This is a genomic window from Nocardioides marmotae (assembly GCF_013177455.1).
Classification (GTDB): Bacteria; Actinomycetota; Actinomycetes; order Propionibacteriales; family Nocardioidaceae; genus Nocardioides; species Nocardioides marmotae.
The window spans coordinates 1,413,791-1,470,057 of record NZ_CP053660.1 but is presented as its reverse complement, the minus strand read 5'-3'; the positions used below and the strand labels follow the sequence as shown (position 1 = coordinate 1,470,057).

Annotated in this window: 55 protein-coding genes and 2 tRNA genes (2 of these 57 running past the window's edge); 21 read left to right on the top strand and 36 right to left on the bottom strand. The window is 74.0% G+C overall.

Annotated elements, in window-relative coordinates; translation table 11 throughout:
* The 16 genes from HPC71_RS07065 to HPC71_RS06990 all read right to left on the bottom strand — a co-directional run.
* Positions 1–318, bottom strand: partial view of a P-II family nitrogen regulator gene (locus tag HPC71_RS07065; RefSeq protein ID WP_154612089.1) — the 5' portion only. Its footprint begins 21 nt before the window's first position; only the first 318 of its 339 coding nucleotides appear in the window; it begins with the start codon at positions 316–318; its stop codon lies beyond the left edge, outside the window.
* Between the two features lie 104 nt (positions 319–422).
* Complete coding sequence (locus HPC71_RS07060) at positions 423–761, bottom strand: P-II family nitrogen regulator (protein ID WP_166190015.1); 339 nt, start codon at positions 759–761, stop codon at positions 423–425.
* Positions 758–2,068, bottom strand: coding sequence for an ammonium transporter (locus HPC71_RS07055; protein ID WP_253943934.1), 1,311 nt, complete (start codon positions 2,066–2,068; stop codon positions 758–760). Before HPC71_RS07055 ends, HPC71_RS07060 begins: the two co-directional genes overlap by 4 nt.
* Before the next feature lie 212 nt (positions 2,069–2,280).
* Entirely contained in the window at positions 2,281–3,447 is a 1,167-nt protein-coding gene (ftsY, locus tag HPC71_RS07050; RefSeq protein WP_154615015.1) for a signal recognition particle-docking protein FtsY, read from the bottom strand.
* Between the two features lie 212 nt (positions 3,448–3,659).
* Complete coding sequence (locus HPC71_RS07045; RefSeq protein WP_154615014.1) at positions 3,660–3,854, bottom strand: hypothetical protein; 195 nt, start codon at positions 3,852–3,854, stop codon at positions 3,660–3,662.
* A 42-nt stretch (positions 3,855–3,896) separates the two neighbouring features.
* Positions 3,897–4,349, bottom strand: a complete 453-nt coding sequence (locus HPC71_RS07040; RefSeq protein ID WP_154612092.1) for an acyl-CoA thioesterase — start codon at positions 4,347–4,349, stop codon at positions 3,897–3,899.
* The gene (smc, locus tag HPC71_RS07035) at positions 4,346–7,906 is read right to left on the bottom strand and encodes a chromosome segregation protein SMC (protein ID WP_154615013.1); all 3,561 of its coding nucleotides are present in this window, start codon (positions 7,904–7,906) and stop codon (positions 4,346–4,348) included. The genes HPC71_RS07040 and smc overlap by 4 nt, the downstream gene beginning before the upstream one ends.
* 294 nt (positions 7,907–8,200) lie before the next feature.
* A complete protein-coding gene (locus tag HPC71_RS07030) occupies positions 8,201–8,404 on the bottom strand; it encodes a hypothetical protein (protein ID WP_154615012.1) in 204 nt (67 codons plus the stop codon).
* 138 nt (positions 8,405–8,542) lie between these two features.
* Positions 8,543–9,442: a bifunctional DNA-formamidopyrimidine glycosylase/DNA-(apurinic or apyrimidinic site) lyase gene (gene mutM / locus HPC71_RS07025; RefSeq protein WP_171896396.1), complete on the bottom strand. Its 900-nt coding sequence runs from the start codon at positions 9,440–9,442 to the stop codon at positions 8,543–8,545.
* Between the two features lie 4 nt (positions 9,443–9,446).
* Positions 9,447–10,334: a ribonuclease III gene (gene rnc, locus HPC71_RS07020; protein ID WP_171896394.1), complete on the bottom strand. Its 888-nt coding sequence runs from the start codon at positions 10,332–10,334 to the stop codon at positions 9,447–9,449.
* Positions 10,255–10,440, bottom strand: coding sequence for a 50S ribosomal protein L32 (gene rpmF, locus HPC71_RS07015; RefSeq protein WP_171896392.1), 186 nt, complete (start codon positions 10,438–10,440; stop codon positions 10,255–10,257). Before rpmF ends, rnc begins: the two co-directional genes overlap by 80 nt.
* A gap of 63 nt (positions 10,441–10,503) precedes the next feature.
* The gene (locus HPC71_RS07010) at positions 10,504–11,043 is read right to left on the bottom strand and encodes a YceD family protein (protein WP_253943933.1); all 540 of its coding nucleotides are present in this window, start codon (positions 11,041–11,043) and stop codon (positions 10,504–10,506) included.
* Between the two features lie 108 nt (positions 11,044–11,151).
* On the bottom strand, positions 11,152–11,646 hold the full coding sequence (gene coaD, locus HPC71_RS07005) for a pantetheine-phosphate adenylyltransferase (RefSeq protein ID WP_171896391.1): 495 nt from the start codon (positions 11,644–11,646) through the stop codon (positions 11,152–11,154).
* Positions 11,647–11,659: 13 nt separating this feature from the next.
* On the bottom strand, positions 11,660–12,250 hold the full coding sequence (rsmD, locus tag HPC71_RS07000) for a 16S rRNA (guanine(966)-N(2))-methyltransferase RsmD (protein ID WP_171896389.1): 591 nt from the start codon (positions 12,248–12,250) through the stop codon (positions 11,660–11,662).
* Between the two features lie 7 nt (positions 12,251–12,257).
* Positions 12,258–14,537, bottom strand: a complete 2,280-nt coding sequence (locus tag HPC71_RS06995; RefSeq protein ID WP_171896387.1) for an ATP-dependent DNA helicase RecG — start codon at positions 14,535–14,537, stop codon at positions 12,258–12,260.
* 28 nt (positions 14,538–14,565) lie between these two features.
* Positions 14,566–16,227 (bottom strand): DAK2 domain-containing protein, encoded by a 1,662-nt coding sequence (locus HPC71_RS06990; protein ID WP_154615010.1) that lies wholly within the window; start codon positions 16,225–16,227, stop codon positions 14,566–14,568.
* A gap of 160 nt (positions 16,228–16,387) precedes the next feature.
* On the opposite strand from HPC71_RS06990, the gene rpmB reads away from it, so the two are divergent.
* Positions 16,388–16,573 (top strand): 50S ribosomal protein L28, encoded by a 186-nt coding sequence (gene rpmB / locus HPC71_RS06985; protein WP_171896385.1) that lies wholly within the window; start codon positions 16,388–16,390, stop codon positions 16,571–16,573.
* Positions 16,574–16,747: 174 nt separating this feature from the next.
* On the opposite strand, the gene HPC71_RS06980 is transcribed toward rpmB, so the two are convergent.
* Entirely contained in the window at positions 16,748–17,722 is a 975-nt protein-coding gene (locus tag HPC71_RS06980; protein WP_154615009.1) for a thiamine-phosphate kinase, read from the bottom strand.
* A gap of 106 nt (positions 17,723–17,828) precedes the next feature.
* Between HPC71_RS06980 and HPC71_RS06975 the strand changes: the two genes are divergently transcribed.
* On the top strand, positions 17,829–18,065 hold the full coding sequence (locus HPC71_RS06975) for an Lrp/AsnC family transcriptional regulator (protein ID WP_154615125.1): 237 nt from the start codon (positions 17,829–17,831) through the stop codon (positions 18,063–18,065).
* A gap of 84 nt (positions 18,066–18,149) precedes the next feature.
* Here HPC71_RS06975 and HPC71_RS06970 read toward each other — a convergent pair whose 3' ends face one another.
* On the bottom strand, positions 18,150–19,271 hold the full coding sequence (locus HPC71_RS06970) for a D-alanine--D-alanine ligase family protein (RefSeq protein ID WP_171896383.1): 1,122 nt from the start codon (positions 19,269–19,271) through the stop codon (positions 18,150–18,152).
* Positions 19,272–19,356: 85 nt separating this feature from the next.
* On the opposite strand from HPC71_RS06970, the gene HPC71_RS06965 reads away from it, so the two are divergent.
* Positions 19,357–20,412, top strand: a complete 1,056-nt coding sequence (locus HPC71_RS06965) for a trans-sulfuration enzyme family protein (protein WP_154615124.1) — start codon at positions 19,357–19,359, stop codon at positions 20,410–20,412.
* A 119-nt stretch (positions 20,413–20,531) separates the two neighbouring features.
* Here HPC71_RS06965 and HPC71_RS06960 read toward each other — a convergent pair whose 3' ends face one another.
* The gene (locus HPC71_RS06960; RefSeq protein ID WP_154615008.1) at positions 20,532–21,551 is read right to left on the bottom strand and encodes an NAD(P)H-dependent glycerol-3-phosphate dehydrogenase; all 1,020 of its coding nucleotides are present in this window, start codon (positions 21,549–21,551) and stop codon (positions 20,532–20,534) included.
* Positions 21,548–22,318, bottom strand: a complete 771-nt coding sequence (locus HPC71_RS06955; protein WP_171896381.1) for a lysophospholipid acyltransferase family protein — start codon at positions 22,316–22,318, stop codon at positions 21,548–21,550. The genes HPC71_RS06960 and HPC71_RS06955 overlap by 4 nt, the downstream gene beginning before the upstream one ends.
* A 49-nt stretch (positions 22,319–22,367) precedes the next feature.
* On the opposite strand from HPC71_RS06955, the gene cofC reads away from it, so the two are divergent.
* Positions 22,368–23,036 carry a 2-phospho-L-lactate guanylyltransferase gene (cofC, locus tag HPC71_RS06950; protein WP_154615007.1) on the top strand — a complete coding sequence of 223 codons (669 nt, stop codon included), beginning with the start codon at positions 22,368–22,370 and terminating at the stop codon, positions 23,034–23,036.
* Positions 23,037–23,042: 6 nt separating this feature from the next.
* On the opposite strand, the gene HPC71_RS06945 is transcribed toward cofC, so the two are convergent.
* The 3 genes from HPC71_RS06945 to leuC form a co-directional block, all read right to left on the bottom strand.
* Positions 23,043–23,768, bottom strand: coding sequence for an HU family DNA-binding protein (locus HPC71_RS06945; RefSeq protein ID WP_154615006.1), 726 nt, complete (start codon positions 23,766–23,768; stop codon positions 23,043–23,045).
* A 260-nt stretch (positions 23,769–24,028) separates the two neighbouring features.
* Positions 24,029–24,634: a 3-isopropylmalate dehydratase small subunit gene (gene leuD / locus HPC71_RS06940; RefSeq protein WP_154615005.1), complete on the bottom strand. Its 606-nt coding sequence runs from the start codon at positions 24,632–24,634 to the stop codon at positions 24,029–24,031.
* A gap of 12 nt (positions 24,635–24,646) precedes the next feature.
* Positions 24,647–26,071, bottom strand: a complete 1,425-nt coding sequence (gene leuC / locus HPC71_RS06935) for a 3-isopropylmalate dehydratase large subunit (RefSeq protein ID WP_154615122.1) — start codon at positions 26,069–26,071, stop codon at positions 24,647–24,649.
* A gap of 95 nt (positions 26,072–26,166) precedes the next feature.
* Between leuC and HPC71_RS06930 the strand changes: the two genes are divergently transcribed.
* The gene (locus HPC71_RS06930) at positions 26,167–26,889 is read left to right on the top strand and encodes an IclR family transcriptional regulator (protein ID WP_154615004.1); all 723 of its coding nucleotides are present in this window, start codon (positions 26,167–26,169) and stop codon (positions 26,887–26,889) included.
* A 32-nt stretch (positions 26,890–26,921) separates the two neighbouring features.
* On the opposite strand, the gene HPC71_RS06925 is transcribed toward HPC71_RS06930, so the two are convergent.
* Positions 26,922–27,395, bottom strand: a complete 474-nt coding sequence (locus tag HPC71_RS06925; RefSeq protein ID WP_154615003.1) for a methylated-DNA--[protein]-cysteine S-methyltransferase — start codon at positions 27,393–27,395, stop codon at positions 26,922–26,924.
* A gap of 1 nt (position 27,396) precedes the next feature.
* Entirely contained in the window at positions 27,397–28,944 is a 1,548-nt protein-coding gene (locus HPC71_RS06920) for an AlkA N-terminal domain-containing protein (protein ID WP_154615002.1), read from the bottom strand.
* A gap of 138 nt (positions 28,945–29,082) precedes the next feature.
* Between HPC71_RS06920 and HPC71_RS06915 the strand changes: the two genes are divergently transcribed.
* Complete coding sequence (locus tag HPC71_RS06915; protein WP_171896379.1) at positions 29,083–30,159, top strand: LCP family protein; 1,077 nt, start codon at positions 29,083–29,085, stop codon at positions 30,157–30,159.
* Between the two features lie 76 nt (positions 30,160–30,235).
* Here the strand turns inward: HPC71_RS06915 and HPC71_RS06910 are convergent.
* From HPC71_RS06910 to HPC71_RS06890, 5 genes are all read right to left on the bottom strand, one after another.
* Positions 30,236–30,311 (bottom strand) — tRNA-Glu (locus HPC71_RS06910).
* 113 nt (positions 30,312–30,424) lie between these two features.
* Positions 30,425–30,499 (bottom strand) — tRNA-Gln (locus HPC71_RS06905).
* A 67-nt stretch (positions 30,500–30,566) separates the two neighbouring features.
* Positions 30,567–31,538 (bottom strand): CPBP family intramembrane glutamic endopeptidase, encoded by a 972-nt coding sequence (locus HPC71_RS06900; RefSeq protein ID WP_154615000.1) that lies wholly within the window; start codon positions 31,536–31,538, stop codon positions 30,567–30,569.
* A 4-nt stretch (positions 31,539–31,542) separates the two neighbouring features.
* Positions 31,543–32,982 carry a glutamate--tRNA ligase gene (gltX, locus tag HPC71_RS06895; RefSeq protein ID WP_216656619.1) on the bottom strand — a complete coding sequence of 480 codons (1,440 nt, stop codon included), beginning with the start codon at positions 32,980–32,982 and terminating at the stop codon, positions 31,543–31,545.
* 35 nt (positions 32,983–33,017) lie between these two features.
* A complete protein-coding gene (locus HPC71_RS06890) occupies positions 33,018–33,827 on the bottom strand; it encodes a fumarylacetoacetate hydrolase family protein (protein ID WP_171896378.1) in 810 nt (269 codons plus the stop codon).
* Positions 33,828–33,859: 32 nt separating this feature from the next.
* Between HPC71_RS06890 and HPC71_RS06885 the strand changes: the two genes are divergently transcribed.
* The 8 genes from HPC71_RS06885 to HPC71_RS06850 all read left to right on the top strand — a co-directional run bounded on the left by HPC71_RS06885 (position 33,860) and on the right by HPC71_RS06850 (position 43,452).
* On the top strand, positions 33,860–34,777 hold the full coding sequence (locus HPC71_RS06885; RefSeq protein ID WP_253943932.1) for a 3-methyladenine DNA glycosylase: 918 nt from the start codon (positions 33,860–33,862) through the stop codon (positions 34,775–34,777).
* A gap of 63 nt (positions 34,778–34,840) precedes the next feature.
* Positions 34,841–35,659 (top strand): alpha/beta fold hydrolase, encoded by an 819-nt coding sequence (locus HPC71_RS06880; protein ID WP_154614998.1) that lies wholly within the window; start codon positions 34,841–34,843, stop codon positions 35,657–35,659.
* On the top strand, positions 35,632–36,840 hold the full coding sequence (locus tag HPC71_RS06875) for a PP2C family protein-serine/threonine phosphatase (protein ID WP_171896376.1): 1,209 nt from the start codon (positions 35,632–35,634) through the stop codon (positions 36,838–36,840). The genes HPC71_RS06880 and HPC71_RS06875 overlap by 28 nt, the downstream gene beginning before the upstream one ends.
* A gap of 167 nt (positions 36,841–37,007) precedes the next feature.
* Complete coding sequence (locus HPC71_RS06870; RefSeq protein ID WP_284438256.1) at positions 37,008–38,489, top strand: pyridoxal phosphate-dependent decarboxylase family protein; 1,482 nt, start codon at positions 37,008–37,010, stop codon at positions 38,487–38,489.
* Positions 38,486–39,796, top strand: coding sequence for a lysine N(6)-hydroxylase/L-ornithine N(5)-oxygenase family protein (locus HPC71_RS06865; protein WP_154614996.1), 1,311 nt, complete (start codon positions 38,486–38,488; stop codon positions 39,794–39,796). Before HPC71_RS06870 ends, HPC71_RS06865 begins: the two co-directional genes overlap by 4 nt.
* Positions 39,793–42,210 (top strand): GNAT family N-acetyltransferase, encoded by a 2,418-nt coding sequence (locus HPC71_RS06860; protein ID WP_171896374.1) that lies wholly within the window; start codon positions 39,793–39,795, stop codon positions 42,208–42,210. The genes HPC71_RS06865 and HPC71_RS06860 overlap by 4 nt, the downstream gene beginning before the upstream one ends.
* Positions 42,207–42,731, top strand: coding sequence for a 2'-5' RNA ligase family protein (locus HPC71_RS06855; protein WP_171896372.1), 525 nt, complete (start codon positions 42,207–42,209; stop codon positions 42,729–42,731). The genes HPC71_RS06860 and HPC71_RS06855 overlap by 4 nt, the downstream gene beginning before the upstream one ends.
* 118 nt (positions 42,732–42,849) lie before the next feature.
* On the top strand, positions 42,850–43,452 hold the full coding sequence (locus tag HPC71_RS06850; protein WP_154614995.1) for a pentapeptide repeat-containing protein: 603 nt from the start codon (positions 42,850–42,852) through the stop codon (positions 43,450–43,452).
* Here HPC71_RS06850 and HPC71_RS06845 read toward each other — a convergent pair.
* Positions 43,449–44,039, bottom strand: coding sequence for a TetR family transcriptional regulator (locus HPC71_RS06845; RefSeq protein ID WP_171896370.1), 591 nt, complete (start codon positions 44,037–44,039; stop codon positions 43,449–43,451). The genes HPC71_RS06850 and HPC71_RS06845 overlap by 4 nt on opposite strands.
* Before the next feature lie 142 nt (positions 44,040–44,181).
* Between HPC71_RS06845 and HPC71_RS06840 the strand changes: the two genes are divergently transcribed.
* From HPC71_RS06840 to HPC71_RS06820, 5 genes are all read left to right on the top strand, one after another.
* Positions 44,182–44,814, top strand: coding sequence for a biotin transporter BioY (locus tag HPC71_RS06840; protein ID WP_154614994.1), 633 nt, complete (start codon positions 44,182–44,184; stop codon positions 44,812–44,814).
* Positions 44,811–45,506, top strand: coding sequence for an energy-coupling factor ABC transporter ATP-binding protein (locus HPC71_RS06835; protein WP_171896368.1), 696 nt, complete (start codon positions 44,811–44,813; stop codon positions 45,504–45,506). The genes HPC71_RS06840 and HPC71_RS06835 overlap by 4 nt, the downstream gene beginning before the upstream one ends.
* Positions 45,507–45,524: 18 nt before the next feature.
* Positions 45,525–46,136: an energy-coupling factor transporter transmembrane component T family protein gene (locus HPC71_RS06830; protein WP_171896366.1), complete on the top strand. Its 612-nt coding sequence runs from the start codon at positions 45,525–45,527 to the stop codon at positions 46,134–46,136.
* 393 nt (positions 46,137–46,529) lie between these two features.
* The gene (locus tag HPC71_RS06825; protein ID WP_171896364.1) at positions 46,530–47,798 is read left to right on the top strand and encodes an HNH endonuclease signature motif containing protein; all 1,269 of its coding nucleotides are present in this window, start codon (positions 46,530–46,532) and stop codon (positions 47,796–47,798) included.
* A gap of 495 nt (positions 47,799–48,293) precedes the next feature.
* On the top strand, positions 48,294–49,217 hold the full coding sequence (locus tag HPC71_RS06820; protein ID WP_171896363.1) for an NADP-dependent oxidoreductase: 924 nt from the start codon (positions 48,294–48,296) through the stop codon (positions 49,215–49,217).
* Between the two features lie 3 nt (positions 49,218–49,220).
* Here HPC71_RS06820 and HPC71_RS06815 read toward each other — a convergent pair whose 3' ends face one another.
* From HPC71_RS06815 to HPC71_RS06810, 3 genes are all read right to left on the bottom strand, one after another.
* Entirely contained in the window at positions 49,221–49,802 is a 582-nt protein-coding gene (locus tag HPC71_RS06815; RefSeq protein WP_253943931.1) for a GNAT family N-acetyltransferase, read from the bottom strand.
* Complete coding sequence (locus tag HPC71_RS20880) at positions 49,772–51,172, bottom strand: amidase (protein ID WP_154616892.1); 1,401 nt, start codon at positions 51,170–51,172, stop codon at positions 49,772–49,774. Before HPC71_RS20880 ends, HPC71_RS06815 begins: the two co-directional genes overlap by 31 nt.
* Positions 51,173–51,269: 97 nt before the next feature.
* Positions 51,270–51,821 carry an NAD(P)H-dependent oxidoreductase gene (locus HPC71_RS06810; protein WP_154616891.1) on the bottom strand — a complete coding sequence of 184 codons (552 nt, stop codon included), beginning with the start codon at positions 51,819–51,821 and terminating at the stop codon, positions 51,270–51,272.
* Between the two features lie 105 nt (positions 51,822–51,926).
* On the opposite strand from HPC71_RS06810, the gene HPC71_RS06805 reads away from it, so the two are divergent.
* Positions 51,927–52,565, top strand: a complete 639-nt coding sequence (locus HPC71_RS06805; RefSeq protein WP_154616890.1) for a TetR/AcrR family transcriptional regulator — start codon at positions 51,927–51,929, stop codon at positions 52,563–52,565.
* Here HPC71_RS06805 and HPC71_RS06800 read toward each other — a convergent pair.
* On the bottom strand, positions 52,553–53,221 hold the full coding sequence (locus tag HPC71_RS06800; protein ID WP_216656565.1) for an SDR family oxidoreductase: 669 nt from the start codon (positions 53,219–53,221) through the stop codon (positions 52,553–52,555). The two genes, HPC71_RS06805 and HPC71_RS06800, sit on opposite strands and share 13 nt — an antisense overlap.
* Positions 53,218–54,810 carry a citramalate synthase gene (gene cimA / locus HPC71_RS06795; protein ID WP_154616889.1) on the bottom strand — a complete coding sequence of 531 codons (1,593 nt, stop codon included), beginning with the start codon at positions 54,808–54,810 and terminating at the stop codon, positions 53,218–53,220. The genes HPC71_RS06800 and cimA overlap by 4 nt, the downstream gene beginning before the upstream one ends.
* A gap of 219 nt (positions 54,811–55,029) precedes the next feature.
* On the opposite strand from cimA, the gene HPC71_RS06790 reads away from it, so the two are divergent.
* A protein-coding gene (locus HPC71_RS06790; protein ID WP_154616888.1) for a GH92 family glycosyl hydrolase crosses the window boundary here: on the top strand, positions 55,030–56,267 show its 5' portion. 1,012 nt of this gene lie beyond the right edge of the window; the window shows 1,238 of its 2,250 coding nt (coding positions 1–1,238); the start codon lies at positions 55,030–55,032; its stop codon lies off the right edge, out of view.

Sequence of the window (56,267 nt, the reverse complement as noted above, 5' to 3'; positions counted from 1 at the left end):
CTCGCCGGTGCGCACCCGCAGCACCGTGTCCACGGGCGAGACCCACACCTTGCCGTCGCCGATCTTGCCGGACCGTCCGCCGCGCTCGATCGCGCCGACGACCGCGTCCACGTCACCGTCGGCGACGACGACCTCGAGTCGGAGCTTCGGCACCAGCGAGACGTCGTACTCCGCGCCGCGATAGACCTCGGTGTGGCCCTTCTGCCGGCCGTAGCCGCTGACCTCGCTGACGGTCATGCCCGTGACGCCGACGGACTCCAGGGCGGCACGGACGTCCTCCCACTTGTGCGGCTTGACGACCGCGGTGACCAGCTTCATGCGCTTCTCCTGTCGCGACGCCCCCGGTCGGAGGTGCGCCGATCATGCCCGACCACGACGACGGCCCGGCTCCCCCACGCGGGGAGAGCCGGGCCGTCGGGTGCTCACAGGGCTGCTTCGTCCTTGTCGCCGGTGCGGACCCGCACCACCGTCTCGACGGGGCTCACCCAGACCTTGCCGTCCCCGATCCGACCGGTCTGCGCGGTCTTGACGACGATCCCGACGACGTCGTCGGCGTCACCGTCGTCCACCACGATCTCGATCCGGATCTTGGGCACGAGCGCGATGTCGTACTCCGCGCCGCGGTAGACCTCGGTGTGGCCCTTCTGCCGCCCGTAGCCGCTGACCTCGCTGACCGTCATGCCGGTCACCCCGAAGGTCTCCAGCGCCTCGCGGACGTCCTCCCACTTGTGCGGCTTGATGACCGCTGTCACGAGCTTCACGCGTTCGCTCCTTCGTTGACGGGCCGGGTCGCCTGGGCGAGGACGCCCGAGGAACCGCCGGAGGACAGGCTGGTGTGCAGGTCGTACGCCGTCTCGCCGTGCTGGTCGAAGTCGATGCCCTCGACCTCGGCCTCCTCGGCGATGCGCAGGCCGAGGGTGTACTTGATCGCCAGGCCGATGATGAGGGTGACGATGCCGGAGAAGACGATCGCGACGACGGCGCCCAGGGTCTGGTCGCCGAGCGAGCCGAAGCCGCCGCCGTAGAGGAGGCCGTCGATGCCGCCGGCGCCGTCGGCGGTGGAGAAGACACCGATCAGCACGGTGCCGACGATGCCGCCGACCAGGTGGACGCCGACCACGTCGAGGGAGTCGTCGTACCCGAGCTTGAACTTCCAGCTGACCGCCCAGGCGCAGAGCGCACCGGAGATGGCGCCGATGGCGACCGCACCGCTGATGTCGACCGCACCGGCGGCCGGGGTGATCGCGACGAGGCCCGCGACGATGCCGGACGCGGCGCCGAGCGAGGTGGCCTTGCCGTGCAGGATCCGCTCGATGATCAGCCAGCCGAGGATCGCGCCCATGGTGGCGAGGGTGGTGTTGGCGAAGGTGCGACCGGTCTCGGAGAAGAACTGCGCCATGTCGGCCTCGGGGCTCTCGCCGCCGAAGACGATCGAGCCAACGTTGAAGCCGTACCAGCCGAACCACAGCAGACCGGCACCGAGCATGGTGAGGGTCAGGTTGTGCGGACGCATCGGCTCCTTGCCGAAGCCCAGGCGCTTGCCGAGGAGCAGGACCAGCACCAGCGCGGCGACACCGGCGTTGATGTGCACGGCCGTGCCGCCGGCGTAGTCCTGCGCGCCGATCCGGCCGCAGATGAGCGAGTCGTCGGTGCAGCTGAAGACCATGTGGGCCATCGGGAAGTAGCACAGGACCGCCCAGAGCGGGACGAAGAGGACCCAGGCCGAGAACTTCATCCGATCAGCGACCGCGCCGCTGATCAGCGCGACGGTGATGATCGCGAAGGTCATCTGGAACATCACGCCGATGTAGCCGTCGGTGGCGACGCCGTCGAGCCAGAAGAGGTCGAACGGGTTCGCGAAGAACGTCCCGTCGCCGCTGAAGCCCATCGACCAGCCGACCGCGACGTACAAGATGCCGACGATCGCCGCGGCGACGTAGGACATCATCATCATGTTCAGCACGGACTTCGAGCGGGACATGCCGCCGTAGAAGAGCGCCAGTGCCGGCACGGTCATCATCAGGACCAGGGCTGTCGCCACCAGCATGAAGGCGTAATAGCCGTCCACGAATCCTCCAGGTTGTTCTCGGGGAGGCGTCCCGCACGCGCTCGACGTCGCTGTCCGGTGTGGGTCCGCCCGGTACCGAGAACACTCGGGGCGGCAGGTTTCACCGCTCGCCGCTGCTTGTTTCGACCGAGAAACGAGTCCTGGAGTTTTGTTGCGTCCCGGTTACAGGCCGGGCGTGCCGCGTTTGGCCGCGCGGCTCAGTCGGACGGAGGTCAGCCGAGCAGCGCGTCGACGAACGCGCCGGCGTCGAACGGCGCCAGGTCGTCGGCGCCCTCGCCGAGGCCGACCAGCTTCACAGGTACGCCGAGCTCGCGCTGGACCGCGACCACGATGCCGCCCTTGGCCGAGCCGTCGAGCTTGGTGAGCACGATGCCGGAGACGTCGACGACCTCGCTGAAGACGCGGGCCTGGATCATGCCGTTCTGGCCGGTCGTGGCGTCGAGGACGAGCAGCACCTCGGTGACCGGCGCCTGCTTCTCGATGACCCGCTTGACCTTGCCCAGCTCGTCCATGAGGCCGGCCTTGTTCTGGAGGCGGCCGGCGGTGTCGACGATGACGGTGTCGACACCACGGTCGACGCCCTCCTTGACGGCGTCGAAGGCGACGCTCGCCGGGTCGGTGCCCTCCGGGCCACGCACGACCTCGACGCCGACCCGCTCCCCCCAGGTCGCGAGCTGCTCGACGGCGGCGGCGCGGAAGGTGTCGGCCGCGCCGAGCACGACGCTGTGGTCCTCGGCGACGAGGATCCGCGCGATCTTGCCGACGGTGGTGGTCTTGCCGGCGCCGTTGACGCCGACGACCAGGACGACGCCCGGCTGCCCGTCCGCGCCGCTCACCTGGAGGCGACGGTCCATGGTCGGGTCGACCAGGGTCAGCAGCTCCTCGCGGAGCACGGTGCGCGCGTCGGCGCCGGTGCCGCCCTCGACACGCATCCGGGTGCGCAGCCGCTCCACCAGCTCCTGGGTCGGGCCGACCCCGATGTCGGCGGTGAGCAGCGTGTCCTCGATGGACTCCCAGGTGTCCTCGTCGAGCCGGTCGCGGCTGAGCAGCGCGAGCAGGCCGCGGCCCAGGGCCCCCTGGGAGCTCGCCAGCCGCTGGCGCAGGCGCACCAGGCGGCTCGCCGTACCCTCCGGGCGCTCGAGGGCCGGGGCCTCCTCGATCGGCGGGAGCTCGACCTCGGGCTCGATCGTCGCCGGCGGCGAGCTGAGCTCGACGGGCGTCTCGTCCGCCTCCACCGGCGGCTTGACGATGACGTCGGTGTGGGTGTTCGGCAGCGGCTTGGGGCCGCGGCGCCGACCGACGATCAGCCCCGTCACCGCCAGGACGAGGCCGAGGCCCACGAGCGCGACGACGAGGATCAAGATGGCGAGGGCGTCCATGACCTCATCCAATCATCCGCACCAGCAGCCCCCCGAAACACCAGACCCGTCGAGGTGGCACTCCTGCAGCCTCGAGGTGGCACTCGTGCACGGTCGAGGTGGCACCCCTGCAGCCTCGAGGTGGCACTCCTGCACGCTCGAGCCCTGCAGCACTGCCACTTCGGCCCTGCAGCACTGCCACTTCGGCCCTGCAGCACTGCCACTTCGGCGGGTCAGTGGGGGTGGCGGGCGGGTCGGTCCTCGGCCTCGTGGTGCAGCACCGGGGCGCGGTCGGCGAGGCGGGTCATCGCGTCCCCGAGCCACCGCGCCTGGGGCACCTGGTGGCCGCGGTGCGGGAAGGCTACGAAGGTCACCACCAGGCCTGCCACGAGGAGGATGAGCAGCATCACCACCGAGATCGTCAGCATCCCTGATTGTTACCCGTGTGGCGGGTGTGACAGACCTCCGGGTCAGCGCAGGAGGGGCGTCACAGCGGCGCGGATCACGTCCGGCATCGGGGTGACCGGGCGGGCGGGATCGGTGTCGTCGACGTACACGTGCACGAACCGGCCCTCGGCCGCGGCCTCCGCCCCCTCACGCTCCGGGTCGCCCTGGAACAGCCCGATCCGGTAGACCACCGAGGAGGTGCCGACCTTCTCGCAGACCAGGCCGGCCTCGACCGGGGCGGGGAAGCCGATCTCGCGGAAGTACCGGCAGCCGGTCTCGGCCACGATGCCGATCTGCGGCAGCTTCCTGATGTCGAGCCCGGTCGCCTCGTAGAGGTGGGCGTTGACCGCGGTGTCGAACATCTCGTAGTACGTCGCGTTGTTGAGGTGGCCGTAGGCGTCGTCGTCACGCCACCGGGTGGTGATGGTGCGCCACGCGACGTAGTCGGCCCGGGTCGGGCGGGTGCGGTCGGTCATGCCGGCTCCGGCTCGCGCAGCCGCTGGCTGATGACGGCCGAGACGCCGTCTCCTCGCATCGTCACGCCGTACAACGCGTCCCCGACCTCCATCGTCCGCTTCTGGTGGGTGATGACGAGCAGCTGAGAGCTCTCCCGCAGCTCCTCGTAGATCTCGAGCAGCCGCCCGAGGTTGGTGTCGTCGAGCGCCGCCTCGACCTCGTCGAGGATGTAGAACGGCGAGGGCCGAGCCTTGAACAGCGAGACCAGGAAGCACACCGCGACCAGCGACCGCTCGCCACCGGAGAGCAGCGAGAGCCGCTTGACCTTCTTGCCCGCCGGGCGGGCCTCCACCTCGATGCCCGTCGTCAGCATGTCCCCGGGGTCGGTCAGCACGAGCCGGCCCTCCCCGCCGGGGAAGAGCCGGGCGAACGTCGCGTCGAAGGCGCGCTCGACGTCGGCGTACGCCTCGGCGAAGACCTGCTCGACGCGGGCGTCGACCTCGCGCACGATGTCGAGGAGGTCCTTGCGGGTCTTGCGCAGGTCCTCGAGCTGCTCGGTGAGGAAGCGGTGCCGCTCCTCCATCGCCGAGAACTCCTCCAGCGCCAGCGGGTTGACCCGGCCCAGCGTGGCCAGCGCCCGCTCGGCGGCGCGGAGCCGCTTCTCCTGCTCGGTGCGGACGTAGGGCACCGGCTCCGGCGCGGGGTCGTCCTCGGCCGCGTCCGGCGCGGGCGCCACCGGCACCGGGCGGTCGGGGCCGTAGTCGGTGACCAGGACGTCGGGGGCGAGACCCAGCTCCTCGATCGAGCGCTGCTCGAGCTGCTCGATCCGCATCCGCTGCTGGGCGCGGGCGAGCTCGTCGCGGTGGGCGGAGCTGACCAGCTCGTCGTGCTCGCGGCCCAGGTCGCGCAGGCGGGTGCGGACCTCGCGCAGCTGCTGCTCACGACCGGCCCGGGCCTGCTCGACGGCCGCGCGGGCCTCGGCCGCCCGGGTCACCGAGACCTCCAGCCGGGTGAGCACGTGGGCCACGGCCGTGCCGACCGCCTCGGCGGCCCGGCCCTCACGCAGCAGCCGCTCGCGGCGCTGGGCGGCCTTCGCCCGGGCCTCGCGCTCGGCGCGCGCGGCGCGCAGCAGCCCGTCCGCGCGCCCGTGCAGGGCGCGGGCCCGCTCCTCGGAGGTGCGCAGCGCGAGCCGGGCGTCCATCTCGCCCTGCCGGGCGTCGCGGGCGGCGGCGACCAGCCGCTCGCGCTCGCCGGTGTCGGGCTCCTCCTCCGGCGCGTCCTCGGCCGTCGCCAGCCGAGCCTCGAGGTCGGCCAGCCCGGCGACCGCCTGCTCGCGCGCCTCCTCGGCGCGCGCGATGGCCTGGGTGAGCCGCTCGGCCTCGCCGCGGGCGGCGCGGGCCTGCGAGCCGTACTGCCCCAGCTCCTCGGCGACGGCGGCCAGCGTCGCGTCGGACTCGTGCAGCTTGGCCATCGCGACGTCGGCGCGCTTCTGCGCCTCCAGCCGCTCGGCCTCGAGCCGGGAGATGTCGAAGGAGAGCCGCTCCCCCGCCGCGGTGACCTCCGCGAGCCGGGCGGCCGCCTCGTCGACCGCGGCCTGCACCTCGATCAGGCTCGGCCGGCTCGTGGAGCCGCCGGCGGCCGCGTAGGTGGCGAGCACGTCGCCATCGCGGGTCACGGCGGTCACCTCGGGCAGCTGGTCGACCAGCGCGCGGGCGGCGTCGAGGTCGTCGACCACCGCCACGCGGTCGAGCAGGCGGGCCAGCGCCGGGCGCAGCTCGTCGGGGCACTCCACCACGTCCACGGCGTACGTCGCGTGGCCCGGCAGGGCGGGCCGCTCCGCGGGCGCGAGGTCCCCCGGGCTGCCGAGCACCAGGCCGGCGCGGCCGAGGTCCTCACTCTTGAGGTGGGTGATCGCCTCGACGGCGGCGTCCGCGTCGGCGACCGCGACCGCGTCGGCCGCCTGGCCGAGCGCCGCGGCGACCGCGGTCTCGTAGCCGCTGCGCACGGTGACCAGCGTCGCGATCGCCCCGCGCAGACCGGGGAGCGTGTCGGCGGCGGCCAGCAGCGCGGCCGCGCCGTCCTTGCGGTCCAGGCCGAGCTCGAGGGCGTCCTTGCGGGCGGCGAGGGCCGAGCGGTCGCGGTCGGCCTGCTGGGCGGCGTCGCGGACCTTGGCGAGCCGCTCCTCGACGTCGTCGAGCAGGGCGGTGGCCGCCTCGTGCTCGGCGTCGAGGCCCTCCTCCCCCGCGTCGAGGCCGGCGACCCGGGTCTCCAGGGCGGTGAAGTCGCGCTGGGCCCGGTCGGCGCGGGCGAGCGCCTCCTCGCGGGCGGCGCCGAGCCGGCCGACCTCCTCGTCGGCGGCGGTGGCGCGGGAGCGCAGGGCGTTGACCTGGCCGTGGAGGCGGGCGAGCCCCTCGCGCCGGTCGGCGGCGGCCCGCTGGACCGCGGCGATCCGGCGGTCCTCCTCGGCCGCGGCGTCCTCGGCGGCCCGGCGGGCGGCGACGGCCTCCTCCAGCGCGGTGCGGTGCCGGTCGACCTCGGCGGCGGTGCGCTGCTCGGTCTCCCGCATCCGCTCGGCCTCGGCCTCGAGCTCCTCGGGGTCGCGGCCGCCGCGGTGCTCGGTCTCGGCGGTGCCGGCGGCGTTTCGCTTGCGCTCCGCGGCCAAGGACTGGGTCCCGCGCAGCCGCTCGCGCAGGCCGGACAGCGCGAACCAGGTCTCCTGCGCGGCCGCGAGCGCCGGCAGGTCCTCGCGCAGCGCCGCCTCGAGCGAGGCCTCGGTCTCCCGGGCGGCCGCGACGGCCGCCTCGACCTGCTCGCGCCGTTGGAGGATCACCGACTCGTCGGCGAGCTCCTGCTCCAGGGCGGTGCGGGCGGTGACCAGGTCGTCGGCGAGCAACCGGGCGCGGGCGTCGCGGACGTCGGCCTGGACGGTCTGGGCCCGGCGGGCGACCTCGGCCTGGCGGCCCAGCGGCTTGAGCTGGCGCCGGATCTCCCCGATCAGGTCGCCCAGCCGGTGGAGGTTGCCCTCGGTCGCGTCGAGCTTCCGCAGCGCCTTCTCCTTGCGCTTGCGGTGCTTGAGGACGCCGGCCGCCTCCTCGATGAAGCCGCGCCGGTCCTCGGGGGTGGCGTGCAGGATCTGGTCGAGCTGGCCCTGCCCGACGATGACGTGCATCTCGCGGCCGATGCCGGAGTCGGAGAGCAGCTCCTGGACGTCGAGGAGGCGGCAGGTGCTGCCGTTGATGGCGTACTCCGAGCCCCCGGAGCGGAACATCGTGCGGCTGATCGTGACCTCGGCGTACTCGATCGGCAGCGCGCCGTCGGAGTTGTCGATGGTGAGCACGACCTCCGCGCGGCCCAGCGGCGGGCGGCCGGAGGTGCCGGCGAAGATGACGTCGTCCATCTTCCCGCCGCGCAGGGACTTGGCGCTGGCCTCGCCCATCACCCAGGCCAGGGCGTCGACGACGTTGGACTTCCCCGAGCCGTTGGGGCCGACGATGCAGGTGATGCCCGGCTCGAGCTGGAGCGTCGTCGAGGACGCGAAGGACTTGAACCCCTTGAGAGTCAGGCTCTTCAGGTACAACGGGGCTCCCTACACCGGTCGGTCGTCGGCGCTGACTCGGGGCGGCGGTGGCTGCACCGGGGGACGCTCAGCGGCCACAGGGTACCGCTCGGGGGCCCGTGCCGCCGGTGAGCGGCGCGGCGGCGTGTACGACGCGGTGTGTACGACGCGGCGTGGCGACCGGCACCGGGCGACGTCACCGGGGGTCCCCGGGGGTCCCCGGGGGTCACCGGGGGTCACCGGGAGTCATCGGGGGTCACCGGGCGTGCGGGGACGCGGGCCCGGCCGGGGTCGGGCCCGTCGGTCGCGACCTGGTCAGGCCGGCTGCATCTCCTGCAGGCCCGGCTCGCGGTCGAGGATCTCGGCGGCGCGGGTGGCCACGAGCCGGTCGTTCTCCTCGCTCAGGCGCAGCACCAGCGCCTCGAGCTCGCGCACGCGGGCGCGGAGACGGGCGTTGTCCGAGGCGAGGCGGGGGTCACGCAGGTCGCTGTCCAGGTAGCCGATCAGCGCCTTGGCCATGGGGTGTTCCTTCGGGTTCGGGGTGGACGTGCCGGGGGGTGGTCCGGATGCCGGACCGGGGCGGCCGTGGAGGGCCGGCGCGGGGGTCCGCACGCGGGCGGGACCGTCTTCAAGAGTCCCACCCGGGCGCGGGATGCGTCAATCCGGGACGGGCACCACGGGCGGGCGGCCGGCGGGCACCTGCCGGCGGCGCCGTGGGGCCGGCTGGCAGGTGGGGCAGAAGTACGACGAGCGGTTCATGAACGGCACCCGGCGGATCGGCGTGCCGCACCGGTCGCACGGCTCCCCCTCGCGCCCGTAGGCGTGCAGCGAGCGGTCGAAGTAGCCGGACTCGCCGTTGACGTTGACGTAGAGCGCGTCGAAGGAGGTGCCGCCCTGCGCGAGCGCGTCGGTCATCACGTCGTGGACGTGGCCGAGCAGCTCGCGCACCTGGGTGGCGCTGAGCCGGTCCCCCGGCCGCTCGCCGTGGAGCCGGGCGCGCCACAGGGCCTCGTCGGCGTAGATGTTGCCGACGCCCGAGACGAGGTTCTGGTCCAGCAGCAGCCGCTTGATGCCCGAGGTGCGCCGGCGCACGCGACGTACGACGTCGGCGGCGTCGAACTGCTCGTCGAGCGGGTCGCGGGCGATGTGCGCGATCTCCGGCGGCAGGTCCGCGCCGCCGGCCGAGACCGAGAGGCCGCCGAACATCCGCTGGTCGACGAAGCGCAGCTCGCGGCCCTCGTCGGCGCCGTCGAGGGCGAGCCGCACCCGCAGGTGCCGCTCGGCCGGGGCGTCGGGGCGCTGCACGAGCAGCTGACCGCTCATGCCGAGGTGCGCCATCAGCGCGTCGCCGTCGTCCAGCGGCAGCCAGAGGTACTTGCCGCGCCGGCGGGCGCCGACGATCCGCCGGCCGACGAGCGCCGCGGCGAAGCCCTCGGGCCCGCGGGGGTCGCGGCGGACCGGGCGCGGGTGGAGGACGTCGACGCGGGTGATGGCCGCGCCGAGCACGTGGCGCTCGAGGCCGGCGCGGACGACCTCGACCTCGGGCAGCTCCGGCACGGGCTCAGCCCGGCTGCGAGGTGCCGGCAGAACTTCCGGCAGAACTTCCGGCAGAGGCCCCGCCAGCGGTCCCGGCGGTGCTGGTGGCCGCGGCGGCGGCGGGGTCGGTGACCCCGAGCGCGTCGGCGATCTCGCCGTAGGCGGTCTCCGCGGCGGCCTGCTCGGCCTCCTTCTTGGAGCGGCCCACGCCGTTGCCGTAGAGCTTGTCGCCGACCCGGACCTGCGCGGTGAAGGTCTTCTGGTGGTCGGGGCCCTCGTCCTCGATGACGTACTCGGGCACGCCGAGGGCGTGCTCGGCAGCGAGCTCCTGGAGCGAGGTCTTCCAGTCCAGGCCCGCGCCCATGGCCGAGGCGGCCTCGATGAGCGGGTCGAAGAGCCGGTGGACCACGCGCGCGGAGGTCTCGAAGCCGCCACCGGAGAGGTGGACGGCCCCGATGACCGCCTCGACGGTGTCGGAGAGGATCGAGGCCTTGCCCCGACCCCCCGTCGACTCCTCGCCACGACCGAGCTTCACGTGGTCGCCCAGGCCGATGGCCCGACCCACCTCGGCCAGCGCGCGGGCGTTGACGACCGCTGCGCGGAGCTTGGCCAGCCGACCCTCGGAGAGGTCGGGGTGGGTCGTGTAGAGCGTCTCGGTCACGACGACGCCGAGCACCGAGTCACCCAGGAACTCCAGGCGCTCGTTGGTCGGCAGGCCGCCGTTCTCGTACGCGTAGGAACGGTGCGTGAGCGCACGCTCGAGCAGCTCGGGGTCCAGCTCCGGGTCCCCGAGCGCCTCGCGCAGCTCGACGTAGTTGGTCAGTGGACCGGTCTCAGATGACCTGACGACGGTCGGCGCGAGCGCCGTACTGACCGCACGCGCCGCACGCACGGTGCGGGAGGTGCTTGGCACCACAGGCGGGGTTCGCGCAGGTCACCAGGGTGGGCGCGACGGCCTTCCAGGCCGACCGACGGTGACGCGTGTTGCTGCGCGACATCTTCCGCTTCGGGACTGCCACTGTTCTCTCCTCGTTCTGGACCGGTGGTGCCGGCCGTTCCTGGCTTGGTGCTCGCGGGACCGGTCAGTCCTGCGAAGTGCTGCTGGGATCATCCTGCTTCAGGGCCGCGAGGCCCGCCCACCGCGGGTCGACCGGCTCCTCGTGCGAGTGGTCCGGGTCCTCGGCCAGGCGTGCACCGCACTCGGTGCACAGGCCGGGACAGTCGTCCTCGCACAAGGGCTGGAACGGCAGTGCGAGCACCACCGCGTCCCGCAGCAGTGGCTCGAGGTCGAGCAGGTCGTCCTCGAGCTTGCTGACCTCGTCGTCCTCGTCGGGGTCGCCCTGGTGAGCCGGGTCGTCGTAGACGAACAGCTCCTGGAACGTGACCTCGGAGTCCTCCTCGATCGGTTCCAGGCACCGTGCGCACTCGCCCTCGAGCACGGCTCGCGCCGTGCCCGTCACCAGCACGCCCTCCATGACCGCCTCGAGGCGCAGGTCGATCTCGACCGGCGACCCCTCGGGGACCTTGAGGACTTCGATGCCCAGATCTGGCGGTGCCGGCACCGTCCGCGTCACCTGTCGCTGGGACCCCGGGCGGCGGCCGAGCTCGCGGGTGTCGAGCACGAGCGGCGCTCTCGGGTCCAGGCGGTTCAGATGATCACTTCCGGGTCCGGGCACGTACAGATCAGCGAGAAGACTAACCGCCGTGCGGCCGATCGGACAAAACGCAGGTCAGGCGCCACCGGCACGTCGCTCCTCCACCCGCGCGGTGAGGCGCTCGAGGACGAAGCCCGGGACGAACGGCGAGACGTCGCCGCCGAAGGACGCGACCTCCTTGACCAGGCTGCTGGAGACGAACGACCACTGCGGGCTGGTCGGCACGAAGACGGTCTCCACCCCGGTGAGCGAGACGTTCATGTGGGCCATCGGCAGCTCGTACTCGAAGTCGCCGGGGCCGCGCAGGCCCTTGACGATCGCGACCACGTCGTTCTCCGCGCAGTAGTCGGTGAGCAGGCCGGTGAAGCCGTCGACGCGCACGTTGTCCCACTCCGCGCACGCCTGCTCGAGCATCGCGAGGCGCTCCTCGGGCTCGAAGAGCCGGCGCTTGGAGGCGTTGACCCCGACGGCGACGACGACCTCGTCGAAGAGGGCGGCGGCCCGGCCGATGATGTCGAGGTGGCCGCGGGTGACGGGGTCGAAGGACCCCGGGCAGACGGCTCGGCGCACGTGGGGCTCCGCTCTAGTCGTCGATGGACTCCTCGTCCGTGGCGTGGGCGGCGCGACCGTACCAGAGCACCGTCTCGCCGTAGCGCCGCTCCCGGACCGGCTCGAGGCCCGGCGGCCAGGTGGGCTCGGGGCTGCGGACGGAGCGCTCGACGACGACCAGCGCGTCGGGCACCAGCCAGCCGTGCTCGACCAGCGCGGCGAGGTCGCGGGCCAGGCTCGGCTCGTCGAGGGGGTACGGCGGGTCGCTGAAGACCACGTCGTACGGCGCGGCCGGGTGCCGCAGCAGCGTCGTGCCGACCGAGGCCGCCACGACGTCGGCGCGGGCGAAGCCGAGCGTGCGGGCGTTCTCGCGCACCAGCGCCGCGGTGCGCCGGTCCTGCTCGACGAGGGTCACCACGCCGGCCCCCCGCGACCAGGCCTCGAGCCCGACCGCGCCGGAGCCGGCGTACAGGTCGAGGAAGCGCAGGCCCTGCAGCGAGCCGCACCACGACTCCACCGCCGAGAACAGCGCCTCGCGCACCCGGTCGCTGGTGGGGCGGGTCGCCGACCCGCGCGGCACGGCGATGCGCCGGCCGCCGGCCGAGCCCCCGATGATCCTGGTCACGACGTCCTCACGACTTCTCGATGAACTCGCCGGCGGAGAGCTCCATCTCGCGCACGGCGGCCGCCAGCTCCGGGGCCGAGGCGAGGTCCGGGTCGCGGTCCAGCAGCGCCTCGGCCGTGCGCCGGGCGGCGACGATGGTCTTCTCGTCCCGCAGGACCCGGAGGTTCTGCAGGCTGGAGCGGAAGCCGGACTGGCTCGTCCCGAGCACGTCGCCCTCCCGGCGCTGCTCGAGGTCGACGCGGCTCAGCTCGAACCCGTCGCTGGTCGAGGCGACCGCGTCGAGGCGCTGGCGCGCGGGCGTGCCGGCCTCGGCCCGCGAGACGAGCAGGCACAGGCCGGGCAGGCCGCCGCGGCCCACGCGGCCGCGCAGCTGGTGGAGCTGGGAGACGCCGAACCGGTCGGCGTCGAGGAGCACCATGGCGGTCGCGTTGGCGACGTCGACGCCGACCTCGATGACGGTCGTGGAGACCAGGACGTCGATCTCGCCGGCGGCGAAGGCGCGCATGGTGCGCTCCTTGTCCTCGGCCCCCATCCGGCCGTGCAGGGCGCTGACCCGCAGCCCCGCCAGGGGGCCGTCGGCCAGCTCGGCCACGACCTCCTCGACGGCCGCCAGCGGCGGGCCCGTGCGGGCCGCGCGGTCGGCGGTCTTCGCGTCCCCGGTCGCCGCGGAGTCCTCGTCGAGCGGCGCGTCCTCGCCGCCCTGCTCGAGCTCGTCGCCCGCGATGCGCGGGCACACGACGTACGCCTGGTGCCCGGCCGCCACCTCCTCGCGCACGCGCTCCCAGACCCGCCCGATCCAGCCGGGGTGCTCGGCGACCGGCACGACGTTCGTCTGGATCGGGGCGCGCCCGGCGGGCAGCTCGGCGAGCGTGGAGGTCTCCAGGTCACCGAAGACGGTCATCGCGACCGTCCGCGGGATCGGGGTCGCGGTCATCACCAGGACGTGCGGGGGCGTGCCGGCCTTGTCGGTCAGCGCGGCCCGCTGCTCGACGCCGAAGCGGTGCTGCTCGTCGACGACGACCAGGCCGAGGTCGAAGAAGCTGACGTTCTCCTCCAGCAGCGCGTGGGTGCCGATGACGATGCCGGCCTCGCCGGTGGCGATCCGCAGCAGCGGCTCGGTGCGCTGGGCCTTGGTCATCGAGCCGGTGAGCAGCTCCACGCAGGTCGCCTCGGGGGCGCCGCCGAGCATCCCGCCGGCGGCGAGGTCGCCGAGCATCGCGGTGATCGAGCGGTGGTGCTGCTGGGCGAGCACCTCGGTGGGCGCGAGCAGGGCCGCCTGCCCGCCGGTGTCGACGACGCGGAGCATGGCGCGCAGCGCGACGAGGGTCTTGCCCGAGCCGACCTCGCCCTGGAGCAGCCGGTTCATCGGGTGCGGCTCGGCGAGGTCGCGCTCGATCTCCTCCCCCACCTCGCGCTGGCCGCCGGTCAGCTCGAAGGGCAGCCGGGCGTCGAAGGCCGCCAGCAGGGCGCCGTCGCCGCCGGTGCGGGCCTGGGCGCCGACCGCGCGCAGCGCCCGGCGTCGCCGGGCGAGCACCAGCTGGGTGACCAGCGCCTCCTCGAAGCGGTAGCGCTTGAGCGCCGCCCCGACCTGGGTCCGGTCGTCGGGGGCGTGCACCCAGTCCAGGGCGGTGCGCGCCGGCAGCAGCCCGTGCTCCTCGCGCACCTCGGCCGGCAGCACCTCGGGCACGTCGTCGACGACGCTGCGGGCGAAGGTGATCGCGCGCTGGAGGTCCCACGACTCCACGCCGCCGGTGAGGGGGTAGATCGGGTAGAGCGCGCCCAGCGCGTCGAGCTCGGCCTCCGGGTCCGCGGCGTCGCGGGGACCGCCGGGGCCGCCCTCGGGGCCGGGGCCGAAGAGCACCATCTTGGGGTTGGTCAGCTGCCACTCCCCCCGGAAGGCGTTGACCCCTCCGACGAACAGCCCGCGGCGGCCGACCGCGAGGCGGCGCTGGTTCCACTCCGCGACGTGGCGGCCCTTGGCGAAGAACGACATCCGCAGGCGCGGGCCGTCGGTGGTCAGCACGACGTCGAGGCGGTACGCCGGACGGCCGGTGCGCCGGTCGTTGTAGGTGCGCACGTCGGCGGAGACGACCTGCCCGACGACCGTGACGATCTCGCCGGGCCGCAGGTCGTCGACCTTGGTCAGCTCCTTGGTCTCGACGTACCGGCGCGGGAAGTGGTGCAGCAGATCCCCCACGGTGCGGATGCCGAGCTTCTCCTCGATCTTGGCGCGCTTGGTCTTCTGGTCGCCGAGCACGGCGGCGACCGGGGTGTCGACGGTGATCACGCGGTTGCTGCTCCCCTCACCCGTGCGCTCACTCCACCGAGACCAGCAGCGGGTAGCGCTCCTGACCACCGTCGTACACGACGACGTCGACAGCCGGGTAGCGCTCCTCCACCCAGCCGGCGCAGCGGGTCGCCAGCGCGCCCTCGGGATCCTCGGCCCCGGCCACGATCGTCACCAGTTCGCCGCCACCGCCGAGGAGGCGCTCGAGCACCTGCGTGGCGACCGTGAGCTGGTCGTCTCCGACGACGACGAAGTCGCCCGCGACGACGCCGAGCACGTCGCCCACCTCGCACGGGCCGGCCATCGTCATCGCGCGCCGGGCCGCCACCGTCACCGCGCCCTGGCGGGCGTGCCGGGCGGTGGCGGTCATCTCCAGGACGTCCTGGTCGAAGGAGCGGCCGGGCTCGTGGACCGCGAGCGCGGCCAAGCCGGAGACCTGCGCGGCCGTGGGGATGACCGCCACCCGCAGCCCCTCCTGCGCGTCGTTCTCGGCGGTGCTCGCCGCGACCTGCGCGACGCGGACCGAGTCGTGGTCGTTGGGCAGGACGACGACCTCGGAGGCGCCGCAGGAGGTGATCGCCTCGAGCAGCTCACCGGTGCTCGGCCGGCGGCCCGGGCCGCCGCGGACGACGACCGCGCCGGCCTCCTCGAACAGCCGGGCCAGGCCCGGCCCCGCGGCGACGGCCACGACGCGGCGCCCCGCGCGGTCGGGGGTGCGGCGGCGCACCTCGGCGACCTGCTCGGCGAAGTGGGTCACCCGGACCCGGTGGGGCCGCCCGGCCTCGATGCCGGCCTCGATGGCGGCGCCGACGTCGTCGACGTGCACGTGGACGTTCCACAGGCCCTCGCCACCGACGACCACCAGCGAGTCGCCGAGATCGGCCAGCGCCTTGCGCAGCGGCGGGATCCGGTCGTCGTCGGCGTCGAGGAGGTACATCACCTCATACGACGGCCCGTCCGGGGACAGCTCGTGGCGCACCGTCGCCGGCTGCGGGATCACGTGGCGGCCCAGGGGCGCGGTGACCGGGACCGGCCGCCGGCCGGTCAGCACCGTCTCGGCCGCGTCGAGGACGACGCTGAGCCCGCGGCCGCCGGCATCGACGACACCGGCGTCGCGCAGCACGGCGAGCTGCTCCGGCGTACGCGCCAGGGCGGTGCGGGCGGCCTCGGCGGCGGTGGCGAAGACGTCGCGGGCTCTCGTGTCCGGCTGGCTCGCGCGCTCGATGGCGGCCTCGGCGGCGGCGCGGCCGACGGTGAGCATGGTGCCCTCGACGGGCTCCCCCACGGCGGCGTACGCCGCGTCGCTGGCCTGGCGCAGCGCGTCGGCCATGACGCTCGCCGTGCGCTCCCCGGGGCCGCTGGCCGCGATCCGCCGCGCGATCGCGCCGAGCATCTCGCTGAAGATCACCCCGGAGTTGCCGCGCGCGCCCAGCAGCGCGCCGCGGGCGAGCGCCGCGAGCGCGACGTCGAGGTCGGCCTCCGGGTCGCCGCCGCCGGTCGCCTCGCGCACCGCGTCGCGTGCGGCGGAGACCGTGAGCCACATGTTGGTGCCGGTGTCGCCGTCCGGCACGGGGTAGACGTTGAGGGCGTCGACCTCCTCGCGCGCCTCGGCCAACGCCTCGACGGCGATGTCGACGAAACGCAGCACCACGGCCAGCGAGATCGCGCCGCCGCCCGGCACTTCCTCCATCTGCGTCCTCGGATTGGTCGTGAGCGGTCCCCGCGGGGATGATGAGGGGACAGGGTATGGCCTCGGCCGCGATTTCCCGGCGGACCCGGGTCTCCGATATTCTGTTCCGGTTGCCCGCCCTGCGGGCCCCTCACACGCAATCGATCATCAGGAGTTCACGGTGGCTGCCGTCTGCGACATCTGCGCCAAGAAGCCTGGCTTCGGCAACAACCGGCCGTGGTCGCGCAAGATCACGAAGCGTCGTTTCGACCCCAACATCCAGCGGGTTCGCGCGACCATCAACGGCACGCCCAAGCGGCTCAACGTCTGCACCGGCTGCCTGAAGGCCGGCAAGGTCACTCGCTGACGCGAGTCGATCTCCTCGGAGGCCGTCACCCCTGTGGGGTGGCGGCTTCCTGCATTTGTCGAGGTTCGCCCGCCGGCGAGCGCGTGCGCTCGTTGTCACGCGCTGTCCGACGATCTGCCGCACAGTTCGACTGTCTACCGCGCGTTGCATGCGGCTGCCGGGCACGGCCCGGGTTCAGAAGTGGGTCCAGCCGGTGGGGCCCTCGTAGGCCGAGCCGTCGACGGTGACCGTGCCGATGGTCTCCTCGGCGGCCTCGAGCACCTCCCCCACGACCGCCCAGCCGGCCGGGACGTCGGCGGGGTCGAAGGTGGCGAGCAGGGCGTGGTCGTCGCCGCCGCCGAGGATGAACCCGAGCGGGTCGGCCCCGAGCGCCGCGCCGACGGCGTGGAGCGGCTCGGCCACCTCGAAGGCGCCCCGGCGCACGTCGATCCGCACGCCCGAGGCCCCGGCGAGGTGGCCGGCCTCGGCGAGCAGGCCGTCGGAGACGTCGATCATCGAGGTCGCGCCGGCCTCGGCGGCGACCAGCCCGGCGTCGTACGGCGGGGTGGGTCGGCGGTAGGCCTCGACGAGCACGCGCGGGGAGCGGAAGCCGCGGCCGAGGACCGCCAGGCCGCCGGCCGCCCAGCCCTGGCGTCCCTGCAGCGCGAGCACGTCGCCGGGCCGCGCCCCGGAGCGCAGGACCGGGGCGACCGTGCACGCGCCGAGCACGGTGACGGCGATGACCACCTGGTCGGCGCGGGTGACGTCCCCGCCGACGACGCTCGCCCCGACCAGCGCGCACTCCTCGGCGAAGCCGCGGGCGAAGTCCAGCGCCCACTGCGCCTCGAGCTCGGCCGGGGCGGCCAGGCCGACGGTCAGCGAGGTGGCCCGGCCGCCCATCGCGTTGATGTCGGAGAGGTTCTGCGCGGCCGCGCGGTGGCCGACGTCCTCGGCCGAGGCCCAGTCCCGGCGGAAGTGCCGGCCCTCGACCATCAGGTCGGTGGAGACGACGACGTGCCCGGTGCGCACCCGGAGCACGGCCGCGTCGTCACCCGGCCCGACCAGCACCTGCTCCCCCTGCTCGAAGAGCCGGGTGAGCTCGGCGATCAGCCCGAACTCCCCGACGTCGGCCAGGGTCGCACCAGCGGGGAAGGGAGCAGTCGCAGCCATGACCCCATCCCACCAGACGCCCGACCCGCGCCGGACTGTCGGGCCGGGCTGACCACGGGGTAGGTTGACCGCCGAACCTCAGTCCAGCAGCAGGGAGAGCACCACGATGGTCGTCCAGGCGTACATCCTGATCCAGACCGACGTCGGCAAGGCGGCGGAGGTCGCCCGCGAGATCGCTCAGGTCAAGGGTGTCACCCTCGCCGAGGACGTCACGGGCCCCTACGACGTCATCGTCCGCGCGGAGGCCCGCAACGTCGACGAGCTCGGCAAGCTCGTGGTCGCGAAGGTGCAGACCCTCGAGGGCATCACCCGGACCCTGACCTGTCCGGTCGTCCACATCTGAGGACGCAACACACGCAGCGCCGTACGACGCCCCGCACCCGCTCCGGGTGCGGGGCGTCGTGCCGTTCGGGGACAGGCAGGCGGGTCAGCGCAGGCCGGTTCCGCGCGCGAGCGCGAGCCGGATGAGCCGGTCGACCAGGGAGCGGTAGTCCAGCCCGCTGGCGGCCCACATCCGGGGGAACATCGACAGCGGCGTGAAGCCGGGCATCGTGTTGATCTCGTTGACGACCAGGGAGCCATCGGGGAAGACGAAGAAGTCGACCCGCGCGAGGCCCTCGCAGCCGATCGCCTCGAACGCCCGGGCCGACAGCTCGCGCAGCCGCGCCTCGACCTCCGCCGGCAGGACCGCCGGGACGTCGAGCTCGGTGGCCTCCTCGGGGAGGTACTTGGCGTCGAAGTCGTAGAACTCGTGGTCGCCGGTGATCCGGATCTCGGCCGGCACGCTGGTCTCGGTCGTCCCGTCGAGCGCCTGCAGGACGCCGCACTCGATCTCGCGGGCGCCGGTGGCGCACACCTCGACGAGGACCTTCGGGTCGTGGGCGAGGGCCTCCTCGAGGGCGGCGTCGAGGCCCGAGGCGTCGTGGACCTTGGAGATGCCGATGCTGGAGCCGCCGCGGGCGGGCTTGACGAAGAGCGGGTAGCCGAGCTCCGCGGAGCGCTCGCGGCACGCCTGCGGGTCGGTCGACCACTCCCGCGCGGTCACCACGACGCTGGGCATCACCGGCAGGCCGGCGGCGGTCAGCACGACCTTCATGTAGGCCTTGTCCATCCCGATCGCGGAGGCGAGGACCCCGGCGCCGACGTACCGGACACCGGCCATCTCGAGCATCCCCTGGATCGTGCCGTCCTCGCCCCAGGGGCCGTGGAGCAGCGGGAAGACGACGTCGACCTCACCCAGGCTGCGCGGCGGCCGGGAGGCCTCGGCGAGGATCAGGTCGGTGCTGCTGACGTGCGGGGCGAGGTTCACCGTGGCTCGCTCGCCGTCCACGCTCGGCATCCGGTCGGCACCGTCGCCGGCCCCGATCCGCAGCCGCTCGGTCTCGCCGGACTCCAGCACCCAGCGGCCGTCGCGGGCGATGCCGATCGGCACCACGTCGTACTGCTCGGGATCGATGGCGGCCAGGACGCTGCCGGCGGTCACGCACGAGATGGCGTGCTCGCTGGAGCGGCCACCGAAGACGACGGCGACACGAGGCTTGCGGATCACCGTTCGACCCTACCGACCTAGGGTTGGGCTCATGACCGCGGACGCGCCCGACCACCTGACCGACCTGGACGACCACCTCGCGGCGATGGGCGCCGGCACGCGCGCGGTGCACCTCGGACGCCCGCCGCACCAGCCCGACCAGCCGCTCAACGAGCCGATCACCCCGGCCTCGACGTTCGTCGCCGGCGGCGACCGGGAGTACGGCCGCTACGGCAACCCGACGTGGGCGGCGTTCGAGACCGCCCTCGGTGGGCTGGAGGGCGGCCGGGCGCTGGCGTACTCCTCGGGCCTCGCCGCGGTCGCGACCGTGCTCGACCTGGTGGGCCACGGCGCGACCGTCGTCGCCCCGCGCAACTGCTACAACGGCACGATCCTCCAGCTGGCCGACCTCGAGGCCCGGGGCCGGCTGCGCACCGAGCTGGTCGACGTCACCGACACCGACGCCATGGTCAAGGCCTGCGAGGACGCCGCGCTGGTGTGGCTGGAGTCCCCCACCAACCCCGCCCTCGAGGTGGCCGACCTGCCCACGATCATCGCGGCCGCGCACGAGGCCGGGGCGTACGCCGTGGTCGACAACACCTTCGCCACCCCGCTGCTGCAGCGCCCGCTCGAGCACGGGGCGGACCTGGTCGTGCACTCGGTGACCAAGTACCTCGCCGGCCACAGCGACGTCCTCATGGGGGCGATCGTCACCGCCGACGACCAGCTCCACGGCGTGCTCAAGGGCCGCCGCGACCTGATCGGCGCCGTGCCGGGCACCTTCGAGGCCTACCTCGCGCTGCGCGGCCTGCGCACGCTGCACCTGCGGGTCGAGCGCGCCCAGGCCAACGCCGCGGAGCTGGCCCGCCGACTCGGCGAGCACCCCGCGGTCGGGGAGGTGCGCTACCCCGGCTTCGGCGGCATCGTCGCGATCGTGCTGGCCCAGGGTGCGATGGCCGCCGACCTGCTCACCCACAAGACACGCCTGTGGGTCCACGCGACCTCGCTCGGCGGGGTCGAGTCGACCTTCGAGCGGCGCCGCCGGTGGAAGTCGGAGCCGGCCACCATCCCCGACGCGCTCGTGCGGCTCTCGGTCGGCGTCGAGGACGTCGAGGATCTCTGGGAGGACCTGCGGGTCGCCCTGGACGACCTCACCGGCTGACCGCGCCCCGCTGGTCGAGCAGCGAGCGCCAGCGAGCGTGTCGAGGCCCGGTGACGTGCCCACCGCCGCGGGCGGCGTACCGGGTCTTGCGACCCCGTCCCTCGGTCGGCGCTGTCCGCTCAGTCCGTCTCGGCCTTGGTGTCGCGGGCGATGAAGGACTCCATCATCTGCTGTGCGGTCATCCGGCCGGCGACGACGGCGTCGACGTGCTCGGCGATCGGCGCGTCGACGCCGGTCCGCTCGGCGAGGGCCAGCAGCGAGGAGCAGGACTTCGCGCCCTCGGCGACCTGGCGGGTGGAGGCGTAGATCTCCTCGGTGCTCATCCCCTGACCCAGGCGCTCACCGAAGGTGCGGTTGCGCGAGAGCGGCGAGGAGCAGGTGGCGACGAGGTCGCCGAGGCCGGCCAGACCCATCAGGGTCAGCGGGTTGGCGCCTAGCTTCATCGCGAGCCGGGCGGTCTCGGCGAGGCCGCGGGTGATGAGGGACGCGGTGGTGTTGTCGCCGAACCCGAGGCCCACCGCCATGCCCACCGAGAGCGCCACCACGTTCTTGTAGGCGCCGCCGAGCTCGCAGCCGAGCACGTCGACGCTGGTGTAGGGGCGGAACGCCGCGGTGTGGCAGCGCCGCTGGAGCATCCGGGCGACGTCCTCGTCCTCGCAGGCGACGACCGAGGCGGCGGGCTCGCGGCGCGCGATCTCCTTGGCGAGGTTCGGGCCGCTGACCACCGCGATCCGGTCCGGTCCCGCGCCGGTCACCTGGCCGATGACCTCGCTCATCCGGTCCAGCGTGCCGAGCTCGACACCCTTCATCAGCGAGACGAACACCGCGCCGGGCTCGACGTGCGGTGCCCAGGTCGTGAGGTTCTCCCGCAGCGACTGGCTGGGGGTCGCGAGCACGACGACGTCGGCGCCGTGCAGCGCCTTCTCGACGTCGTGGGTCGCCGAGACCGTCGGCGGCAGCTCGATGCCGGGCAGGTAGTCGGGGTTCTCCCGCTGCTCGTTGATCGCCTCGGCGACCTCGGGCCGGCGCGCCCACAGGACGACCTCGTTGCCGGCGTCGGCGAGCACCATCGAGAACGCGGTGCCCCACGAGCCCGCGCTGAAGACCGCGACCTTGCCGTGGGTGGGGATCGTGGTCATGCCGGGTCCTCCCCGATCTCGTGGCGGTGCGGGTCGCCGGTGCGGCGGTCCCCGTGCTTGCGCATGTCGTACCTCTCCGGCGGGGCCTGGCCGCCCCGCACGTCCTCGACCAGCGACGTGATGGCGTCCATGATCCGGTCGGTCGCCTGCTGCACGACCTGCGGGGTGCGCGGCTCGGTCAGCAGGTCGGCGAGGTCGACGGGCTCACCGACCTTCATCCGGATCAGCTTCCGGGGGACCAGGTCGGGCTTCTTCGCGTACGGCGCCAGCAGCTGTTGCGCGCCCCACTGGCCCACGGGGATCACCGGGCAGCCGGTCTCCAGCGCGATCCGCGCCGCGCCGGACTTGCCCGTCATCGGCCACAGGTCGGGGTCCCGGGTGATCGTGCCCTCGGGGTAGACGACCACGCACTCCCCCGCCCGCACGGCCGCGACGGCGGCGTCGTACGCCCCGACCGCGTTGCGGGTGAGCCGCTCCACCGGGATCTGGCCGGCGGCGCGCAGGAACGCGCCGAGCGCCTTGTTCCGGAACAGGCCGGACTTGGCCAGGTAGCGCGGGATCCGGCCGTGGTCGTAGACGATGTGGGCGGCGGTGAACGGGTCGACGTGGGAGATGTGGTTCATCACCAGGATGCAGCCGCCGCGCTCCGGGATCCGCTCGCCGCCCTCCCACTCGTGCCGCGTGGTCGCGAGGAGCGCGGGCTTCACGATCGCGACCGCGATGCTCCACGCCCAGCCTCGCTTCTGCTGCAGCTTCCGGACCGTCACCACGGCAGGCTACTCGCCCGACGGGGCCCGGCCTGAGAGGATCGGGGGGATGTCTGCGCAGCTCTCCGGGACCGGCTCACCCGACCGCTCCCCCTCCCGCTTCGTCGCCGTCGTCCCCGTGAAGCCGCCCGCCTTCGGCAAGTCGCGGCTCGGGGACCTCGGGGACGACCAGCGGCGACGCCTCGCCGCGGCGTTCGCCCTCGACACCGCCGCCGCGTGCCTCGCCGCACGGTCCGTGGCGCGGGTGCTCGTGGCGACCGACGACGCCCCCTTCTCCGCCCAGCTGATGGCGCTGGGCTGCGCCGCCGTGCCCGACGGGGACACCAACGACCTCAACGCCGCGCTGCGACAGGCGGCCAGCGAGGCCCACCGGCGTTGGCCGGACCTCGAGCCGGTCGCGCTGTGCGCCGACCTGCCGGCACTGCTGCCCGCCGACCTCGACGCGGCGCTGGAGTCGCTCGTGCCGGGCGGGCCGTCATTCGTGGCCGACGCCGACGGCGTGGGCACCACCCTCTACACCGCGCCGTACGACGAGTTCGACCCGCAGTTCGGGGCCGACTCGTGCCAGGCGCACCTGCTCACCGGCGCCCTGGAGCTGCGCGGCGCGCTGGCGACCCTGCGCCGCGACGTCGACGACCTCGACGACCTCCGGGCGGCCGCCGCCCTCGGGCTGGGGCCGCGGACGGCGGCGCTCGTCGAGGAGCTCGGCCTGGCCTGACGGCTCTCAGCTCGCGGTCGCCTTCTTGGCGGGCGTCTTCTTCGTCGTCGTCTTCGTCGTCGCCTTCTTGGCGGTCGACTTCTTGGCGGTCGACTTCTTGGCCGCGGAGCTCGAGGCCGCCGATGTAGTGGCCGACTTCTTGGTGGCCGACTTCTTGGCCGACGGCGCGCTCGCGGTCGTCTTCTTCGCCGCGGCCTTGCTCGCGGTCGTCTTCTTGGTCGCGGCCTTCTTCGCGGGCGCCTTCTTCTCAGCAGCCTTCGTCGCGGGCGCCTTCTTCGTCGCCGCGCTCGGCGCGGCGGACTTGGTGGCCGGCGACTTCTTGGCCGCCGCGGCGGTGGCGTCGGACCAGGCGCCGGAGTCCCTCGCGCCGCCGGGAGCGGCGGCCTTGAGCGCGGCCTCCGCTGCGGCCCGCGCCGCGCCGGCCGAGGCGGCCACGGTGAGGGCGGGCAGCTTGCGGGCGCCGGACACGACGTCCTTGAGCTGGGTGCCGGCGCTGAACCTCGGGACCGCGCGCTCCTGGGCCTGCACCCGCTCGCCGGTGCGCGGGTTGCGGACCCAACGAGCCTCGCGGATCCGCTTCTCGAACGAGCCGAAGCCCGTGATCGCGACCTTGTTGCCCTGGGCGACCTCACGGGTGATCGTGTCGAGGACCGACTCGAGCGCGTGGGCGGCGGCCTTCCTGTTCCCGTCGAACCGCGCGGCGAGCGTGTCGATGAGCTCGGACTTGTTCATCTGGCTTCCCTTCCGACGAACCCCGGACGCCGAGCTCGTGCTCGACCCTCGTGGACGCACGTTAGGGACAAGTGGCGTACGCCACAACGACCCGCCCGCCCACGTGGCACCCGTGCACGGTCGAAGTGGCACCCGTGCAGGGTCGAAGTGGCACCCATGCAGGGCCGAAGTGGCACTACCTGCCCTCGGCTCATGCAGGAGTGCCACCTCGACCGTGCAGCACTGCCACCTCGACCCTGCAGCACTGCCACTTCGGCGGGTCAGGCGTGCTGGGTGACCGGCTTCCACCGCGGGCGGGAGGCCTCGTAGGTGGAGATGTCACCCTCGTGGCCCAGGGTGATCCCGACGTCGTCGAGACCCTCGAGCAGGCGCCAGCGGGTGTAGTCGTCGATGTCGAAGGAGTCCTCGATCGCTTCGGGGCCCTCGCCGGCGCGGACGGTGCGGGTCTCCAGGTCGACGGTGATCTCGGCGCCGGGCTGCTCCTCGAGCAGGTCCCAGAGCCGCTGGACGACCTTCTCGTCGACCTGGGCGGCCAGCAGCCCGGCCTTGCCGGAGTTGCCGCGGAAGATGTCGGCGAAGCGCGGGGAGATGACGGCCTTGAAGCCGTAGTTCTGCAGCGCCCAGACGGCGTGCTCCCGCGACGAGCCGGTGCCGAAGTCCGGGCCGGCGACGAGCACCGAGCCGGCGGCGTACACCGGGTTGTTGAGGACGAACGACGGGTCGTTGCGCCAGGCGGCGAACAGGCCGTCCTCGAAGCCGGTGCGCGTCACCCGCTTGAGGTAGACGGCGGGGATGATCTGGTCGGTGTCGACGTTGCTGCGCCGCAGCGGGACGCCGATGCCGGTGTGGGTCGTGAACTTGTCCATGAGGTGCTCCGGTCAGACGGTCGCCGGCGCGGCGACGGGCTCGAGGTCGGCAGGCGAGGAGAGCGTGCCGCGGACGGCGGTCGCGGCGGCCACCGGCACGGAGACCAGGTGGGTCCGGCCGCCCTTGCCCTGACGGCCCTCGAAGTTGCGGTTCGAGGTGGACGCGCTGCGCTCACCGGGCTGCAGGGTGTCGGGGTTCATGCCCAGGCACATCGAGCAGCCGGCGCCGCGCCACTCGCCGCCCGCCTCCTTGAAGATCACGTCCAGGCCCTCCTCCTCGGCCTGCAGGCGCACCCGGACCGAGCCGGGGACGACGAGCAGGCGGGTGTCGGCGGCGACGTGGTGGCCCCGGATGATCTCGGCGGCCAGGCGGAGGTCCTCGATCCGGCCGTTGGTGCAGGAGCCGACGAAGACGGTGTCGACCTTGACCTCGCGCATGGGGGTGCCGGCCTCGAGGCCCATGTACTCCAGGGCCTTCTCCGCCGCGACCTGGTCGCTGACGTCCTCGAAGTCCGCCGGCGCCGGGACCGAGGCGCCCAGCGGGACGCCCTGGCCGGGGTTGGTGCCCCAGGTGACGAACGGGGTCATGATGCTCGCGTCGAGCACGATCTCCTTGTCGAAGGTCGCGTCGTCGTCGGTGCGCAGGCTGCTCCAGTGCTCGACGGCGGCGTCCCAGTCAGCGCCGGTCGGCGCCTCGGGGCGGCCCGCGATGTAGTCGAAGGTCGTCTGGTCCGGCGCGATCATGCCGGCCTTGGCGCCCCACTCGATGCTCATGTTGCACACCGTCATCCGGCCCTCCATCGAGAGCTCCTCGATGGCCTGGCCGCGGTACTCCACGATGTAGCCCTGGCCGCCGCCGGTGCCGGTGTGCGCGATCAGGTTGAGGACCAGGTCCTTGGCGGTGACGCCGTCGGGCAGGCTGCCGTTGACGGTGACGGCCATGGTCTTGGGCTTGGCCTGCATCAGCGTCTGGGTCGCGAGCACGTGCTCGACCTCGGAGGTGCCGATGCCGAAGGCGATCGCGCCGAACGCGCCGTGGGTGCTGGTGTGGCTGTCGCCGCACACGATCGTCATGCCCGGCTGGGTCAGGCCCAGCTGCGGGCCGACCACGTGCACGATGCCCTGGTCGATGTCGCCGAGCGGGTGCAGCCGTACGCCGAACTCCTCGGCGTTGCGGCGCAGGGTCTCGACCTGCGTGCGCGAGACCGGGTCGGCGATCGGCTTGTCCCAGTCCAGCGTCGGGACGTTGTGGTCCTCGGTGGCGAGGGTCAGGTCGGGGCGGCGGACGCGACGACCGGCGAGCCGGAGGCCGTCGAAGGCCTGCGGCGAGGTGACCTCGTGGATGAGGTGGAGATCGATGTAGAGCAGGTCCGGCTCTCCCGGCATCGAACGGACGACGTGCTCGTCCCAGACCTTCTCGGACAGCGTCCGACCCATGGTTGTCTCCCTCATGACGTACTCGTGACGTACTTCTCGGTGCGGTTCCACTGTAACGCTTGCAATCCCATGATGCGAGACGGCAGTATTGCCATATGGACACCACCAGCGGAGTCGGCGTGCTCGACAAGGCCGCTCTCGTGCTCACCGCCCTCGAGTCGGGACCCGCGACCCTGGCCGGCCTCGTCGCCGGCACCGGCCTGGCCCGGCCGACCGCGCACCGGCTCGCCGTGGCGCTCGAGCACCACCGCCTGGTGGCCCGGGACATGCAGGGCCGCTTCGTCCTCGGCCCGCGGCTGGCCGAGCTCTCCGCCGCCGCCGGCGAGGACCGCCTGCTCGCCACCGCCGGCCCGGTCCTGGCCCGGCTCCGCGACATCACCGGCGAGTCCGCCCAGCTGTGGCGGCGCCAGGGCGAGCACCGCGTCTGCGTGGCCGCCGCCGAGCGCCCCTCGGGGCTGCGCGACACGATCCCGGTCGGCTCCCAGCTGACCATGCGCGCCGGCTCCGCCGCCCAGGTGCTGCTCGCCTGGGAGGACCCGGAGCGGATGCACCGCGGCCTGCAGAACTCCGCCTTCTCCGCCGCCGCGCTCTCCGGCATCCGCCGCCGCGGCTGGGCGCAGTCGGTGGGCGAGCGCGAGCAGGGCGTGGCCTCGGTCTCGGCCCCCGTGCGGTCCCCCGGCGGCAAGGTGATCGCCGCGGTCTCGGTCTCCGGCCCGCTCGAGCGGCTCTCCCGCCAGCCCGGCCGGATGCACGCCCCGGCGGTGCTCGCCGCCGCCGAGCGGCTCTCGGAGTCGCTGCGCCGCGCCGCCGCGGAGTGACCCACCCCGCCTCGTGACGAGCCGGGGCGGGCTCAGAAGAGCGCGGTCGACTCCAGCTCGAGGAGCAGCTGCTTGCGCGGGAGGCCGCCGGCGTACCCCGTGAGCGTGCCGTTCGCGCCGATGACCCGGTGGCAGGGCACGACGATCGGGATCGGGTTGCGGCCGTTGGCCAGGCCGACCGCGCGCGAGGCGGCGGGGGTCAGCCCCAGGCGCGTGGCGACCTGCCCGTACGACGCGGTCTCGCCGTAGCCGATCGCGCGCAGCTCGGCCCAGACCCGCTGCTGGAAGTCGCTGCCCAGCGGGGCGAGCGGCAGGTCGAAGTCCTCGAGGTCGCGGGCGAAGTACGCCGCGAGCTGGCGGGCGGTCTCGACCAGGAGCGGGTGGGCGTCGTCGCGCTCGCCGCGGACGTGCTTGTCGCCGAACGGCGCGAACTCGATGGCGGTGATCGCGCCCTCGTGCTCGACGAGGCGCAGGTCGCCGACAGGGCTCTCGATGACGGTCCACATGTCAGGTCTCCTCGGTGAGGACGGTGGTGACGGCGGGGACGGCGGGGACGGCGGGGACGGTGGGGGCGGGCGGCATGAGCGTCGTCCACAGGTGCAGCAGGGCGTAGGAGCGCCAGGGCCGCCAGCGCTCGCTCGCGGCCACGACCGCCGCGAGCGAGGCGTCGTCGTGGCCGAGCCCCCGCAGCGCGTTGCGCACGCCGATGTCGGTGGGCAGGAACACGTCGGGGTGGGCCAGCGCCCGCAGGGCGACGTAGTCGGCGGTCCACGGCCCGATGCCGGGCAGCGCGAGCAGCCGGCGGCGTACGTCGTCGCGGTCGGCGCCGCGGTCGAGCACGACGTCGCCCGCGGCCAGCGCCGCGGCGAGCCCGACCAGCGCGCGGCCGCGCGCCCGGGGCATCGGCAGCTCCGCCGGATCGGCCTCGGCCAGGGTGGCCGCGTCGGGGAACAGGTGGGTCAGCCCCGGGACGTCGGTGGCGACCTCGCGACCGTGCCGCGCAACGAGGCGTCCGGTGACGGTGCGGGCGCCGGCGACGCTGACCTGCTGGCCGATCACCGTGCGGATCGCGGTCTCGTCGCCGTCGACCTGCCCCGGCACCCGCAGGCCCGGCCAGGCGGCCGCCAGCGGCCCGATGACGGGGTCCTCGGCGAGGTGCTGCCCCACGGCCACGGGGTCGCAGTCGGCGTCGAGCAGCCGGCGGGCGCGCTCGACCGCGGCGGTGGTGTCGCGCAGGTCGTGCAGCGCGAAGCGAGCCGTCACGAAGGCCGTGCGACCGGGCTCGAGCTCGTCGCTCATCTCCAGGCGCACCGTGCCGGGGCCGTGCGGCAGGTCGAGGGTCCGGGCGTACCAGCCCTCCCCCGCGACCTCGACGCCCGGGACGAGGTGGTGGGCGAGGAAGGAGAGCAGCGCGCGGCCGGCGAACGGCGTGCGCACCGCCAGGCGCATCGTCACGGTCCCGGCGCCCGCGCGGGCCCCCCGGCGCCCGCGCAGCTGCGTCGGGGACGCGGCGTACACCTCGCGCACGGTGTCGTTGAACTGCCGCACGCTCGCGAAGCCGGCGGCGAAGGCCACGTCGGCGTAGCCGAGGTCGGTGGTCTCGATGAGCACCCGGGCGGTCTGGGCGCGGCGGGCGCGGGCCAGCGCCAACGGGCCGGCGCCGAGCTCGGCGAGCAGCAGGCGGGAGAGGTGGCGCGGGGTGTAGCCGAGCCGCCGGGCGAGCCCCTCGACGCCCTCGCGGTCGACCACGCCGTCGGCGATGAGCCGCATCGCCCGGCCGGCGACCGACGCGGCGACGTCCCAGTCGGGGCTGCCGGGGGTGGCGTCGGGGAGGCAGCGCTTGCAGGCGCGGTAGCCGGCCGCCTGCGCGGCCGCCGCGCTCGGGTGGAAGGTGACGTTGCCGTACGCCGGGGTGCGGGCCGGGCAGGAGGGCCGGCAGTAGATGCCGGTGGTCCGCACGGCGGTCCAGAAGACCCCGTCGAAGCGACGGTCCCGCGAGGTGACCGCGCGGTAGCAGGACTGCGGGTCCAGCCGTCGCTCGCGGGTCGTGGTCATGCGTCCATCCTCCCCCACGCCGGTGGGCGCCGCTGGCGGGATTCGGACACCGCCGTCGGCTGCGAACCGGGCCCGAACCAGCTCCGAACCGGCCGCGAACCGGCCCCGCGGACCACCCCCTCTGCCACGATGACCGACGTGGCCGAACGCACGCACCGCCGAACCGTCTGGCGGGTCGTCCTCGTCACCCAGCTCTGCCTGGCCCTGGTGACCGGGATCGCGGTTGCCCTGGTCTACCGCCACGTCGACCGCCGCATCGACGAGGGTGCGCCGATCAGCCACGCCGGCGGCGTGGAGCGCGCCGAGCCGCGGCTGCCGACCAGCGCCCTCAACGTCGTGGTCCTCGGCACCGACGAGCGGGCGTGCGAGGGCTGCGGGATCGACCGCGAGGCGGGGGGCGGCGGCGCCGACGTGACCATGCTGCTCCACGTCGCCGACGGCCGCCGCGCGGCGTACGGCATCTCGATCCCCCGCGACACCCTGGTCGACCGGCCGGACTGCCGGGTCGACGGCGAGGTGGTCCCCGGGGTCGCCGGCGCGGCCTGGAACGAGGCGCTCGCCGTCGGCGGCCCGGCCTGCGCCGTGGCCCAGGTCGAGGCCGTCACCGGCATCTACGTCGACCACTACGTGGTGGTCGACTTCGGCGGCTTCAAGGAGATGGTGGACGCCGTCGACGGCGTCGAGGTCTGCATCCCCGAGGAGATCGACGACGACGAGCACAACATCCACCTCGATGCCGGCACGCAGGTGCTCGACGGCGAGGACTCCCTGGCCTACGTCCGGCAGCGCACGTCGACCCCGAACGCCGACCTCGGCCGGATGCGACGCCAGCAGGCCTTCATCGCCTCGATGGTCGCCAAGGTGCTCTCCGCCCGGACCCTCGCCCGCCCCGACCGGCTGGTGTCGTTCGCGAGCGCCGTGGCCGGGTCGATCCAGACCGATCCGGAGCTGGCGAGCGTCTCGGAGATCGTCGACCTGGCCGCCTCCCTGCGCCAGGGGAGGCTCGGGAAGATCCGCTTCGTCACCGCGCCGGTCGTGGAGCTGCCCCGCGACGACCCGAACTGGGGCCGCGTGGAGCTGACCTCGGAGGCCGACGAGCTGTGGCGTCGCGTCGCCGCCGACCAGCCCCTCGGCGAGCTCGGCCGCGGCGCGAGCAGCGGCCGCCGCCCCGGTGGCTCGCGGGCCGACGCCGCCGCCAACGGTCTCTGCTCCTGATCCCGGACCAGGACGGGAACGACTGGAGATGACAGAAGAGGCTCGAAGGTCGTGATGACCTTCGAGCCTCTTCCGGTGGTACCCCGTACGGGATTCGAACCCGTGCTTCCGGCGTGAGAGGCCAGCGTCCTGGGCCGCTAGACGAACGGGGCATGTGTGATTCAGTTGTGCTGCGGCGCTGCCCTTCCGAGCGGCGCCTGCGGAACTCTAGCCGGGGCCTTCGTTGCCGCAAAATCGAGGGCTTCTCTGCGAGAGACCTGCGATTTGGCTGGGATACTAGGACTCGAACCTAGACTAACTGGACCAGAACCAGTCGTGCTGCCAATTACACCATATCCCATTGACCGACAAGACTTAAGACGGTCATTTCGTGCCCTCCGCCGTGGCGGTGGGCACGGTCGAGAACCTTACACGCGAGTGTTTCGGCGCTGCAAAACGGGCCGATCCGTGGTGGTCCGCACCCCCATCGCGCGGGCCACCAGAAGGGTCAGGCCGAGGAACGACAGGGACTGGGTGAGGGTCACCGGCAGGCTCCACCAGGTGCCGCCCGTGGGGTTGAGCGCGGAGGTCATGTCGCCGAAGGCGAGCGCGATCCCGAAGGCCAACCAGTTGTTCAGCACGTGCATCGCGATCCCCGCCTCGAGGCCGCCGGTGAGGATCACCAGCGTCCCGGCGACCAGGCCGAAGGCGAACCGGTCGAAGAAGATCGGCAGGTCCTGCCCCAGGCCGTGGGCCAGGGCGAAGATGAACGCCGGCACGACGACGGCGACCCAGCGCCAACGCACGAGACCGCCGAAGGCCTGGGTGAGGTAGCCGCGGAAGGCGTACTCCTCCCCCGCCGCCTGCAGGGGGGTGAGCAGGAGCACGATGAGGGCGAAGTCACGCGTGGTCCGGGTGAACTCGTTGAGGTCGGTGGAGACCTCGGTGCCGGCGCCCTGCGAGGGCAGCAGCGCGGAGACGACCAGGGTGAGGAAGAGGGCGACGAACGCCACCCCGAAGCAGGCCAGGAACCAGCCCCAGCGCAGCCGCAGGCCCACCGAGGACACCGTGCCCGGCCGGAGCCGGTGCAGCGTGTAGGCGACCAGCCAGACGGCCGGGATCGCCAGCGCCCAGCCCACGTTGACCAGGGCCAGGAACGACGGCGTGACGGGGTCGCCGGAGAGCCGGTCGAGCGCGGCGTCGACCCCGACCCCGCTGAGGAGCAGGTAGACCGCCACGACGACCGTGGCGACCGTCTGGAGCAGGAGCACCAGGACGACCAGCGCGACCACGCCGACGACGGGGCGCCACCAGCCGGGGCGTCCGAGCCGGTGCAGCCGCTCGTAGGTGAGCCCGTCGTCGACGACGGGCGGCGGGGGCAGCTGCACCGGCACGGTCATCGCGTCAGCCCAGGGCGGAGCGGAGTCGGGCCAGGCTGCGCTCGCGGCCGAGCAGCTCCATGGACTCGAAAAGCGGGGGCGAGATCCGCCGGCCGGTCACCGCGACGCGGACCGGGCCGAAGGCGTTGCGCGGCTTGAGGCCGAGCTGCTCGACCAGGCTGGCCTGGAGCGCCTCCTGGATCGCGGCGGTGCTCCACTCCCCGAGCGGCTCGACGGCGTCGTACGCCGCCCGGACGACCTCGACGCCCTTCTCGTCCAGCAGCTTGGCGGCGTCGGCCTCGTCGCGGGTGAAGTCCTCCTCGGCGACGAAGAGGAACCCGAGCATGTCGACGGCCTCGGTGAGCTTGTTGATCCGCTCGGCCACCAGCGGCATCGCCAGGTCGAGCAGCTGCCGGTCGGCCGCGGAGGTGACGTCGACGACGCCGGCCTCGGCGAGGAACGGCAGCGCCCGCTCGGTGATCTCCTCGATCGAGAGCAGCCGCATCTGCGCGGCGTTGATCGCCTCGGCCTTCTTCAGGTCGAAGCGGGCCGGGTTGGGGTTGACGTCCTTGATGTCGAAGGCCTCGACCATCTCCGCGAGGGTGAAGACGTCGCGGTCGGGGGCGATCGACCAGCCCAGCAGCGCGAGGTAGTTGAGCAGGCCCTCGGCGAGGAAGCCCTGCTCGCGGTAGAGCGCCATGTGCGCCTGCGGGTCGCGCTTGGAGAGCTTCTTGTTGCCCTCCCCCATGACGTAGGGCAGGTGGCCGTAGGCGGGGGTGGTCGTGGCCACGCCGATCGCCTTGAGGCCCTCGAAGAGCGCGATCTGGCGGGGCGTGCTGGAGAGCAGGTCCTCCCCGCGCAGCACGTGGGTGATCTCCATCGTCGCGTCGTCGACCGGCGCGGTCAGGGTGTAGAGCGGGTCGCCGTTGGCGCGGGCCAGGGCGAAGTCCGGCACGTGCTCGGTCTGGAAGGTGATCTCGCCGCGGACGAGGTCGTCGAAGGTGATCTCGCCGTCGGGCATCCGGAACCGGACGACCGGCGCGCGGCCCTCGGCCTCGAAGGCGGAGCGCTGCTCGGCGGAGAGCTCGCGGCAGAAGCCGTCGTACCCCATCACCTTGGAGCCGCTGGCCTTGCGGCGCGCCTCGACCTCCTCGGTGGTGCAGAAGCAGTCGTAGGTGTAGGAGGACTCCCGCAGCCGGGCGAGCACGTCGGCGTAGATGTCGCCGCGCTCGGACTGCCGGTAGGGGCCGTGGGGGCCGCCGACGATGACGCCCTCGTCCCAGGAGAGGCCGAGCCACTGCATCAGGTCGATGAGCGAGTCGTAGGACTCCTGGGTGTTGCGCTCCTTGTCGGTGTCCTCGATGCGGAAGACGAAGGTGCCGCCGTGCCTGCGCGCGAAGGCCCAGTTGTAGAGGGCGGTGCGGGCGAGGCCGACGTGGGGGCTGCCGGTCGGGGACGGGGCCATCCGGACGCGGACGGGGGTGGTGCTTCCGGGGCTGTTCAACGCTGGGCCACCTTGTTCGTGAGAGTGCCGAGGCCGGCGATCGAGATCTCGACCTCGTCGCCCACCTCCATCGGACCGACACCCTCGGGGGTGCCGGTGAGGATGACGTCGCCGGGGAGCAGCGTCATCACGCTCGAGACGTAGGACACGAGCGTCGGGATGTCGAAGATCAGGTCGGCGGTGCTGCCGTCCTGCTTCAGGTCGCCGTTGAGGTGGGTCTGCACCCGGACCCCCTCGGCGAAGTGCTGGGGATCCAGGTCGGTCTCGATCCACGGCCCGAGCGGGCAGAAGGAGTCGAAGCCCTTGGCCCGGGTGAACTGCACGTCGCCCTTCTGCAGGTCGCGTGCGGTGACGTCGTTGGCGATCGTGTAGCCGTGGATGACGTCGGTGGCCTGCTCCGGCGGGACGTCGCGGCAGATCCGGCCGATGACGACGGCGAGCTCGCCCTCGAAGTGGAGGTTCTGGGTCTGCGGCGGGTAGAAGATCGGGTCGCCGGGGCCGACCACGCTGGTGTTGGGCTTGAGGAACATCAACGGCTCGCTCGGCACGTCGTTGCCCATCTCGGCGGCGTGGGCGGCGTAGTTGCGGCCGATGCCGACGACCTTGCTGCGCGGCAGGACCGGCGCGAGCAGGCGGACGTCGGAGAGCTGGTGCTCGGTGTCGAGGAGCTTGACGCCGACGTAGAGCGGGTCGCCGGCGAGCGCCACGATCACCGCGTCCTCGTCGGGCTGTCCGAACTCGTCCAGGTCGCCGGTCACGACGCCGTACTGGGGGTCTTCGCCGGTGGTGAATCTCGCGATGCGCACCCCTCGACACTATCGACCTACCATCGACGCTCGTGGAGGTGCAGGTGCTGGCGACCGCCGAGTGGCAGGCGCGGGCCGCGAAGCACGCGGCGCGGGTCGATGCCTTCGTCGCGCCCCACCTCGCCCGGCGCGAGTCTCGGGTCAAGCACCCGGTGCACGACTTCCTGTTCACCTACTACTCCCAGCGACCCGCCCAGCTGCGCCGCTGGCACCCCGGCTTCGGCGTGGGCCTCGCCGTGGGCGAGGACGGCCGCCCGGAGCACGCCGGGCTCAAGGGCTACACGGTCGTGGACGGCGTCGTCCCGGTGGTCACCGTCGACGAGGCGTACGTCGCCTCGCAGCGCCCGCTGCTGGAGGCGCTGCGCACGCTGCTGAGCGCCACGCAGGGGCGGCCCGCGAACTTCGGCTGCTTCGGGATGCACGAGTGGGCGATGGTCTACCGCCTCGCCGACGACGAGACCCGGCACGCCGACTGGCCGCTGCGCCTCGGCGGCGAGGGCACCGACGCGGTCGTGGAGTCCCACCGGATCGCCTGCTCGCACTTCGACGCCTACCGGTTCTTCACCGAGCCGGCCCGCCCGCTCAACACGCTGCGGCCGACCAGCGCCGACCGGCCGGCCTTCGAGCAGCCGGCCTGCCTGCACGCCGGCATGGACCTCTACAAGCACGCCTTCCGGCTCACGCCGATGATCGACTCCGACCTGGTCGCGGACTGCTTCGAGCTGGCACGCGACATCCGCGAGCTGGACATGCGGGCGGCGCCGTACGACCTGCGCGAGCTGGGCTTCGAGCCGGTCCGCGTCGAGACCCCCGAGGGCAAGCAGGAGTACGTCGCCGCGCAGCGCGCCTTCGCCGAGCGCGGCGCTCCCCTGCGCGCCCGGCTGCTCGCCGCCTGCGAGCGACTGCTGGCCGTCGCCGGGTCCGCGGGGACCACCGCCGGGACCGGGTAGGCACAACGGCCCGGTCCTGACCGCACCTTGGCCGCCACCGGCCCGAGCACTAGCGTCGCGCGCATGTCGACCGCGGACCCCCTGGCGCGCCACGCCGTGACCGTCCGCGGCCCCGCCGGGGCCACCCCGCTCGTCTTCGCCCACGGCTTCGGCTGCGACCAGAGCATGTGGCGCCTGGTCGCACCGGGCTTCGCCGACCGCTACCGCGTGGTGACCTTCGACTTCGCCGGCGCCGGCGGCAGCGACCCCGGCGCCTACGACGAGCTGCGGCACAGCCGCCTCGACGGCTACGCCGCCGACCTGCTCGACGTCGTCCGGGGGCTCGACCTGCACGACGTCGTGGTGGTCGGCCACTCGGTCGCCGCGATCATCGGGGCGCTGGCCACGATCGCGGAGCCCGAGCGGTTCGCGGGGCTGGTGATGGTCGGGCCCTCGCCGCGCTACCTCGACGACGACGGCTACACCGGCGGCTTCAGCCGCGAGGACATCGACGACCTGCTCGGGGCGCTGGCCTCGAACTTCCTCGGCTGGTCGGCGACGATGGCGCCGGCCATCGTCGGCAACCCCGACCGGCCCGAGCTCGGCCACGAGCTGACCGAGTCCTTCTGCCGGATGGACCCCGCCGTCGCGCGCCGGTTCGCCCAGGCGACCTTCCTCGCCGACAACCGCGCCGACCTGCCGCTCGTGCCGGTGCCCGCGCTCGTGCTGCAGTGCCGGGAGGACATCATCGCCCCTCTCGCGGTCGGGGCGTACGTCGCCGAGCAGGTGCCCGACGCGACTCTGGTGGTCCTCGACGCCACAGGCCACTGCCCGCAGCTGAGCGCCCCGGAGCAGTCGACCGCAGCCATCCGCGCGTGGCTCGACGACCGGGTCGCCGCCTGAACGCCGCGCCCCGGGGGGACGCCGCCCGGCTCCTCGACCAGGCCCCCTGCGGACTGCTCACGACCGACCCCGACGGTCGGGTGCTGCGGGCGAACGCGACGTTCCTGCGGTGGACCGGCCGGGCCGCCTCCGACGTGGTCGGCCGGCGGCTGGTGGACCTGCTGATGCCCGGGGGCCGGATCTTCCACGAGACCCACTACGCGCCGATGCTGCGGCTCCAGGGCTCGGTCCACGAGCTGGCCCTCGACCTGCGCTGCGCCGACGGCACCCGGCTGCCGGTGCTGGTCAACGCGGTGCTGGTGGGCGGCGGGCCGGCCGGCGACGAGGCCGGCGAGGGCCCGGCCGAGGTCCACGTGGCGCTGTTCGAGGCCACCGAGCGGCGCCGCTACGAGCAGGACCTGCTGCGTGCCCGCGACGAGGCGCGCACCGCCGAGGAACGGGCCCGGACGCTGGCGCGCACGCTCCAGCAGACCCTCGTGCCGCCCCTGCCGCCGCAGCCCGTCGGGCTGGCCATCGCGGCGGCGTACCGCCCGGCGGGCGACGGCACCCAGGTCGGCGGCGACTTCTACGACGTCTTCCCGATCTCGCCGGACGAGCACGTGGTGGTGCTCGGCGACGTGTCGGGCAAGGGCGTGGACGCCGCGGTGGTCACCTCGCTGGTGCGCAACACCGTCCGCGCGCTCGCCGTGCTGCACCACCGGCCCTCGGCGGTGCTGGCCGACCTCAACGCCGTGATCGAGTCCCACGAGACCGAGCGGTTCGTCACGCTGGTGCTGATGCGGCTGCGCCGCGAGGGCGACGGGTCCTGGCGGGTGACGGTGGGCGTGGGCGGGCACCCGCCGCCGATCCTGCTGCGGGCCGGCTCGGCGCCGGCGGAGATCGCCGTCGGCGGGCCGCTGGTGGGCATCCTCGGCGACCAGCACTACGACGAGGTCGAGCTGCGGCTCGCGGCGGGCGAGGCGCTGGTCGTCTACACCGACGGCGTGACCGAGGCGCGCGGGGCGGAGGACTACTTCGGCGAGCAGCGGCTCCTCGCGGCGCTGGACCGGCTCGGCCCGGGCGAGGTCGGCCCGGTCGACGTCGACGCGGTGGTCCGCGGCCTCACCGAGGAGGTCGTGGCGTTCCAGGGCGGGGACACCCACGACGACGTCGCCATCGTGGCGGTCGCCCCGTCGGCGTGAGGCGGACGCGAGCCGAGCTCCGCGGATGTGACCTGGGTCGCACCGGCGGAGCGAGGGGTTGCGAACCCTATGGGTCACCTCACTAAGGTAAGCCTTACCTAAGCGGTGGGCCCTGGCGCGGCCCGCCGGATCCGCCCTCGGCCTGACCTGACTCGGAAGGAAGGCTCGTGCCCCCAGCCTCGCCGTCGCTGCAGCATGCCCGCGACACCTCTCACCTGTTCCACCCCGACCACCTCGAGGAGTTCCTCGCGAGCATGCGGCTCGGCCTCGAGCACCTCGCCGGAGCCCTCACCGCCCAGTCCGCGCAGGCCGGCCCGGCCACCGGCGTCCTGCCGGAGCAGGCCGCGAAGGTCGTCGCCGACGTCGACCTCGACCGCCCCCTCGGCGACACCGGCGCCGCGCTCGCGGAGATGAGCCGGGTCTGGCTCGACGACGCGGTCTGGTTCCACGACCCGGCGTACGTCGCCCACCTCAACTGCCCGGTCGTCGTCCCGGCCCTGCTGGCCGAGCTGTTCGTCTCCTCGGTCAACTCCTCCCTCGACACCTTCGACCAGAGCGTCGGCGGCACGTTCGTCGAGCGGCACCTGATCGACTGGACCGCCGGGCGGATCGGCTTCGGCGCGACCGCGGACGGCATCTTCACCAGCGGCGGGACGCAGTCGAACCTCCAGGGCCTCCACCTGGCGCGCGACGCCGCACTGGCGGCCGGCCACGCGATCGCGGACCTCCAGGTGCTGGCCTCCGCCGACGGGCACTTCAGCGTGCAGAAGGCCGCCAAGCTGCTCGGCCTCTCCCCCGACGCGGTCGTCACCGTCGCGGTCGACGCCGACCACCGGATGGACCCCGCCGCGCTGAGCCGCGCGCTCACCGGCGTCCGCGCGGCCGGGCGGGTGCCGATGGCGGTCGTCGCCACGGCCGGCACGACCGACTTCGGCGCGATCGACCCGTTGCCCGCCGTCGCCGCCCTCGCCGAGGCGCACGGCGCGTGGCTGCACGTCGACGCGGCGTACGGCGGCGGCCTGCTCACCTCCGCCCGGCTGCGGCCGCGGCTGGCCGGCATCGAGCGGGCCGACTCGGTGACGGTGGACTACCACAAGACGTGGTTCCAGCCGGTCTCCGCCAGTGCCCTGCTGGTGCGCGACTCCCGCCACCTCCGGCACGTCACCTGGCACGCGGACTACCTCAACCCCAAGGACCCTGAGGGCACAGGGCACCCCAACCAGGTCGACAAGAGCCTGCAGACCACCCGCCGCTTCGACGCGCTCAAGCTGTGGCTGACGCTGCGGGTGATGGGCCCCGACACCATCGGCGGGTACGTCGAGGACGTCGTCGACCTCGCCACCGCCGTCGGCGACCGCCTCGCCCACCACCCCGAGCTCGAGCTCGCCGCGACGCCGCAGCTCTCCACGGTGGTCTTCCGCTACCGCCCCGCCGGGCTGACCGAGGACACCGCCGACCTGCTCGCCGGCCGGATCCGCTCGACGCTCTACGAGCGCGGGACCGCGATGGTCGCCGCGACCAAGGTGGCGGGCCGCTGCTGGCTCAAGCTGACCCTGCTCAACCCGATGGCGAGCGTCACCGACGTCCTCGCCGTCACCGACGCGGTCGCCGCACTCGGCCGCGAGCTGACCGCGGAGGTGGCCGCATGAGCGCGCCCGACGACCACACCCACGAGGGCCGCGTCCACGACGTCGTCGGCATCGGGCTCGGGCCGTTCAACCTCGGGCTCGCCTGCCTCGCCGACCCGGTCGAGGACCTCGACTGCGTCTTCCTCGAGGCCCGCGACCACCTCGCCTGGCACCCCGGGATGCTGCTCGACGACGCCACGCTGCAGGTGCCGTTCCTCGCCGACCTGGTGACGATGGCCGACCCGACCTCGCGCTGGTCGTTCCTCAGCTACCTCAAGGAGACCGGCAACCTCTACCCCTTCTACATCCGCGAGTCCTTCTACCCGCTGCGCCGCGAGTACGACGACTACTGCCGCTGGGCCGCCGATCGGCTCGGCTCGGTGCGGTTCGGGCAGGCGGTCACCTCCGTGGAGCACGACGGGGAGACGTACGTCGTCACCACCGCCCGCGGGGAGACCTTCCGCGGCCGCGCGGTCGTGCTCGGCACCGGCACGCAGCCGCGGGTGCTCCCCTGCGTCCGCGACGCCGGCGGGCCGGCGATCCACACCGCCGACTACCTCGCGCACAAGCGCGCGCTCCAGGCGCTGCCGCGGATCACGATCGTCGGCAGCGGCCAGAGTGCGGCGGAGGTCTACCACGACCTGCTCACCGAGAGCCCCGACCACGACTACGAGCTGGTCTGGCTCACGCGCAGCCCGCGGTTCTTCCCGATGGAGTACACCAAGCTCACCTTGGAGATGACCTCCCCGGAGTACACCTCCTACTTCCAGGGCCTGCCCGGCGAGACCCGCGAGCGGTTGCTGCGCGAGCAGCGCTCGCTCTACAAGGGGATCAGCGGCGACCTGGTCGACGCGATCTCGGACCTGCACTACCGGCTGCGCGTGCAGGGCGCCGGGCCGCGCACGACGCTGCTCACGAACACCACGGTGGTCGACGCGGCCTGGGACGGCACGGCCTACACCCTCGGCCTGCACCACGACGAGACCGGTGAGGACTACGCGGTGCGCACCGAGGGACTGGTGCTGGCCACCGGCTACGCCGCGCAGGTGCCGGAGTTCCTCGACCCCGTGCGCGACCGGTTGAACCTCGACGACCAGGGCCGGTACGTCGCGTCGGCGACGTACGCCGTGGACCGGGCCGGCACCGAGGTCTTCGTGCAGAACGCCGAGGAGCACACCCACGGCTTCGTCGCCCCCGACCTCGGCATGGGCGCCTTCCGCAACTCCGTGATCATCGCGGCGCTCACCGGACGCGAGGTCTACCCGGTCGAGAAGCGGATCGCCGTGCAGTCCTTCGGCGTCCCCGACCACCTGCGGGTCGCCCCGTGAGCACCCCCGCTGTCACCCTCGAGCCCGTCGACCTCGACCGCGACATCGGCCTCCTGCACCGCTGGGTCACCCACCCCCGGTCGGCGTTCTGGCTGATGCAGGGCGCGAGCGTGCAGGACGTCGCCGCCGAGTACGCCGCCATCGCCGAGGACCCCCACCACCACGCCTGGCTGGGGCGGGTCGACGGGGAGCCGGCGTTCCTCGCCGAGACCTACGACCCGGCGCGCTCGGCCCACTCACCGATCCGCGACCTGCCCGACCTGCGGCCCGGCGACCTCGGCATGCACGTGCTCGTCGCACCGCCGGCCGGCGACCCGGTGCCGGGGTTCACCCGCCGGGTCTTCGGCGCCGTCCTCGACCACTGCTTCGCCGACCCGGGCGTACGCCGCGTGGTCGTCGAGCCCGACGCCCGCAACGACGCGATCCGCGCGATGAACACCGCCTTCGGGTTCCGCGAGCTGCGCACCGTCTCCCTGACCACCCCCGTCGCGAAGGAGGCCGTCCTCTCCGTGCTCGACCGCCCGACCCCGTCCGCCAGCGGCCAGCCCACCGACCTGCCCGCCGAGCTCGCCGCGGCGCACCTGACCGCTGCGCACCTGACCCCCGAGCACCTCGCCCGCGCGCAGCGGCACCTGGTGACCAAGGCGCTCTCGGAGCTCTCCCACGAGCGGCTGCTCGCGCCGACCGCTGTCGGCGACCCCGCCGAGGGCGGCTTCGAGCTGACCTCCCCCGACGGCCGCGCGCGCTACACCTTCCGGGCGCAGCTGCTCGCCCTCGAGCACTGGGCGGTGGAGCCCGCGAGCATCGAGCGGACCCTCGACGGGGTGCCCGCACCGCTGGACGTGCAGGACCTCGTCGTGGAGCTGGCGCCGCTGCTCGGCATCCCCGACGGGCTGCTGCCGACCTACCTCGAGGAGCTGGCCGCGACGCTGGCCTCGGCGGCGTGGAAGCTGGAGCACTCCACCCGCTCGGTCGAGGAGCTGCTCGACCTGGAGGGGACCGAGGGCTACCAGGCGGTCGAGGCTGCGATGACCGAGGGCCACCCGGGGTTCCTCGCGAACAACGGGCGGATCGGCTTCGGCGTCGACGACCACGCGGCGTACTCCCCCGAGGCCGGGGCGCCCGTCCGCCTGGTCTGGGTGGCCGCCCGGCGCGAGCACACCCGCCTCTCGCTGTCGGCCGACCTCACCGAGGAGGCGCTGTGGGAGGCCGAGCTCGACGAGGCGACCCGCGTGGGGTTCGAGAAGCGGCTGCGCGACCTGGGGCTCGACCCCGACGACTACCTCTACCTGCCGCTGCACCCGTGGCAGTGGCGCGCGAAGGTGGCGGTGACCTTCGCCCCGGACGTCGCGCGGCGCGATCTGGTGCCGCTCGGCGAGGGCCCGGACACCTATCGCGCCCAGCAGTCGATCCGGACGTTCTTCAACACCAGCCGCCCCGAGCGGCACTACGTGAAGACCGCGCTCGCGGTGCAGAACATGGGCTTCCTGCGCGGGCTCTCCCCGGCGTACATGGGTCCGACGCCCGCGATCAACGACTGGGTCGCGGGGCTCGTCGACGGCGACGAGGAGCTGCGCGCGTGCGGTTTCTCGGTGCTGCGGGAGCGGGCGGCGATCGGCTACACCGGGGATGCCTACCACCGGCTCGCGGACCGGGCCGGGGTGCGGTCGCCCTACCAGAAGATGATCGCCGCGCTGTGGCGCGAGAGCCCGCTGCCCCGGCTGCGCGAGGGCGAGCGGCTCGCGACGATGGCCGCGCTGCTGCACCGCGACGGCGACGGGCGGGCCTTCGTCTCCGCGCTGGTGGAGCGGTCGGGGCTGCCGGCCCGGGAGTGGGTGCGGCGCTGGCTCGACGCCTACGTCCGACCGGTCGCGCACTGCCTGGTCGCCCACGAGCTGGCGTTCATGCCGCACGGGGAGAACCTCGTGCTCGTGCTCCGCGACCACGCCGTGGACCGGGTGCTGATGAAGGACGTCGGCGAGGAGGTCGCGGTCATGGACGACCAGCCGCTGCCGCCGGAGGTCGAGCGGGTCCGCGCCGACGTGCCGCCGGACGTGCGGGCGCTCGCGCTGCACACCGACGTCTTCGACGGGGTGCTGCGGCACGTCGCGGCGATCCTGCACCTCGACGGGGTGCTGGACGAGACGGTGTTCTGGGCGGAGGTGCGCGGCTGCCTGGAGCGCCACCGCGCCGACCACCCCGAGCTGGCCGAGCGGCACGCGGCGTACGACCTGCTGCGTGCGGAGTTCCGCCACAGCTGCCTGAACCGGCTCCAGCTGCGCAACACCCTGCAGATGGTCGACCTCACCGACCAGTCGGAGTCGCTGATGTACGCCGGCACGCTGGCCAACCCGGCCGCCGACCCGGCCGCCCGGCCGGCCGTCGACCCGGGGGTGGTTGACTCCGGCGCGTGACGTGGCCGGGGCACAGCGTGCTGCAGGTGCCGGTCCCGCCGCTCGAGGCGTTCGTGCGGGGTCGGCACGCGCACTACGACCCGGCCTGGGTCTCGGCGGACCCGGCGTTCGTGCACGCCCACGTGACCGCGCTCGGGCCGTGGCTGGCCGACCCGGGACCGGCCGACCTGGCGGTCGTCGGCGAGGTCGCGGCGGCCCTCGCGCCGTTCGACGTCGTGCTGGAGCGGGTGGCGACGTTCCCGAACGGGATCGTCCACCTCCTGCCGGAGCCCGACGGGCCGTTCCGCGAGCTGACCACGCGGCTCGCGGAGGCCTTCCCGCAGTGCCCGCCCTACGCCGGGGAGTTCGCGCCGGTCCCCCACCTCACGCTCGACCTGGCCTCGGCGGAGGTCACCGAGGCCTCCATCCGCGAGCTGCTCGGCGACCTCGTCCCTGCCACGTGCCGGGCCACCTCGCTGGACCTGGCGTGGTACGAGGCCGACGGCTGCCGGCTGCTCCACCGCTGGCCGCTCGGCGGCTGACCCCGGCCCGCGACCGGGTGGCCTCGGCCGGCGTCGGCGGGCCGTGCTTGGCTGGGTCGGTGAACGTCTCCGACCACCACCGCACCGAGCAGAGCCGACCCACCGGGGGTCGGGCCCGATGAGCCGCGACGCGGTCGTCGAGGGCGAGCACCTGCGCGACCTCGACCTGTACGGCGAGGACCTCGGGGCCGTGCGGTACGTCGGGTGCACCTTCACCGACGTCGACCTGAGCGAGGCCCGCACCGAGGGGGCCGTCTTCGAGTCGTGCACGTTCCACGGCGGCCGGTTCGCCGGCTCCACCCACGTCGCGAGCGCGTTCGTGGCCTGCGACTTCCGGCGGGTCTCCTTCGCCGACGCGACCCTCGAGGGCTGCAAGCTCACCGCGTCGGTCTTCAGCGAGTGCACGATGCGGCCGCTGCGGGTCGTCGGCGGGCTGTGGCGCGGGGTGACGATCCGCGGCACCCGGCTGACCGGGCTCGACCTCACCGGCCTCGACCTCCGCGAGGCCGACCTGTCGCAGTCCGACCTCACGGGCGCGGTGCTCCGCGACGCCCGGCTCACCGACGCGGTCCTGCGCGAGACGGTCCTCGACGGCGCCGACCTGCGGGGTGCCGCCCTGGACGGGGTCGACCTCCGCACGAGCCGACTGCGGCGTACGCGGCTCGACGTGGCGGGCGCCGTGCTCCTCGCCGAGCAGCACGGCGCGCTGGTCGACGGCTAGGGGGTCCGAGAGGTCGGGGTCTCGGGCCGGTGCGCGGCGGTCCGGGCACGGATGCCGTCGAGGACCAGCCCGACGCCGACCTCGAGGTCCGAGCGGTCGCGGGGGTCGTCGTCGATCGCGCCGGCGCTGCCCGCCTGGAGGTGGGTCTGCTCGTCGAGGGTGTGACCGAAGACCAGGTGGAGCAGGGTGCGGGTCGCGGCCCGGACGAGGTCGGGCGCTGCTCCCGAGCCGGCGACGGCGTCGGCCAGGGCCCGCTCCGGCGCCTGGGCGCCGAGGCCGAAGGCGTGCACCGTGGCCACCACCTCGGCCCCGTCACGGTAGGCGAGCATGGCGTCGCGCAGCTGGGTGCAGCAGGCCCGCGCCCGCTCCTCCCACGTGCCGCCGGCGGTCTGGGGCCGCGCGCCGCGGGCCAGCAGCTCGTCGGCGACCGCGGCGAGGAGCAGCTGCTTGCTCGGGAAGTGGTGGTAGAGCGCGCTCGGCTGCACGCCGAGTTCCTTGGCCAGCCGGCGCATGGTCAGGTCGGCGAGCCCGTAGGTGTCCAGGACGCGCAGCGCCTGGTCGACGACGTCCTCGCGGTGGTTGCGCACGTGCCGTCTCCCTCCGCGATCGGTCCCGGGTCGATCCGGTGGCGGTCCTGCGTTGACCCGGGCTGTCGCCGACCCTAACCTGAACGCCGTTCACCTGACCAGCGTTCAGGTCACTGCCGAAGCCACTGGCGAAGGAACCGCGATGACGACGACCGACTCCCCCTCGGGGTTCCCCTCGACCTCCGCCCCGGCGACCCGGCGCGGGCTGGGCACGACCGACCTCGCGCTGGTCGCGGCGTTCGCGGCGCTCATCGCGGCGTGCGCGCTGATCGGCGGGATCCCCGTCGGCGGCGCCGGCGTCGAGCTCACCCTGCAGACCTTCGGGATCCTGCTGGCCGGGTGCGTGCTCGGGCCTACCCGGGGGTTCCTCGCCGTGCTGCTCTACCTCGGCCTCGGCGCGATCGGGCTGCCGGTCTTCTCCGGCCGCGAGGGCGGCCTGGGACCGTTCGTCGGGTCGAGCGCGGGCTACCTGTGGTCCTTCCCGCTCGTCGCCGGGCTCGCCGGGCTGCTGGTCGCGCGGGTGGCCGGCCGGGCGCGGAGGTCGCGCGCGTTCTGGGTCTTCGTGTGCGCCGTGCCCGGCGTGCTGCTCAACCACGCGCTGGGCATCGTCGGCATGAAGTACTGGTTCGACGTCCCGTGGTCGGTCGCCTGGGGCTACGACGCCCCGTTCTGGGCCGGCGACGTCCTCAAGGCCGCGCTGGTCGCCCTCGTCGCCGCCGAGGTGCGCCGCGCCTTCCCGCAGCTGCTCGGCCGCTCGCCGGTGAGCCGCGGGTGAGGATCGAGCTCGACGCCGCCTCGGTCGTCGTCCCGGCCGGCGAGGGCGACCGGGTCGTCCTCGCCCCGACCACGCTGACGCTGACCGAGCAGCGGGTCGGGGTGGTCGGCGCCAACGGGTCGGGCAAGTCCACGCTCGCGCGCCTGCTCAACGGGCTCGTCTCGCCCACGGCCGGGCGGGTGCTGGTCGACGGGCTCGACGTGGCGCGCGAGGGAGGCGCCGTACGTCGGCGGGTGGGCTTCTGCTTCACCGACCCCTCCGCCCAGCTCGTGATGCCGACCTGCGTGGAGGACGTCGAGCTCTCGCTGCGCCGCTCCGAGCGGGACCCGGCGCGGCGGCGGGCCCGGGCGCTGGCGGTGCTCGTCGAGCACGGGCTGGCCGACCACGCCGACACCTCCGTGCACGCCCTGTCCGGTGGGCAGAAGCAGCTGCTCGCCCTCGCCGGCGTGCTCGCCACCTCCCCCGACGTGCTCGTCGCCGACGAACCGACCACGCTGCTGGACCTCGCCAACTCCCGGCGGATCGGCGACCTGCTGTTCTCGCTGCCCCAGCAGCTCGTGCTCGTCACCCACGACCTCGACCTCGCCCGCCGGTGCGACCGGGTGCTCGTCGTGCTCGACGGGGCGGTGGCGTACGACGGCGCGCCGGACGCCGCCGTCGACCACTACGTCGCCGCGGTGACCACCTCGTGAGCGTCTCGTGAGCGTCTCGTGAGCCAGCTGCTCCTCGTCGGCACCTACCGGCCCGGCCACACGGTGCTGCACCGGCTGCCGGTCGGCCCGAAGGTCGCGGCGCTGGCCGCCTTCAGCCTTGCCGTGGTGCTGGTCCGCTCGCTGCCCGCGTCGGCGGTGTGCCTGGCGCTCGCCGTGGCCGCCGCGCTCGTCGGGCACGTCGCCCTCGGGTCGGTGCTCCGCGCGCTGCGCGGGCTGGCCGTGCTGCTGGTCGTCATCTCGGCCGTCCAGTGGTGGGTCAACGGGCTGCCCCGCGCCGTGGAGACGACCCTCGACCTCGTCGGGCTCGCGGTCGCCGCGCTCGTCCTCACCTCGACCACGCCGGTCAACGCCGTGCTCGACGCGATCGTGCGGTGGCTGCGCCCCCTGCGCCGGCTCGGCGTCGACCCCGAACGGGTCGCCCTCGCCTTCTCCCTAGCCATCGCCGCCCTGCCCGCGACCCTCGCCCTCGCGCTCGAGACCCGCGACGCCGCTCGCGCCCGGGGTCTGGGCCGCCACCCCCGCGCGTACCTCACCCCGTTCGTCGTCCGCGTCGTCGCCCGCGCCCACGAGACCGGCGACGCCCTCCACGCCCGCGGCCTCGGCGACTGACGCCCGTCGGCTTCCGCCCCTCGGGCTGCGACGTGACCTCGTGGGCCCGTGGGCTCGACTGCGGCTCGCGGGTCGTGGGTTGTCGCGGTGGCAGCAGCTATCGGGAGAGGTACGCCGTGGTCGCGGTCGCCTCCCGGCTCGCGGTGCGCGGTGCGCGTCCCCGCCTCGGGGTGGGCCGGTCGGTTCATCAAGGTATGCAGGCAAACCGTCACTTCCCACGGTGAGCTCGCACGGGGAAGTGACGCCTCGGCGACATACCTTGATGAACAACCGCTGATGATGTCTCGGGGTTGCTGGGACGCCTCCGAAACTGGTCGAAGCTGCGTCTCAATATGCGGTCTGACCTGGGGAAACAGCTCTTTGACTGTCGGTGGTCGGTGCTTGAGTAGACCTATGGCCAAGGACTCGCGGCACCACGCACACACCGTGTGCCGGGCTGTCGCGAAGTCCCGCCGCAAGACCCGCCAGGCGGCGACCGCGGAGCTGTGGTCGATGTCCGACGAGGACGTCGAAGCCACCCTCGTCGAAGCCTCCCGGCTGCGTGCCCAGGCAGTGGCGTTGGAGCTGCGGCTGGTCGCTGAGGCCGACCGGCGGCATGCCGGCGAACGAGCCGGGGCCACCGACACCGCGTCGTGGTGGGCCCACCGGACCCGGCAGGAACGGCGGGTGGCGAAGGGCCGGGCCCGGCTCGCCGAATCCCTGGACCGGCACGAGCCGACCTCGGCTGCCCTGGTCGAGGGCGCGATCTCGGTCGACCACGCCCGGGTGATCACCTCCTGTGTCGACCGGCTGCCCGAGGACCTGGAAGACCCGACCGTCCCGGCGCGGGCCGAGCAGCACCTCCTCGACGAGGCGGCGCATCTCGACCCGAAGACGCTGGCGGTGCTCGCCAAGCACGTCCTGACCGTGGTCGCTCCCGAGATCGGCGAGGCACGCGACGCCCGTGCCCTGGAGCGTGAGGAGCGTGAGGCTCGGGCGGGTGCGTGGCTGACCATGTGTCCGGACGGGAAGGGCTCGGTGCGGGGCAAGTTCTCCATCCCCGAGCTGCACGCCGCGATGCTCCACAAGACCCTCCTCGCATACGCCGCACCCAAGCACCAGACCGCTACCCGCACCGAAGACCCCGACGCGGTCGAGCAGGTCGAGCGGCGGCCCTCCCCGGAACGGATGGGGGACGCGTTCTGCGAGCTCCTCGAACGGCTCCCCACCGACCAGCTCCCGAAGCTCGGCGGTCTCAACGCGACCGTCGTGGTCACGATGGATCTCGACTCGCTCATGGGTGGGCTCGCACCTGGGGTGCTCGACGACGGGAGCGTGATCTCCGCCGCCACCGCCCGCCGCCTCGCCTGCGAAGCCGGCCTCATCCCGGCCGTGCTCGGCACGAAGTCCGAGCTGCTCGACCTCGGCCGGAGGACCCGACTGTTCTCCGGCCCCCAGCGCCGCGGCCTCAACCTCACCCAGCCCACCTGCACCGCCGAGGGCTGCGACTGGCCCGCCCACCTCTGCCACGCCCACCACGACCAACCCTGGTCCAGTGGCGGCAAGACCGACCTGGCCAACGCCCGCAACCTCTGCCCCCGACACCACGCCCGCATCCACGACCCCGCCTTCGAGACCGCCCACCTCCCCGACGGGCGGGTCGCCTTCCACCGAAGGACATAGACCGACCAGCCAGACCCGCCCCGCAGTCCGATCCCTTGACCACCGCAACCACAACGGTCGACCCCCGCCAACCGCAAGCCGACAAGCAACCGCGCCCAGGTGCCTCGACCCCAGCGGCGCGCAACCACGTCCTTCTCAAAGTCCTTCCACACCGCACCACCCGCCGCCGGCGGACGCGCCCGCACCGCCGCCACCAGGCCGAAGGCACCTCACCGGGCCTCGACACGCTCGCCAGGGCTCGCTGCTCGACCAGGGGGTGGCCGCCCCAACTCGCTGCTCGACCAGCGGGTGGCCGCCCCAAGTCGCTGCTCGACCAACGGGTGGCCGCCCCAGCACGCTCGCCAGGGCTCGCTGCTCGACCACCGGGTGGGAGGCCTGGCTCGCTGCTCGACCAGAGGAGAGGCCGCGCTCGACCAGCGCGAGCCCGGGCGTGCATGCCGGTCCCCGGCTCGGGGGCACCGGGGTGAGGAACCCATGACGACGAAGGAGAGACGAGTGCGGGCAGCGGTGTACGACCGGTTCGGTGGTGCTGACGTGATCGAGGTGCGGGAGGTCGCGGACCCGCCGGTGGGGCCGGACACGGTCCTGGTCCGGGCGCGCGCGACGAGCGTCAACCCGGTGGACTGGAAGATCCGGGAGGGCTACCTGCAGGGCGCCTACCCGCACCACCTGCCGATCATCCCCGGCTGGGACGTCGCCGGCGTGGTGGAGGCGGTCGGCCCGGCGGTGGTCACGGGGCTGAAGCCCGGCGACGAGGTCTACGGGTACGTCCGGCGCGACGACGTCGCGTTCGGCACCGCCGCCGAGCTGGTGCCGGCCCCCGAGCGGACGGTGACCCGCAAGCCGGCGAACCTCTCCTTCGAGGAGGCCGCGTCGATCCCGCTGGCCGGCCTGACGGCGTACCAGCTCGTCGTCGAGGCGCTCGAGGTCGGCGCGGGCGACCGCGTGCTGGTGCACGCGGCGGCCGGCGGCGTGGGCCAGTTCGCCGTCCAGATCGCCAAGGCCCGCGGCGCGGTCGTGGTCGGCACGGCTCGCCCCGACAACCACAACCACCTGCGCTCGCTCGGGGTCGACGAGGTCGTCGACCACACCGCCGGTCCGATCGGCGAGCAGCTCTCCGCGAAGGTCGACGCGGTCGTCGACCTCATCGGCGGGGAGGCACTCGAGGACGCCCCGAACCAGGTGCACGACACCTCCCGGGTCGCCTCGGTCGTCGACGCGGAGACGGTGCTCGGCCTGGGCGGTCGCTACGTGTTCGTCCGCCCCGAGCGCGCGCACCTCGACGAGCTCCGCGCCCTCGCCGAGGACGGCCGGCTGAAGGTCGACCTCGCCGCGACGTACCCGCTGGACCGCATCGCCGAGGCGCACCGCGCCAACGAGGAGGGCCGCACCCGCGGCAAGATCGCGGTCACGATCTGAGCCTCACCACACGTCGCCCTCGCGCCAGTCGCAGGCGAGCGGCGCGTCCAGGTCCAGGGGCGGCGACAGGGGCAGGGCGCCCGGCAGGACGTACGTCGACCCGTCGTCCTCCGGCGTCCGCTCCGGCCCCGACGGGCCCGGCACCGACATCGGCCCGCGCCACGGCAGCCAGCCGCGGCCGAGGTAGAGCGCGGTGCCGGCGTCGGAGGACGACAGCGCGAGGACGTCGTACGCCGGCGCGAGCGCCTCCAGCGCGGTCATCACCGCGGCCGCGTGGCCCCGGCGCCGGTGGCCGGGGTGGGTGGCCACCGCCTCGACGTACCCGCAGCGCAGCGAGCGGGCGCCCTCCCCCGCCCCGACCAGCAGCCGCCGCTGGACCAGCGACCCGTGCGCGACCAGCACCCCCTCGACCCGCACGAGCGCGTGCAGGCCGCCGAGCGCGTGCGACCAGTCGGCATCGGCGAAGTCGCCGAAGGCGAGGTCCATCAGCCCGCGGGCCTCGACGAGGTCGGCGGCGTCCAGGTGCGCGGTGTGGGCGAGCGTGAGCACGGGGCTCACCACCCCGGCGGGCGCCGGTGCGCCCACGGCGCGGCTTCCTCGACCTGGGCGGCGGCCGCCAGCAGGAGCTCCTCCTCGGCCGGCCGGGCCGCGAGCATCACCCCGACCGGCAGCTCGTCGTCGGTCCAGTGCAGCGGCAGCGAGACGGCCGGCATGCCGGTGACGTTCCACGCCGACGTCCATGGGGTGAAGCGCTTCTGGGCCTCGAAGTCGGCGGCCGGGTCGGCGTCGTCGCGCAGCGCCCCGACCGGCAGCGGCGGGGCGGCGAGGGTCGGGGTCAGCACCAGGTCGTAGGGCGCGAGCGCGGTGAGGGCCTGGGCGGCGAAGCGACGCATCCCCCCGATCGCCAGCCCGAGCTCGGGCCCCGACACCGCGCGCCCGCGCTCGCTGAGCCACCGGGTCAGCGGGCGGAGCAGGTGCTCGCGCCCCTCCGGCGCGGTCGACATCGCGGTCAGCACCGCCCAGCAGGTCTCGAAGACCGGCACCGCCTCCCGCGGCAGCGGCACCTCGACGTCCTCGACCTCGTGGCCCAGCGACGCCAGCAGCCGCGAGGCGTCCTCCCATGCCTGCACCGAGGCGGGGTCGACCTCGACGTCGGCGATCACCGGCGCGACGAACCGGGCCACCCGCAGCCGCCCCGGCGGCCGGTCGCACGCGGCGAGGAAGGTGCCCGCCGGCGCGGGCGCCCACGACGGGTCGCCCGGGCGCCGGCCGGCGAGGACGTCGAGCAGCGCCGCCGCGTCGCGCACCGTGCGCGCGATCGGGCCGGCGGTCGCGAGGCCGATGGGGTCGCCGTACATCGGCGCGCCCGAGATCCGCCCGCGCGAGGGCTTCAGCCCGACCAGCCCGCAGCAGGAGGCGGGGATGCGGATCGACCCGCCGCCGTCGGAGCCCTGCGCGAGCGGCACCAGCCCGGCGGCCACGGCGGCCGCGGCACCGCCGGAGGAGCCGCCGGCCATCCGGGTGCGGTCCCAGGGGGTCACCGCCGGGGGCCGGCCGTCGGGCTCGGTGTAGCAGGGCGACCCGAACTCCGGCGTGCTGGTCTTGCCCAGGCTCACCAGCCCGGCGGCCTCCATCGCGAGCACGACGCCGTCGGACTCCTCGGGCACGAAGTCGTCGTACGCCGCGGACCCGAAGGTCGTCCGGACGCCAGCGGTGAGGTTGAGGTCCTTGACCGCGGTCGGGACGCCGGCGAGCGGGCCCGACGCCGCGGCGGCGTCGGCGGCGTCGGCGGCCCGGGACCGGGCCTGCTCGGGGGTGAGCGTGACGAACGCGCCGACCGTGTCGAGACGGTCGGCGCGTTCGAGGTAGTGGTCCACGAGCTCGCGGCTCGAGACCTCCCCACGCCGCACGAGCGCGCCCTGCTCGAGGGCGGTCAGGTCGTGGAGGTCGGCCATGCCCCCGACGCTAGTACGCCGGGGGCGACCAGGCCGGGGGCGACCAGGCCGGGACCGGCCAGGCCTGGCTCAGGCTGACGGGATCAGGCGGCCGGGATCAGGCGGCGGAGGACGGCGCGGCCTCGTAGGCGACGAGCGCCTCGAGCGCGCCGCGGAGCTTGCCGAGCACCTCGTCGTCGTTGAGCACGTCGACCTCGACGCCCGGCTGGGAGACGGTCAGGTCCTCGAGCACGACCGCGCCGGCGATGTTCGCGGAGCGGGCGGTGTCGGCGTGCGCCCAGCGGCCGCCGTACGGCGTCGGGGTGGTGCCGATGACCGCGAACGGCTTGGCGACCAGCGCGCCGGCGCCGTAGGGGCGGGAGAGCCAGTCGATGGCGTTGTTGAGCACGGCCGGCATGGTGCCGTTGTACTCCGGCGTCACGACGAGGACGCGGTCGGCCGCAACGACCTGCTGGCGCACGTGCGTCGCGACCTCGGGCGGCGTGGCGCCGTCGAGCTCCTCGTTGTAGAACGGCAGGTTCTCGAGCCCGTCGACGATGTCGACGACGACACCCTCGGGGGCCTCGGCGGCGAGCAGCTCGGCGATCTTGCGGTTCACGGAGTCGGCGCGGAGGCTGCCGACGAGGACGGCGACACGGGTCTGGGTCATGGGTGCTCCTGGAGCGGGGGCGGAACGGTCACATGATCAAACGGACCTTGGTCCGTTTGCATTCCCGGCGCACCGTGTGGCGTTCGTCCCTAGAGTGACGGGATCATGACCGGACCCCGTCTGCTGCCCCTGGTCGGCGACCCGCCGCCGGAGCGCCGCGACGCCGCGCGCAACCGCGAGGCGCTGCTGGTCGCGGCCCAGGCGCTCGTCGAGGAGTCCGGGCCCGAGCACGTGACGATGGAGGCGGTCGCGGCGCGGGCCGGGGTCGGCAAGGGGACGGTGTTCCGCCGGTTCGAGTCCCGCGAGGGCCTGATGGCCGCGCTGCTGGACCACTCCGAGGCGGCCTTCCAGGGTGCCGTGATGACCGGTCCCCCGCCGCTCGGGCCAGGCGCGGAGCCGATGGAGCGCCTGCTGGCCTTCGGGCGCAGCCGGCTCGAGTCCACCCTGCGCCACCACGCCCTGATCCGGGCGGCGGGCCGCGCCGGCTCCCGGTCGTACGCCGTGTGGTCCTTCACCGCGATGCACGTGCGCTACCTGCTCGAGCAGCTCGGCGTGGAGGGCGACCTGCCGCTGCTGACCACCGCCCTGCTGGCCCCGCTGGAGCTGCCGATCCTCGAGCAGCAGCTGATCGTGGACGGCTTCCCGGTCGACCGCGTCGTCGACGGGTGGGCCGACCTGGTGCACCGGGTCGTCCGGACGCCGGACGAGCCGGGCGAGCCGGGTCAGCCCGGTCAGCCCGGGTAGGGCACCTCGCTCGCCCACGCGGCCTCGTCCTGGTGGGCCGCCGCCCAGATCGCCTCGGCGACCCGGTCAGGGGTGAAGACGCCCTCGCGGGCCAGCGCGCCGCGCACAGTCACCGAGACCGCGCGGATGCCGTTGGGGGCGAGCGTCCGGTCGAGGCTGTGCACGAGGTTCCGCACGCCGGCCTTCTGCACGCCGAGCGACGCCGCAGCCGGCGAGGGCTCGTCGGCGGCCATGCTGCCGGTGACCGTCACCCGGGCGCCGGCGCCCATGAACGGGCGGGCCGCCTGGACGCTGGTCAGCAGAGCCCCGACGCCGAGCGCGACGTCCTCGAGCAGCCCCGCCACGGTGAGGGTCAGCGGGTCCGCGGCGCGGTAGGCGCTGGGGTTGACGTGCAGCACGTCGACGCGGCCGCTGCCGGCCGCGAGCCGCTGGATCGCAGCGGTCGTCGCCGCGACGTCGGTGACGTCGACGAGCGCCCGCCCCACGGTCGCGCCGAGCGCCTCGAGCTCGCCGGCGAGCCGCACCAGCTGCTCCTCGTCCCGGCCGAGCAGCCCGACGTCGTACCCCTCGCGCGCGAAGCGGCGCGCGACCGACCCGCTGACCCCGGGCCCGGCGCCGACGACGAGGAGCAGCGGGCGGCCCGCCGGGCCGCTCACAGGCCCTGGCGCCGCAGGCCGAAGGTCAGCCCGTCGACGAGCGCGCCCCACGAGGCCTCGATGACGTTGGCGCCGACGCCGACCGTCACCCACGACGAGACGCCGTCGGTGGTCTCGATGAGCACTCGCGTGATCGCGTCGGTGCCGTGGCCCTGGTCGAGGATGCGGACCTTGTAGTCGATCAGCTCGAACTTCGCGACCTCGGGGAAGGCCTGCCCGATCGCCGAGCGCAGCGCCTGGTCCAGGGCGTTGACCGGGCCGTTGCCCTCGCCGGTGACGACGTAGCGCACGCCGGCGGCGCGCAGCTTGACCGTCGCCTCCGAGAGCGCCTCGTCGGCCGGCTTGGAGTCGGTGATCACCCGCCAGGACTCGACCTCGAAGTACGACGGCCGGGCCCCCTCGACCTCCTCGACCAGCAGCAGCTCGAAGGAGGCGTCGGCCGCCTCAAAGGTGTAGCCGCGCGCCTCCAGCACCTTGACCCGGTCGGTGATCCGGGTGATCAGGTCCTTGCCCTCGGGGGTGCCGGCGTCGAGGTCGAAGCCCAGCTCGCGGCCCTTGAGCTCGATCGACGCGCGCCCGGCCATGTCGGAGACCAGCAGCCGCATGTCGTTGCCGACGCCCACCGGGTCCATGTGCTGGTAGAGGTTCGGGTCGACCTTGATCGCGCTCGCGTGCAGGCCGGCCTTGTGGGCGAAGGCCGACGTGCCGACGTACGGCTGGCGGGAGGCGGGCGGCACGTTGGTGACCTCCGCGACCGCGTGCGCGATCCGGGTGGCCTCGCGCAGCAGCCCCGCCGGCAGCACCTGTCGGTCCAGCTTGAGCTCGAGGTTGGCCACGACGGTGACCAGGTCGGCGTTGCCGGTGCGCTCGCCGTAGCCGTTGATGCAGCCCTGGACGTGGGTCGCGCCGGCCTCGACGGCAGCCAGGGTGTTGGCCACCGCGCAGCCGGTGTCGTTGTGGCAGTGGATGCCGACCCGGACGCCGGTCGTCTCGACCACGTCGTGCACCACGTCGGAGACCCAGCCCGGCAGCATCCCGCCGTTGGTGTCGCACAGCGCGACCACCTCGGCGCCCGCGTCGTACGCCGTGCGCAGCACCTCCAGGGCGTAGGCCCGGTTCGCGCGGTAGCCGTCGAAGAAGTGCTCGGCGTCGAGGAAGACCTGCTGGCCCTCGGCCCGCAGGTGGCTGACGGTGTCGCGGACCATCGCGAGGTTCTCCTCCAGCGTGGTCCGCAGGGCGAGCTCGACATGCCGGTCGTGGGACTTCGCGACCAGGGTGACCACGCCCGCGCCGCTGTCGCGCAGCGCCGCGACCATCGGGTCGTCGGCCGCCCTCAGCCCCGCCCGCCGCGTGGCGCCGAACGCCGCCAGCTGCGCGTGCTTGAGGTCGAGCTCCTGCGCGGCGCGGCGGAAGAACTCGGTGTCCTTCGGGTTCGCCCCCGGCCAGCCGCCCTCGATGTAGCCCACTCCGAGCCCGTCGAGCTGCTGGGCGATCGAGAGCTTGTCGGCGACGGAGAGGTTGAGGCCCTCCTGCTGGGCGCCGTCGCGCAGGGTGGTGTCGTAGACGTGGAACGAGCCGTGGAGGTCCATCGGTCTGTCTCTGCTCCCGGGTGCTGGGCTGGTGGGTGTCGCGGGTGTGCGGGCACAAAAAAACCTCTCGGGGTGCGAGAGGTCGGCGCGTCGAGGGGGCTCGACGCGCTAGCGAATGATGATCCGGCGGTGCTGCACGGGTCCATCGTGCCACGCACGTCCGATCCGCGGGACGGCGATCTCAGCCCGCGGGCCGCCGCCCGCGCGTACGCTCCCCCGGTGACGTGGCGGCGGACGACGGGCGCGCTGGTGCCGGCCGCGGCCCTCACGCTGACCCTCCTGGCGGGCCTCACCGCGCCGCCGGCCCCGGCGGCGGCTCCGGATCCGACCCAGCCGGACCCGACCCAGCCGGACCCGACGCAGCCGGACCTGACGACCGGCACCGGCGGCGCTCCACCCTGGTCCAGCGGCGGCACCACCCCGGCCGCCGCCCGCCCGTTCGGCATGGTCCAGCTCGGCCCCGACACCACCTCCGACGCCGCCGGCGGCACGCCGTCGGCGACCGCGTCGGGGTACGCCGCCGGCGACACCCACGTGCGCGGCTTCTCCCCCACGCACCTCTCCGGCGCCGGCTGCCGTGCCTTCGGCGACGTGCCGGTCCTCCCGTGGACCGGCGCCCTCCCCGCGGACACCGCGACCGCGACCCTGGGGCTGGACCGGGCCTCCGAGCGCGCCGGCCCCGGGTGGTACCGCGCCCGCCTCGCCGGGGGCGTCACGGTCTCCCTCGCCGCCGACGACCGCTCCGGCCTGGCGGCCTACCGGTTCCCCCGCGGCGCGCGGCCCTGGCTGCTGGTCCAGGCCGACGGCAGCCTCGCCGGCACCCGGTCGACCCGCGTGCGGCTGCCGAGCCGCCGCGAGGTGGTGGTGCGGGCGACCAGCGGCGGGTTCTGCGGCACCCCGACGACGTACGACGTCCACGTGCGGCTGCGACTGGACCGGCCGGCGGTCGAGGTACGACGCCGGGCGGGCGGGGTCGCGCTCCGGTTCGACCTCGCGGCGGGCCGGACCGTGCGCGCCCAGGTGGCGGTCTCCTTCGTCGACGCCGCCGGCGCCCGGCGCAACCTCGAGGCCGACGCGCCGGGCTGGTCGGTCCCGAGGTTGCGGACCGAGGCCGAGCGCGCCTGGGCGGGCGAGCTCGGCCGGGTCCGCGCCACCGGGGGCACCGCCGAGCAGCGCACGACCCTGCGGACCGCGCTCTACCACGTGCTGCTGCACCCGACGACGGTCAGCGACGCCGACGGCCGCTACCCCGGGTTCGACGGGCGGGTGCACCGCGTGGCCTCCGGCCACCGGCGCTACACCGCAGCCACCGCCTGGGACGCCTACCGCACCCACACGCCGCTGCTGGCCTGGCTGCGGCCCGACGTCGCCTCCGACCTGGTCGCCAGCCTGCTCGCCGCCGCCCGCGAGGGCGGCTGGCTGCCGCGGTGGCCGCTGGTCGCCCAGGACACCCTGGT

Coding starts and splice junctions, on each gene's coding strand:
- HPC71_RS06930 (WP_154615004.1), top strand. CDS start 26,167: ATGGACACCACCAGCGGAGTCGGCGTGCTCGACAAGGCCGCTCTCGTG.
- HPC71_RS06925 (WP_154615003.1), bottom strand. CDS start 27,395: ATGTGGACCGTCATCGAGAGCCCTGTCGGCGACCTGCGCCTCGTCGAG.
- HPC71_RS07030 (WP_154615012.1), bottom strand. CDS start 8,404: ATGGCCAAGGCGCTGATCGGCTACCTGGACAGCGACCTGCGTGACCCC.
- HPC71_RS06840 (WP_154614994.1), top strand. CDS start 44,182: ATGACGACGACCGACTCCCCCTCGGGGTTCCCCTCGACCTCCGCCCCG.
- cimA (WP_154616889.1), bottom strand. CDS start 54,810: ATGGACCTCCACGGCTCGTTCCACGTCTACGACACCACCCTGCGCGAC.
- HPC71_RS06805 (WP_154616890.1), top strand. CDS start 51,927: ATGACCGGACCCCGTCTGCTGCCCCTGGTCGGCGACCCGCCGCCGGAG.
- HPC71_RS06960 (WP_154615008.1), bottom strand. CDS start 21,551: ATGACCACGATCCCCACCCACGGCAAGGTCGCGGTCTTCAGCGCGGGC.
- HPC71_RS06850 (WP_154614995.1), top strand. CDS start 42,850: ATGAGCCGCGACGCGGTCGTCGAGGGCGAGCACCTGCGCGACCTCGAC.
- HPC71_RS07040 (WP_154612092.1), bottom strand. CDS start 4,349: ATGACCGACCGCACCCGCCCGACCCGGGCCGACTACGTCGCGTGGCGC.
- HPC71_RS06810 (WP_154616891.1), bottom strand. CDS start 51,821: ATGACCCAGACCCGTGTCGCCGTCCTCGTCGGCAGCCTCCGCGCCGAC.
- HPC71_RS06945 (WP_154615006.1), bottom strand. CDS start 23,768: ATGAACAAGTCCGAGCTCATCGACACGCTCGCCGCGCGGTTCGACGGG.
- leuD (WP_154615005.1), bottom strand. CDS start 24,634: ATGGACAAGTTCACGACCCACACCGGCATCGGCGTCCCGCTGCGGCGC.
- HPC71_RS20880 (WP_154616892.1), bottom strand. CDS start 51,172: ATGGCCGACCTCCACGACCTGACCGCCCTCGAGCAGGGCGCGCTCGTG.
- cofC (WP_154615007.1), top strand. CDS start 22,368: ATGTCTGCGCAGCTCTCCGGGACCGGCTCACCCGACCGCTCCCCCTCC.
- HPC71_RS06865 (WP_154614996.1), top strand. CDS start 38,486: ATGAGCGCGCCCGACGACCACACCCACGAGGGCCGCGTCCACGACGTC.
- gltX (WP_216656619.1), bottom strand. CDS start 32,982: ATGGCCCCGTCCCCGACCGGCAGCCCCCACGTCGGCCTCGCCCGCACC.
- HPC71_RS06990 (WP_154615010.1), bottom strand. CDS start 16,227: ATGGAGGAAGTGCCGGGCGGCGGCGCGATCTCGCTGGCCGTGGTGCTG.
- HPC71_RS06980 (WP_154615009.1), bottom strand. CDS start 17,722: ATGGCTGCGACTGCTCCCTTCCCCGCTGGTGCGACCCTGGCCGACGTC.
- HPC71_RS06880 (WP_154614998.1), top strand. CDS start 34,841: ATGTCGACCGCGGACCCCCTGGCGCGCCACGCCGTGACCGTCCGCGGC.
- leuC (WP_154615122.1), bottom strand. CDS start 26,071: ATGGGTCGGACGCTGTCCGAGAAGGTCTGGGACGAGCACGTCGTCCGT.
- ftsY (WP_154615015.1), bottom strand. CDS start 3,447: ATGGACGCCCTCGCCATCTTGATCCTCGTCGTCGCGCTCGTGGGCCTC.
- HPC71_RS06825 (WP_171896364.1), top strand. CDS start 46,530: ATGGCCAAGGACTCGCGGCACCACGCACACACCGTGTGCCGGGCTGTC.
- HPC71_RS07045 (WP_154615014.1), bottom strand. CDS start 3,854: ATGCTGACGATCTCGGTGGTGATGCTGCTCATCCTCCTCGTGGCAGGC.
- HPC71_RS06900 (WP_154615000.1), bottom strand. CDS start 31,538: ATGACCGTGCCGGTGCAGCTGCCCCCGCCGCCCGTCGTCGACGACGGG.
- HPC71_RS06975 (WP_154615125.1), top strand. CDS start 17,829: ATGGTCGTCCAGGCGTACATCCTGATCCAGACCGACGTCGGCAAGGCG.
- HPC71_RS06965 (WP_154615124.1), top strand. CDS start 19,357: ATGGGCGCCGGCACGCGCGCGGTGCACCTCGGACGCCCGCCGCACCAG.
- HPC71_RS06920 (WP_154615002.1), bottom strand. CDS start 28,944: ATGACCACGACCCGCGAGCGACGGCTGGACCCGCAGTCCTGCTACCGC.